Origin of the sequence: Luteimonas sp. 8-5 (assembly GCF_029763755.1) — a bacterium.
Taxonomy (GTDB): domain Bacteria; phylum Pseudomonadota; class Gammaproteobacteria; order Xanthomonadales; family Xanthomonadaceae; genus Cognatiluteimonas.
Window position 1 is genome coordinate 1 of sequence record NZ_JARUVM010000022.1, and the last position, 56,404, is coordinate 56,404.

The window sequence follows — 56,404 nt, forward strand, 5'->3', positions numbered from 1 at the left end:
GCGACCACCAGCTCGACTTCGTGGTGCAGCTCGCGCGTGGCCGGCGGGTAGGGCACCACGCCGTCGCGGACGATGGCGTCGGCGGGCTTGAGGAAGAATACGGGGCGGCCGCGGTCGGCGGCGGGTGCCGGGGTGGCGCCCATTTCGCGGGCGTGGTCGGCGAAGTTGCGGCCGACGCAGTAGATCCGGTGGACGGGCAGCATCGGCGCCGGGCTGCGGTGGCCGCTCAGGCCTTGCCGACGACCCGGAACTCGCCCTCGACCACCTGCGCGTCCCGCGCGGGCGCGGCGGGGCGCTTGCGCAGCAGCCGCGCCGCCAGGCCGATGGCCAGCATCGCCGCACCCACGAACACGCTGAAGAACACCAGCACCGCCAGCACCACCAGGCCGAGCAGGCCCATCAGGATCCGCAGCAGCGGATTGCGCCGCAGGCGCGGCTGGGCGTTGCGGAAGAAGGCGTGGCGATCGAAACGGAAATGCAGGGCGGACATTCGGTGGACGGTCTCGTGACACAATTCGGCAACGGCCGGGGACCGGCAGTATCGGACGAGGCGCAGTCGGGTTTGTGAGAAGTTCGTTAAATCCTGTGGAGCCGGTCACGCTTGCGAGCCTCCAGGCCATCGAGGACGGCGGTTTCGCCGAGGCCGAGGCCGAAATCGACGGCTCGGCCGAGTCGCTGATCCTCTACCGCGACGGCGACTCGGTGCGGGCCTGGCTCAATGTCTGCCCGCACGCGGGCCGCCGCCTGGACTGGGCGCCGGGCCAGTTCCTCAAGTCGAAGGACGGCCTGCTGGTGTGCGCCGTGCACGGCGCCAGCTTCGAACTGCAGCGCGGCGAATGCGTGGCCGGGCCCTGCCGCGGCGATTGCCTCAAGCCGGTGGCGGTCGAAGTCGCCGGCGACGCCGTGTTGCTCAGAACATGAGGTTGACCGCGACCACCACGATCGCGGTGTAGACCAGGGTCAGCGGCCCGCCGACGCGCCACATGTCGCGCGGCGTGTATCCCGCCGGGCCGGTGATCATCGAGATCGACGGGTTCGAGGCGGTGATGAAGTTGTTGGAGGCCGACAGCGCCACGATCAGGGCGAAACCGGTGGGATCGCCGCCGACCGCAAGCGCCAGGTTGATCGCCAGCGGCACCATCACGATGGTCGCGCCCACGTGGCTGATCACCATCGAGAACGCGGTGGTCAGCAGCGCCAGCACCAGTTCGATCACCCAGATCGGCAGGCCCTCGGGCAGGCGCTCGATGCTGTGGCCGGCGATCCATGCCGCCGCGCCGCTGCTGTCCATCGCCCAGCCCAGCGGAATCAGGCAGGCCATCAGGAACACCGTCTTCCAGCTGATCGCCGAGTAGGCCTCGTCCATCTTCAGCACGCCGGCGACCAGCATGCCCGCCACGCCGGTCATTAGCGCGATGGTGGTCGGGATCCGCGACGACAGCGCCAGCAGCATGCACACCGCGAAGATGCCCATCGCGATCTTGAACTTGTGCGGGCGCTGCTCGCCCTTCGGGTAGTCGGTGACGACCACGAAGTCGCGGCCCTTGGCCGCCTCGGCCAGGTCGGTCCAGATGCTGTGCAGCACCAGCATGTCGCCGGCGCGCAGCTTCATCGAGCGCACGTCCTCGTTGTGCACTTCCTTGTCGCGGTTGATCGCCAGCAGGCTGATGCCCTGCTGCTTGCGCAGGCGCAGGTCGGCGGCGCTCTTGCCGATGAACTTCGAGGTCGGCGGCACCACCGCCTCGGAAATGCCGGCGCGGCTGGGATTGAACAGGTCGCCGAACTCGCGCAGCCGCGTGGACAGGCGCAGGAAGTGGTTCTGGGCGAAGTCGGCGACCTGCTGGCGCACGCCCATCACCCCGAGCACGCTGCCGACCCAGATGCGGGTGTCGCCCGGAGGCGCCAGGCGCGACTCGTTGCCGGTCTTGAGGGCGAGCACCAGCGGCGCGCCGTGCAGGCGCTCGGCCTCGCCCAGGGCCATGCCGACCAGCGGGCTGTCGGCACCGACGGTGAGTTCGAACACCTCGCCCTCGATGCCGTAGGTGTTGGCGAAATAGCTCTGCGTGCGCGCGGGCGTCACGCCCTTGTCGCTGTCGCCGCGCAACAGCTTGCCGCCGAAGAAGTGGAAGTAGAGCAGGCACGCCGCGAGCAGCGCCAGGCCGATCGGCAGCGGCGCGAACATCTTCAGCGGCTCCAGCGTGGCCACGCCCGACGGCAGGTTGGCGTTGGCCGACACCAGCAGGTCGTTGAGCAGGATCAGCGGCGAGTTGCCGACCATGGTCAGGCCGCCGCCCATGATGATCGCGGCCGACATCGGCATCAGCAGCCGCGACAGGCTCAGGCCGGTGCGCGCGGTCAGGCGCGAGGCGATCGGCAGGTACAGCGCGGTCACCGAGGTGTTCTGCATGATCGCCGAGTTCATGCCGGCGACCGCCGAGGTGAGGACCAGCAGCCGTTTCTCGACGCCGTGCGCGCGCCGCAGCAGCCAGCCGGCGAGGCGGTTGAGCGCGCCGGTGCGGTCCAGGCCGGCGCCCAGGATCATCGTCGCCATGACGTTGATCACCGCGTCGGAGGAGAAGCCGCTGAAGATGTCCTCGGCCGCGACCAGCCCGGTGAGGCCGAGCAGCACCAGGACCACCAGCGCGACCACGTCGGCGCGGATGCGCTCGAACATGAACATGACCATCGTGAAGCCCACCAGCCCGAGCACGAGCTTCATGTCGGTGGTGAGCGTCAGCGCGGTATCCATCGGGCGGCGTTCGGTCCTGGCGCTTCAGCAGCGGTCGTAGAGCAGGTCCCAGACTCCGTGGCCGAGCTTCAGGCCGCGGGCTTCGAAGTGGGTCTGCGGGCGCCAGTCCGGCCGCGGCACATGGCCGCGCGGTCCGGCGCGGTTGCGCAGGCCCGGAGTGGCGTCGAGCACGTCCCACATCTGTTCGGCATAGTCGTGCCAATCGGTGGCAAGGTGCAAGCGCCCGCCGGGCGCCAGCTTGCGCACCAGCAGCGCCGCGAACGCGGGCGACACCAGCCGGCGCTTGTGATGGCGCTTCTTGTGCCAGGGGTCGGGGAAATAGATCCGGACCTCGTCGAGGCTGGCGTCGGCGACTTCGTTCTGCAGCACTTCCACCGCGTCGTGGTGGTACAGGCGGACATTGCGGGCATCGTCCTGCGCCAGCGCATTGAGCAGGCGACCGACACCGGGCGCATGCACCTCGATGCCGATGTGGTCGCGCTCCGGGTCGCGGGCCGCCGAATGGCGCAGGGCCTCTCCGTTGCCGAAGCCGACTTCCAGGATGCGCGGCGCCTGGCGGCCGAAGACGGAATCGAAGTCGCGCGGGCTGCCCTGGTAATCCAGCCCGAAGCGCGGCCACAGCGCATCGAAAGCACGCTGCTGGGCCGGGGTGAAGCGGCCCTGGCGCAGCACGAAGCTGCGCACGGCGCGATGCCCCGGCTCGACGGTGAAAGGCTTGCGATCCGGCGCCCGCGCGGTACCCGTCATCCGCCGACCAGACCGTCGACGGGCGAGGAAGCGCTCGCGTAGCGCTTGCGCGGAATGCGGCCGGCGAGGAAGGCGTCGCGGCCCGCCTGGATCCCGAGTTGCATGGCGCGGGCCATGCGCACCGGATCCTTCGCCCCGGCGATCGCGGTATTCATCAGAACGCCGTCGCAACCCAGTTCCATCGCGATCGCCGCGTCGGATGCGGTGCCGACGCCCGCGTCGACGATGATCGGCACCTGCGCGTTCTCGACGATCTCGAGCAGGTTGTAGCGGTTCTGGATGCCCAGGCCGGAACCGATCGGCGCGGCCAGCGGCATCACCGCCACGCAGCCGATCTGCTCCAGGCGCTTGCACAGGATGGGATCGTCCGAGGTGTAGACCATCACGTCGAAGCCTTCGGCCACCAGCGTCTCGGCCGCGGCCAGGGTCTGCACCACGTCCGGGAACAGGGTGCGTTGGTCGCCCAGCACCTCGAGCTTCACCAGCTTGTGCCCGTCCAGCAGTTCGCGCGCCAGGCGGCAGGTGCGCACGGCTTCCTCGGCGGAATAGCAGCCGGCGGTGTTGGGCAGCAGGGTGTAACGGTCGGGTGGCAGGACGTCGAGCAGGTTGGGCTCGTCCGGGTTCTGCCCGATATTCGTGCGGCGGATCGCCACGGTGACGATTTCGGAGCCGGCGGCCTCGGTGGCGCGGCGGGTTTCGTCCAGGTCGCGGAACTTGCCCGTGCCGGTGAGCAGGCGCGAACGGTAACGCTTGCCGGCGATGACCAGTGCGTCGTCGCCAGCGGGGGAGTTTGCTTTCATGCCGCGATTTTAGCGGGTTTCCAGTGCCGGACCCTAACCGCCGCCAAGTGCGTGCACGATCTCGACGCTGTCGCCTTCGGCCAGCTCGTGGGTGGCATGCATGCTGCGCGGGACGATCTGTCCGTTGACCTCGACCGCCACCCGGCGCTGGCCGTATCCGGCCTCGGCAAGCAGGGCGGCGATGGTGCACGGAACGGGGAGGTCGTGGCTGGCGCCGTTCAACTGGATTTTCATGCCGCCATTGTCGCAGGATAGGCCCCATGCGGCGGCGTATGCCCCGCTGCCGCCCGACCTCAAGGAGATCACTGTGTCGAAAACCAGCCCGTCGTCGAACCGCAAGCCGCTCCGCACCCTCCTGGCCGCCGCCCTGGCGCTCGCCGCCATGCCGGCCATGGCCCAGGATTCGCCCTTCTCGCAGACGGTTTTCTTCGGCGACAGCCTGACCGACAGCGGTCACTTCCGCCCGGTACTGATCCAGATGCTGGGCCCGAACGGCGCCCTCATCGGCAAGTTCACCACCAATCCCGGCCTGGTCTGGTCCGAATACCTGGCCGACCGCTACGGCACCAGCGCCGCCACCGATGGCGAAGGCGGCACCAACTACGCCGTGGGCGGCGCGCGGGTCGGCGTCGACACCGTCGGCGGCCTGGGCGCGACGCCGTCGCTGGCCACCCAGGTCGGTGCCTACCTCGGCAGCAACGGCGGCCAGGCCGATCCCAATGCGCTGTACACGGTCTGGGGCGGCGCCAATGACGTGTTCAGCATCACCGATCCGGCGCAGGCCCCGGCCGTCATCGGCGGCGCGGTCACCGCCGAAGTGGGCATCGTCGGCGCGCTCAAGGCCGCCGGCGCGCAGTACGTGATGGTCGCGAACCTGCCCGACCTCGGCCTGACCCCGTCGTTCCGCGCCGGCGGCGCGCCGATGATGGCGCAGGGCACCGCCCTGGCCTCGGCCTACAACGATGCCTTGTTCTCCGGACTCGCCAGCCAGGGGCTGTCGGTGATCCCGGTCGACACCTTCAACTTCCTGCGCGAGGTGGTCGCCGATCCGGGCGCCTACGGCTTCACCAATGTCGTCGGCCAGGGCTGCTCGACTGCCGTCCAGGGCGGCAGCGCGCTGTTCTGCAGCCCGGCGTCCTACGTCGCGCCGGGCGTGCCCGACACCTACATGTTCGCCGACGGCGTGCATCCGACCACCCGCACCCACGCGATGATGGCCGACCTGGCCGCCTCGATGATCGACGGCCCGCGCCAGGTCGCGATGCTGCCGCACGTAGAGTCCTCGGTCGGCCGTGCCCGCGCCGAGCGCGTGGCGGCACGTACCAGCCGCGCGCGCGAGGCCGGCGAGGGCATGCAGTGGTGGTTCGACGTGCGCGCCGATTCGCAGCGCTACGGCGGCGGCGAGGATTACGACGGCATCGGCCCGGCGCTGACCATCGGCGTCGAGAAGGCCAGCGGCAACTTCATCTACGGTGCCTTCGCCGGCTACAGCCAGCAGGCCATGGACTGGGGCCTGCGCCGCGGCAGCTTCGACCAGAGCGACGCCACCGTGGGCGGCTATGCCGGCTGGAGCTCGGGCGCCCTGTGGATCAACGGCCAGGTGAGCTACTCGCAGGTCGGCTACGACATCGACCGCGAGGTGCAGCTCGGCCCGGTGACCCGCGTCCACAGCGGCTCGCCCGACGGCAGCAACCTGAGCGTCGGCGCCGGCATCGGCTGGGACTTCGGCCAGGGCAGCGCGCTGCGCCACGGCCCGGTCCTGACCGTGCTCTCGCAGCAGATCGACGTCGACGGCTACGCCGAATCCGATGCGTCGCTGTCCAGCTCGCTGGCCTATTCCGACCAGTCCGTGGATTCGCTGATCGGCAGCATCGGCTGGCAGCTGGAGTGGTCGCCGACCGATCGCATCCACCCCTATGCCCGCATCACCTGGGACCGCGAGTTCGAGGACGCCCCGGAGCAGGCCTTCGCCACGGCGCAGACGATCCCGGGTTCGCTGGAGTACGCGGTGCCAGGGCTGGCCTTCGACGACATGTACGGCACGGTGCTGTTCGGCGCCCGGACCGAGATCCTCGGCATGGAAGCCAACGTCGGCGCCACCGCGACCATCAACCAGGGCGGCGGCAACGACGCCACGGTGTTCGCGACCTTCGGCAACCGCTTCTGAGTCGCGCTAGAATCCGGTTCCCGCGCGGGTGTAGCTCAATGGTAGAGCTGTAGCTTCCCAAGCTACTGACGAGGGTTCGATTCCCTTCACCCGCTCCAGCACTTGCCAGGCTTCAGCCCCGCATGAAGCTCGCCATCCTGTCGCGCAACGCAAAGCTGTACTCGACCAGGCGACTGGTCGAGGCGGCGCGCGAGCGCCACCACACCGTGCGGGTGCTCGACCCGCTGCGCTGCTACCTGCGGATCAGCGCCGGCGGCTTCGCCATGCACTACAAGGGCAAGTCGATCGCCGGCTACGACGCGGTGATCCCGCGCATCGGCGCTTCCATCACCCGTTACGGCACGGCGGTGCTGCGCCAGTTCGAGCTGATGGGCACGCACACCCCCAACTGTTCCGACGCGATCGCGCGTTCGCGCGACAAGCTGCGCAGCCACCAGTTGCTGGCGGCGCAGGGCATCGGCCTGCCGGTCACGGTGTTCGGCGACAACCCGGACGACACCGACGACCTGCTGTCGATGCTGGGGCCGCCGCCGCACGTGGTGAAGCTCAACGAAGGCACCCAGGGCGCCGGCGTCATCCTCACCGAGAAGCCGTCCGCTTCGCGCAGCGTGGTCGAGACCCTGCGCGGCCTGTACGCGAACTTCCTGGTGCAGGAGTTCATCGCCGAGGCGCGCGGGGCCGACATCCGCTGTTTCGTGGTCGGAGACCGGGTGGTGGCCGCCATGCGCCGGCAGGCGCCCAGGGGCGAGTTCCGCTCCAACCTGCATCGTGGCGGCACCGCGTCCCCGGTGCGGGCTTCCGCGGCGGAGCAGGCGACCGCGGTGCGGGCCGCCGCCGCCCTCGGCCTGGGGGTCGCCGGCGTGGACCTGATCCGCTCGAAGCGTGGTCCGCTGGTGCTGGAGGTCAACTCCTCGCCCGGGCTGGAAGGGATCGAAGCGGCCACCGGCGTGGACATCGCCCGCCGGGTCATCGACTACGTGGTGGCGGGGTGCCCGGCCCCGGCCAAGGGTCGCAGGGCTGCGTGAGACTGGTGTCCGGAGGGGTCGCTTTCACGCATTCTTAACGGCCCTTTTAACGGCTGTTTAATCGCCCCCTGCGTAGCCTAGTCCGGACCGCGAACCTGCTCTCTCCAGCTCGTCACACTCGTCAGGTGCCGCTGTCCGGCGTCGCAGTTTTCGGTAATCGGGGCAATGCTTTGGCCCAGGCGCGGGTTTCCGCGCCTGGGTTTTTGTTTGCCTGCGCCGGCGGTGCCTGCATGCGGGCATTCACCAGGCCGTATGCCAGAATCAGGGCAGCTTCCGTCGCCCCCGCACAGGAATCCGAATGCGCATCCTCGTCATCGAAGACAACACCGATATCGCCGCCAACCTCGGCGACTACCTGGAGGATCGCGGGCACACCGTCGACTTCGCCGCCGACGGCGTCACCGGCCTGCACCTGGCGGTGGTGCACGACTTCGATGCCGTGGTCCTGGACCTGAGCCTGCCGGGCATGGACGGGCTGGAGGTCTGCCGCAAGCTGCGCAACGAGGCGCGCAAGCAGACGCCGGTGCTGATGCTGACCGCCCGCGATTCCCTGGACAACAAACTGGCCGGCTTCGACTCGGGTGCCGACGACTACCTGATCAAGCCGTTCGCGCTGCAGGAGGTCGAGGTCCGCCTCAATGCCCTGGCGCGGCGCGGCAAGGGCATGCAGACCCGGGTGCTGGACGTCGCCGACCTGGAATACAACCTGGACACGCTGGAAGTGCGCCGCGGCGGCAAGCTGCTGCAGCTCAATCCGACCGCGCTGAAGATCCTGCAGGCGCTGATGGAGGCTTCCCCGGCGGTGGTGACGCGGCAGGAACTCGAGACCCGGGTCTGGGGCGAGGAGCTGCCCGACTCGGACTCGCTGCGCGTGCACATCCACGGCCTGCGCGCGGTCGTCGACAAGCCGTTCGACACCGCGCTGATCCAGACCCGCCACGGCATCGGCTACCGGATCGCTGCTCCAGATGGCGGCAACTGAAGAAGAGACCTCGCGGCGCAAGCCCGCGGCCCGGTATCGGCGCCGGCTGCGCACCCGCATCATCCTCTCGTTCCTGCTGCTCGGCTTCGGCCTGACGCTGCTGCTCGCCTTCGCCACCAACTGGGCGCGCAATCGCGTCGAGAACCAGCTGGTCGAAGATGTGATGAACAAGAACATCGACGAGTACGCCCGCCGGTTCTATTCCGATCCTGCGAAGAATCCCGACCTGCCGGTGCAGCAGATGCTGGCGCGCGTGGTCCGGCAACCGAACTTCGAGGCGCTGCGCCGCGAGCAGCCGGACTGGTACGAGTTCAAGGACGGCATCCACACCGTCACCGGCACCAACCCGGACGGCACGCCGTTCTCGTACAAGCTGGCGGTCCGCAAGACGCCCGAGGTCTGGTTCTTCCTCGCCTACGACATGAGCCAGTCGGCCCGCGGCGAACGCCAGTTCAACAACGCGCTGATCGCGGTGGTCCTGGTGTTCACCGCCTTGTCGCTGCTGGTCGGCTGGTGGGCGGCCTCGAGGGTGATGAGCCCGGTGTCGGAACTGGCGCAACGTCTGCGCGAGTCGGGCGCCAGCTCGCAACCCGAGGCCCTGGCCGCGCACTTCCCGGACGACGAGGTCGGCGAACTGGCCAAGGCGCTGGACGACTACGCCGCGCGCCTGACCGAGGTGGTGCAGCGCGACCGCGAGTTCAATGCCGACGTCAGCCACGAACTGCGCACGCCCCTGGCGGTGGTGAAGGGCGCGGTGGAGCTGTTGCTGTCGAAACCGGACCTGGACGAGAAGAGCCAGGCGCGGCTGTTGCGCATCCAGCGCGCCGAGCAGCAGTGCACCGACCTGATCAGCGCGCTGCTGCTGCTGTCCCGCAACGAGCGCGGGCGCGGCAGCGCCGACGTGGCGCGCATCGCCGAGCAGCTGCTGGACACGCACCGTGCGCAGCTGCGCGGCAAGTCGCTGGAGCTGCGCCTGGAAGGCGAACGCGGGCTGGTCGTGGATGCGCCGGACGCCGCGGTCGCGGTGGCGCTGGGCAACCTGATCGGCAACGCCGTGAAGTACACCGCGCATGGCGAAGTCGTGGTCCGGCTCCGGCCCAATGCGGTCGACGTGGTCGATTCCGGTCCGGGCCTGAGCCCCGAGGATGCGGCGCGCCTGTTCGAGCGCGGTTATCGCGGCACCCACGCCGAACATTCGATCGGCGGCGGCATCGGCCTGTCGATCGTGCGCCGCCTCTGCGACCTCTACGGCTGGGACGTGCGGGTCCTTCCGGGGCCGCACGGCGGCGTGCTCGCCACCCTGACATTCGGCACGTAGGAGCGCGCCCTGCGCGTGATCAGACGGGCTCGAGCCAGCCGTACTTGTCGGGCGTCCTGCCCTCGAACAGGCCGAAGAACAGTTCCTGGATCCTGCGCGTGACCGGACCGGCCTTGCCCGCGCCGACCTGGCGGCCGTCGACCGAGCGGATCGGGGTGATCTCGGCGGCGGTGCCGCACATGAACAGCTCGTCGCACAGGTACAGGTATTCGCGCGGCAGGTCGCGTTCGACCACGGCGATGCCGGCGTCGCGGGCGAGGGTGATCAGCGAGTTGCGGGTGATGCCGTTGAGCAGCGCGGCGCTGACCGGCGTGGTGTGCAGGGCGCCGTCGAACACCAGGAACAGGTTCTCGCCCGCGCCTTCGCTGAGCAGGCCGGTGGATGCCAGCGCGATGCCTTCGCCGAAGCCCAGGCGCCGCGCGTCGCGCGCGATCAGCTGGCCGGAAAGATAGTTGCCGCCGGCCGTGGCGCCGGCCGGAATGGTGTTGGGCGCGAACCGCTGCCAGCTCGACACGCAGGCATCGATGCCCTGTTCGAGCACGCCTTCGCCCAGGTACGGCCCCATCGCCCAGGCGGCGACGACCACTTCGATCGGCGTTTCGGCCGAGAGCCCGAACCCGCCGAGGCCGCGATAGGCCAGCGGGCGCAGGTAACCCTTGGTGAGTTCGTTGCGGCGCAGGACCTCGCGGCAGGCAGCGTTGATCTCGTCCAGGGTGTACGGGATCTGCATGTCGTAGATCCGCGCCGACGCGTACAGGCGGCGGTTGTGGTCGCTGAGGCGGAAGATCGCCGGACCGGACGGGGTCTGGTAGCTGCGGATGCCTTCGAACACCGAAGAGCCGTAGTGCAGCGCATGCGACATCACGTGGGCGGTGGCCTCGGCCCACGGCTTGATCGCGCCGTTCTGCCAGATCCAGGCCGGATACTGCGTCTTCGGATTCGACATGCTGGGACTCCCGGCGGGAACGCCCCGCGCTGAAGCCCACCATTCTAACGGCGCCGTGACCCGCCAGTCAGAACGAGACGAAGTAGCAACCGGCGTATCGATGCACCTGGAAGTCGATGGCCGAGGCGCCACCGCTGGCGTCGGCCAGCAGCAGCTGCAGGCTGCCGGGGTCGAAGGAGCGGCTGTCGATCACCTCATGGCCCAGCAGGCCCTCCAGGCGGTTCATCGTCGCCCGCCCGGCGGAAGTGGACATGCCTGCGAAGTGGTAGCTCTCGGCGACCCGGTTGACGTCGCCCAGGGCGAGCGCGCCGTACAGGTCCATGGCCAGTTGCGAACGCGAGCGCGCGCAGCCGCCGGCGGGCGAGCGGCGCCCGATGCCGCCGCGCGACCACGTCGCCAGCGCGCCGGCGTCCTCCATGCTGGTGCCCCAGTCGATGTCCGCGATCGGCTCGCTGGCTTCCAGCGTCGATCCGCTGCCGAAGATCGCGCAGCCGCGGTCGGTGTAGCCGACGCTGCCGTCCGGTGCGCGGCACTTCTGCAACGTGGTCGTGCCGGCGGTCGCCGGCATCGTGGCGGGGATCACGCTGGCCATGGCGGCGACCAGGGCGGCGGCGAGCAGTGGGGTATTCATGTGCGGACGCGCTGCGGGGTGAGCCGCATCGTCCGCCTGCACGCGTCAAATCCGCGTGCGATCCGCGGCTATTCAGCGCAAACGCTGCAACACGTTCAGTGTCGGTTTCGAAAGGTTGAGCGTATAGAAATGCAGCGCAGGCGCGCCACCATCCACCAGGCGCCTGCACATCGACGCCACCAGGTCGGCCGCGAACGCGCGGATCGCGTCGGCGTCGTCGCCGTAGGCATGCATGCGCTTGGCGATCCACCGCGGGATCTCGGCGCCGCAGGCCTCGGAGAAGCGCCGCAGCTGCGAGACGTTGGAGATCGGCATGATGCCGGGCACGACCGGCACGTCCACGCCAAGCGCGCGCACGTCCTCCACGAAACGGAAATAGGCGTCCGCGTTGTAGAAGTACTGCGTGATCGCACCATCCGCGCCCGCATCGACCTTGGCCTTGAAGTGGCGCAGGTCGGCCAGCGCGTCGTCGGCCTGCGGGTGGCATTCCGGATAGCAGCCCACCTCGATGTGGAACCAGTCGCCGTGCTCGGCGCGGATGAACGCCACCAGGTCGGTGGCGTAGCGCAGGTCGCCCATCCGGGCCATGCCCGAAGGCAGGTCGCCGCGCAGCGCCACCAGCCGGCGGCAACCCATCGCCTTGTACAGCTTGAGCAGCTGGCGGATCTCCTCGCGGCTGCCGCCCATGCAGCTCAGGTGCGGCGCCGCATCCAGCGCATGCTTCTCGCGCAGGCGCTGGATGGTCTCCGGCGTGTACGACAGCGTCGACCCGCCGGCACCGAAGGTGCACGACACGTACTCCGGATCCTCGCGCCGCAGCCGGGCCGCGGTGCGGTCCAGCTGCGCGCGCTGCTCGTCGGTCTTCGGCGGGTAGAACTCGAAGGAGACGGGAACGCCGGGAGAGGGGAGACGGGAAACGGGAGACGGCATCAGTCGATCCTTGCGGCAGGTTCGGCGAGGCGTTTGATCAGAGCGTTGAGCCGTGCAAAGACGCGCTCGACATGGTCGTCGAGTTCTGAAGACGTTTCCGCCAAGCCGAGGCGGCTTGCGATGAGAAGTTGTGTTTCGAGCTCCGACAGCGAGCCCCTGGCGATACTCAGATGGTGCACGTACTCCTTCCTCGAGCGGCGGGCCGCGCCTTCGGAAATATTGGAAGGAACGCTGACGGCCGCACGCCGCAATTGCGACGTGAGGCCATACCGCTCTTCAGCAGGAAACCCGGCGGTGTGCCGGTAAATGCTTTCCACCAACCCACTCGCGTCTTGCCAGACATCCAGTTGGTGATGAGGTCGGCTTCCCACGTCTCCCATCTCCCTCTTCCCGTCTCCCCGCTCAGTACCTGTAGTGTTCGGGCTTGAACGGCCCATCCACCGGCACGCCCAGGTAGTCGGCCTGTTCCTGCGTCAGCTTCGTCAGCTTCACGCCGATCTTCTCCAGGTGCAGGCGCGCGACTTCCTCGTCGAGCTTCTTCGGCAACAGGTAGACCTGCTTGCCGTAGGTTTCCTTGTTGGCCCATAGGTCGATCTGCGCCAGGGTCTGGTTGGCGAAGGAGTTGGACATCACGAAGCTGGGGTGGCCGGTGGCGCAGCCCAGGTTCACCAGCCGGCCCTCGGCGAGCAGGAAGATGCTGTTGCCGGACGGGAAGGTGAACTTGTCGACCTGCGGCTTGATGTTGGTCTTCTGCACGCCGGGCAGGGCGTACAGCGCGTCGACCTGGATCTCGTTGTCGAAGTGGCCGATGTTGCAGACGATCGCCTGGTCCTTCATCGCCTGCATGTGGGCGACGGTGACGATGTCCTTGTTGCCGGTGGTGGTGACGTAGATGTCGCCGCGGCCCAGCGTGCTCTCGATGGTGTTGACCTCGAAGCCTTCCATCGCCGCCTGCAGGGCGCAGATCGGGTCGATCTCGGTGACCACGACGCGTGCGCCGTAGGCGCGCATGGAGTGGGCGCAGCCCTTGCCGACGTCGCCGTAGCCGCAGACCACGACCACCTTGCCGGCGAGCATCACGTCCATCGCGCGCTTGAGGCCGTCGGCCAGCGATTCGCGGCAGCCGTAGAGGTTGTCGAACTTGCTCTTGGTGACCGAGTCGTTGACGTTGATCGCCGGGACCAGCAGCTTGCCCTGTTCGGCGAGCTGGTACAGGCGGTGCACGCCGGTGGTGGTCTCCTCGGAGACGCCCTTCCAGCCTTCGACGACGGTGTGCCAGTAGCCCGGGCGCTCCTTGGCGACGCGCTTGAGCAGGTTCTTGATCACCTGTTCCTCGTGCGAGGAGGCCTTCTCGTCGACCCACTTGCTGCCGTTCTCGAGCTCGTAGCCCTTGTGGATCAGCAGGGTGACGTCGCCGCCGTCGTCCACCACCAGCTGCGGACCGCGGAAGCCGCCCTTGCCGTCGGGGAAGCTCAGCGCGTCGAGGGTGCAGTCCCAGTATTCCTCGAGGGTCTCGCCCTTCCATGCGAACACCGGGGTGCCGCTGGCGGCGATCGCCGCGGCAGCGTGGTCCTGGGTGCTGAAGATGTTGCACGACGCCCAGCGCACGTCGGCGCCGATGTCCTTGAGCGTCTCGATCAGCACCGCGGTCTGGATGGTCATGTGCAGCGAGCCGGTGACGCGCACGCCCTTGAGCGGCGCCTGCGCGGCATGCTTGCGGCGGATCGACATCAGGCCCGGCATCTCGTGCTCGGCGATGTCGATTTCCTTGCGGCCGAAGTCGGCCAGCGAGATGTCGGCGATCTTGTAGTCGCCTTCCTGGGAAAAGGTGCGGGGTTGTGCGTTCATGGTGGTGCTCCGTCGGATGGATTCAACGGGCGCCGTTGTCGCTTCGTCCCGCCGAGCCTGGCCGTCGTTGCGACGGTCGCAGCGCCCCTCGGCGGGACGGGGTCATGTCACTTCAGTTTGGCAGCCTTGCGCAGCTCGTCGGCCTTGTCGGTCTGCTCCCACGAGAACGCGGTCGCCTTCTGCTTCTTGCCGGCGCCGTCGACGTACTCGACCGCCTGCGGCTTGCGGCCGAAGTGGCCGTAGGCCGCGGTGGCCTGGTACATCGGGTGGATCAGGTCGAGCATCTGGATGATGCCGTACGGACGCAGGTCGAAGTGCTTGCGGATCAGCTTCTCGATGACGTCGTCGCCGACCTTGCCGGTGCCGAAGGTGGTGACCGAAATGCTGGTCGGCTCGGCCACGCCGATGGCGTAGCTCACCTGCACTTCGCAGCGGTCGGCCAGCCCGGCGGCGACCACGTTCTTGGCGACGTAGCGCGCGGCGTACGCGGCGGAACGGTCGACCTTGGACGGATCCTTGCCGGAGAACGCACCGCCGCCGTGGCGGGCCCAGCCGCCGTAGGTGTCGACGATGATCTTGCGGCCGGTCAGGCCGCAGTCGCCCACCGGGCCGCCGATCACGAACTTGCCGGTCGGGTTGATGTGGAACTTGGTGCCCTTGTGCAGCCACTTGGCCGGCAGCACGGGCTTGAGGATGTGCTCGCGCACGGCCTCGACCAGATCCTTCTGCTTCACGCCCGGGTCGTGCTGGGTGGACAGCACCACCGCGTCGATGGCGACGGCCTTGCCGTTGTCGTAGCGCAGGGTGACCTGGCTCTTGGCGTCCGGGCGCAGCCACGGCAGCGGCGAGTTCTTCTTCTTGCGCACCTTGGCCTGCTGCTCGACCAGGCGGTGGGAAAGGTGGATCGCCGCCGGCATGTAGCTGTCGGTCTCGTTGGTGGCGTAGCCGAACATCAGGCCCTGGTCGCCGGCGCCCTGCTCCTCGGGCTTCCTGCGGTCCACGCCCTGGTTGATGTCGGGCGACTGCTTGCCGATGAGGTTGAGCACGCCGCAGGTGGCGCCGTCGAAGCCGACTTCGCTGGAGTCGTAGCCGATGTCGAGGATGACCTTGCGGGTCAGCGCCTCGAGGTCGATCCACGCGCTGGTGGTGATCTCGCCGGCGACGATCGCCACGCCCGTCTTGACCATGGTTTCGCAGGCCACGCGTGCGCGCTTGTCCTGGGCCAGGATGGCGTCCAGCACGGCGTCCGAAATCTGGTCGGCGACCTTGTCCGGATGGCCCTCGGAGACCGACTCGGAGGTGAAGAGGTAGGCGGAACGGCTCATGCGGGACTCCAGGAGAGGGATATATCCCTTGATACGGATGAAAGGATGGGCGCGGATGATACACGGAGAACCCGGGTGGGACCACATTTCCCGCCCAGGGCGTTCATGCTGCCTCGCGGGCCGTTGCCGCCCCGTCGGCCACCAGGCCCTCGAAATATTCGCCTGTCAGGCGCAACTGCTCGGCGGCCGTCGCGGCGCGGTTGACCACGGCGCGGAAGGCATGGTTTTCCGGGCGGTCCTTCGCATACCAGCCCAGGTGCTTGCGCGCGATGCGAACCCCGGCCTCCTCGCCGTGGAAGGCATGCAGGTCGCGCAGGTGGCCCAGGAGGATGTCGCGCACCTCGTCCAGCGAGGGCTCGGGCAGCAGTTCGCCGCGCGACAGGTAGTGCCAGATCTCGCGGAAGATCCAGGGACGACCCTGCGCCGCGCGGCCGACCATCACCGCATCGGCGCCGGTGAGGCGCAGGACTTCGGCGGCCTTGTGTGGCGAATCGATGTCGCCGTTGGCGATCACCGGGATGGAGATCGCGGCCTTGATCGCGGCGATGGTCCCGTATTCGGCCACGCCGGTGTAATGCTGCTCGCGGCTACGCCCGTGCACTGCCAGCGCGGCGATTCCCGATTCGCGCGCAATGTGGGCGATGGCGGGGGCATTGCGGTGCGTGGCGTCCCAGCCGGTGCGGATCTTCAGCGTCACCGGCACGTCGACAGCGGCCACGACCGCTTCGAGGATCCGCGCCACCAGGGCTTCGTCGCGCATCAGCGCGGAGCCGGCCCAGGCGTTGCAGACCTTCTTGGCCGGGCAGCCCATGTTGATGTCGATGAGCTGCGCGCCGTGGTCGACGTTGTGGCGTGCGGCCGCCGCCATGGTCGCGGGATCGGTGCCGGCGATCTGCACGCTCACCGGGTCGGGCTCGCCGGCGTGGTCCATGCGCCGCAGCGATTTGGTCGTGCCCCAGAAACGGGGATCCGAGGTGGTCATCTCCGACACCGCCAGACCGGCGCCCAGCCGCTTGCACAGTACGCGGAACGGCTTGTCGGTGACGCCCGCCATCGGGGCTAGGATCACCGGCCTGTCGATCCGGTAGGGGCCGATCTGGAGCGGGGCGGGGGCTGCGGGCATCGCCCCATTATCGCCTGCCTCAGGGCCGCGTGTTGTCCACCACCGTGGCCAGCGGCGCGCTCGTCATCACGGCCCGGATGCCGTTGTCGCGCGCGGTCGTGGTGCCGTACATCTGGCTCTGGCCGATGACCTGGCCGTTGCGCGCCATCATGGTGAAGTACGGGCTGCCGTTCTTCGCCGCCAGGCTGGAGAAACTGGAAGCGACCGAGGCATGCGCGCGCACGGACTGGATCCCCGCCTGGCATGCCGCCTTGGTCGTATAGCCCTGGCTGACGAGGATCACCTGGCCGTTGGCCGACTTGAGCACGAAACCGAACTTGTCGTCGTTGCGGGCATTGATCTCGAAACGAGCTGTCATGACTGCCTCCCCGATCGAACGTATTCATGTTCGTCCCCGGCAGGTTATGCGCGCGTTAATCCGGGGTAAAGCGCGCTTCCACCTGCTCCCGCGACGGCATCGAGGCGGCGGCACCGTGCCGCTCGGTGGACAATGCGGCGTACCGGCCTGCGAACCGGGCCATGTCTGCAAAAGCGGCACCGGATCCGGCAATCGCGGCAGCCAACGCGCCATTGAAGGCGTCGCCGGCGCCGGTCGTGTCGATGGCGGCGACCCGCTCGGCGGGCAGCCGGTAGCAGTTGCGCGTGTCGCCATGACGGTCCTCGTCGCGATGCGAGACGAAGGCGCCAGCGGCGCCCAGGGTCACCACCACGGTACCGCCGGGCAGCAGCCCGCGGCATAGCGCGTGCAGGGCTGCGTCGTCCATGCCGGCGACGGCCTCCGCGCCGATGGCCGCCCCGGAAGCATTGGCAAGGCCGGCGAACTCGGTTTCGTTGGGCGTCAACACGTCGGCCAGGCCCAGCAACGCATCGCGCGCGGCGGCGTCGAGCGCGGGCGCGGGTGCCGGATTGAGCAGGGTGGTCGCGCCGCAGGCACGACCCGCGCGCAGCGCGGCGACGACGGTGTCGTACGGCGTTTCCAGTTGCGCCAGCACAACGGCCGCGTCGCGGAACAGGGGAGCGCGGGACTCGACACTGGCCGGGTCGAGCCGGGCATTGGCGCCGGCGCCGATCACTATGCTGTTGCGGCCGGCGGCGTCTACGAAGATCCCCGCGGTGCCGGTCGGCGCATCGCTGGGCATCGCATGCAGGTCGATCGCGTCCCCGGCGGCCAGCGAGCGCGCGAGTGCGCCACCGGCGTCGTCGCCAAGCGCGCACACGAAGCTGGTCGCGGCACCGGCACGCGCGGCGGCGACGGCCTGGTTGAATCCCTTGCCGCCGGGCCCGCTCAGGTAGTCGCCGGCCAAGGTCGCGCCCGGTGCCGGCAGTTCCGCGCAGCGCCACACGTGGTCGACATTGAACGACCCCACGACGACCACCTTGCCGGCCACGACGGCGATGCCCGCGTCAGGGATTGGCGACGTCGGCGCTGCCGTGCGCGGCGACCTGGTCGCCTTCGCCGCGCCGGTGCCGGTGCTTGAACAGCAGCACGAACGCGATCGCCATCGCCAGCGCGTACAGCGCGAACGTCACCCAGATGCCATGCCAGTCCTTGACGCCGGCAACGTCGGTGAACCAGCGATCGATGACGAAGCCCGCAACCAGGCTGCCCAGCACCGCGCCGATGCCGTTGGTCATCAGCATGAACAGGCCCTGCGCGCTGGCGCGGATGCGCGGATCGCTCTGCTGCTCGACGAACAGCGAGCCGGAGATGTTGAAGAAGTCGAAGGCCATGCCGTAGACGATGCACGACAGCACGATCATCCACAGGCCGGGACCCGGGTCGCCGTAGGCGAACAGGCCGAAGCGCAGGAACCAGGCCAGCATGCTCATCGTCATCACGGCCTTGATCCCGAAACGCTTCAGGAAGAAGGGAATGGTCAGGATGAACAGCGTTTCCGACACCTGCGAGATCGACATGATGATCGCGGGGTAGCGGACCGCGAGATTGTCGGCGTATTGCGGATCGCTGCTGAACTCGCCCAGGAACGTGCCGCCGTAGGCGTTGGTCAGCTGCAGCGCCGCGCCCAGCAGCATGGCGAAGACGAAGAACACCGCCATGTTGCGGTCGCGGAACAGGCGGAACGACGACAGGCCGAGCACGTCGACCAGCGCACGGCTCTCGCCATGCCCCAGGCGCGGCGGCGCCGGCGGCAGGGTGAACGCGTAAAGGCCCAGCGCGACCGCGGCGGCGGCGGCGATGTAGAACTGGCCGGGCGAGGTCTCGAGCTGCAGCAGGCTCGTCGTCCACAGCGCCGCGATGAATCCGATCGTGCCCCAGACCCGGATCGGCGGATAGTCGCGGACCACGTCCAGGCCTTCCTGCTTGAGCGCGTTGTACGACACCGCGATGCCCAGCGACAGCGTGGGCATGTAGCAGATCATCGTCGCCAGCATTACCCAGAACATCGCTTCGGGGCTGTCGACCATCGGCACCATCGCCAGGAACAGCGCGCCGCCCAGGTGCAGGATGCCGTAGAGCTTGTGCGCGCTGATCCACTTGTCCGCGACCACGCCCATCAGTGCGGGCATGAACAGCGCCGAGATGCCCATGGTGGAGAAGATCGCGCCGAAGCTCGTTCCCGACCAGCCGCGGTTCTCGAACCAGTAGCGTCCGATGGTGATCAGCCACGCGCCCCAGATGTAGAACTGGAGGAAGTTGGCTACGGTCAGGCGCAGTGCCAGCTGTCGTTTCGGAGTCACGCACTTCCCCCAGGTCGATTGCTCCGCCGCATTCTACGGGTCGCGGGCCATGACACGGTTGCCGCCGTGGCGCTTGCCCGCCCGCTGGCGACGGTCGGCGCTGGCCAGCAGCGACGACAGGTCATCGCCGTCCTGCGGCCATGCCGCCAGCCCGGCGCTGAAACTCAGCCGCTGCGGGTCCACGCCGCGCCCCGGCTGGAACGGGTCTTCCCACAGCAGCCGCCGCATCTGCTCGATCCGCTCCCACGCGGTGCCCATCGGGCAATGCAGCAGCGCGACGAACTCGTCGCCACCCATGCGCACCAGGCGCTCCCCGTCATGCAGGCCCTGGCCGACGGTGGCCACGACGTGGCGCAGGGCGCGATCGCCGTCGATCCGCCCCAATTCATCATTGACCCGGCGGAACCTGTCCAGGTCGAACAGGGCCAGGGTCATCGACCCGCCACCGCGCAGGCGTTCGAGCAGGCGTGGCATCTGCTGCAGCAGCCACATCCGGTTCGGCAGCCCGGTGAGGCCGTCGCGCCCCGACATCTCCACCAGGCGCTGCATGCGGTGCACGATGGCCGCCGTGAGCAGGGTCATGATCAGCAGCAGCAGCAGCCGCTCGAGCTGGTTGGCGGGGATCGCGGTGCCGTAGTCGGGCGACACCAGTTCGGCGGGGCCGCCGGCGGTTGCGAACAGCACCCAGGCCAGGACGCCGTACTGCACGATCGACAGTGCGCCCGCGTACAAGGTGAGCCGGCCGTCGTTGCGCAGCGCCGTCATCGCGATGGCGATCAGGTAGAAGGCCCACACCACCATGCTGTTCATGCCGGCGACGCGATCGCCCAGGGCCAGCAGGACCAGCACGCCGGTGGTGGTGGAAACATCGTAGGTACAGGTGGCGTAGGGCAGCCATGCGTGCTGGCGACGGTGGCGCGCCAGCACCAGCCACACCTGCGCCATGATGTTGACGAAGACAGCGGCGGCAAGGCCGATCACGGTTTCGCCGACCTCGGCGCCGGACACGGCGCCCACCAGCGGCAGCAGCAGGATCAGCGCCGACAGCGCGGCGCGCAGGCGCGCGACCAGCAATTCGCCGCCCGCGCCCAGTTCCAGCATGACTTCGTCGGGCCGCGCCAGCAGGGAGCGCAGCAAAGTCGCCAGGCGGTTCGTGCCCATGTCCCGCGCGCCTTCAAGCACCGGCCGTCCTCCTCCCCGAGAGGGCCAGCATACTCAAGCCGCGCAAGTTCAGGCGACGCCGGCGACGGCAGCCCACAGGCCCAGCGCCAGGAACACCACCGCCGCCACGATCCGCGCCGCGCGCAGCGGCAGGCGGTCGGCGAAGCGGCTGCCGAGCGCGACTACCGGCACGTTGGCCAGCATCATCCCCACGGTGGTGCCGGCCACGACCTGCCATAGCGGGGGATAGTTGGCAGCCAGCAGCACGGTCGCCACCTGGGTCTTGTCGCCCATCTCGGCCAGGAAGAAGGCAATGGTCGTGGCCACGAATGCGCCGCGCGGCGGCAGGCTGGCGCCGTCCTCCAGCTTGTCCGGCTTGAGCGTCCACAACGCGATGGCGATGAAGCTCGCGGCGACGGTCCAGCGCAGGACCTGCGGCGTCAGCCAGGACGCGGCCGTGGCGCCGAGCCAGCCGGCCATCGCATGGTTGAGCAGGGTGGCGACGAGGATGCCGGCGACGATGGGCCACGGCTTGCGGAAGCGCGCCGCCAGCAGCAGGGCCAGCAGCTGGGTCTTGTCTCCTATTTCGGCCAGGGCGACGGTGACGGTGGAGACAAGCAATGGTTCCATCGGTCCTATTCTACGAGGGGGTCTCCTCGAGAACCGCGAGCAACGCATTCCCGTAGCGATCCAGCTTGGCCGCGCCGACACCGGGGATGCCGGCCAGGCCTTCGACGTCGGCCGGCGGCGTCAGCGCGATTTCGCGCAGCGTGCGGTCGTGGAAAATCACGTAGGCAGGCACGTTCTGCGCGCGAGCGGTCTCGGCGCGCCAGGCGCGCAGGGATTCGAAGCGCGCCGCGGCAGCCGCGGGCAAGTCCACCGGCGCGGCTGCCGTGCCTGCGGCCGCGGAATCACGCTTGCGCTTGCGCGCCTGGGCCGGGGGTTCGGAACGCAGGGACACGCTGCGTTCGCCCTTCAGCACGGCTGCACTGGCGGCGGACAGTCGCAGCGCTCCGTGGCCTTCGAGATCTACCTCGAGCAGCCCGGCTGCGACCAGCTGGCGGAACACGCTGCGCCACTGCCGCGCGTCCAGCTCCGTGCCGATGCCGTAGGTGCTGAGCGTTTCGTGGCCGAACTGGCGGATCTTCGCGGTGTCGGCGCCGCGCAGGATGTCGACCAGGTGCGCGGCGCCGAAGCGCTGGCCGGTGCGGTACACGCACGACAATGCCTTCTGCGCCGCCACCGTGCCGTCCCAGGATTGCGCCGGCGCCAGGCAGTTGTCGCAGTTGCCGCAGTCGCCCGGATGTTCCTCGCCGAACCAGCCCAGCAACTGCCTGCGGCGGCATTGCGTGGACTCGCAGTAGCCGATCAGCGCGTCGAGCTTGCGCCGTTCCAGGCGCTTGCGCTCCTCGCCCGCGTCGGAGTCCTCGATCATCCGCCCGAGCAGGACCGCGTCGCCCAGGCCGTATGCCAGCCAGGCTTCGGCCGGCTCGCCGTCGCGCCCGGCGCGGCCGGTTTCCTGGTAGTAGCCCTCCAGCGACTTGGGCAGGTCCAGGTGCGCGACGAAGCGCACGTCCGGCTTGTCGATGCCCATGCCGAACGCGATCGTGGCGACCATGACCACGCCGTCCTCGCGCAGGAAGCGGCGCTGGTTGCCGGCGCGGACCGCCGCGTCGAGACCGGCGTGGTAGGGCAGGGCCTGGATGCCGTGGGCGGCCAGGCATTCGGCGGTCGCCTCGACCTTGCGCCGCGACAGGCAGTAGACGATGCCGGCCTCGCCGCGATGGCCGTCCAGGAAATCCAGCAGCTGCCGGCGGCCGTCGTGTTTGCCCTCGACCCGGTAGCGGATGTTGGGTCGATCGAAGGAGCTGACGAACTGGCGGGCGTCCTCCAGCGCAAGGCGCTCGGCGATCTCGCGGCGGGTCGGCGCGTCGGCGGTCGCGGTCAGGGCCACCCGCGGCACGCCGGGCCAGCGTTCGTGGAGGATGGTGAGTTCGCGGTACTCCGGGCGGAAGTCGTGCCCCCACTGCGACACGCAGTGCGCCTCGTCGATGGCGAACAGGGCGACCCGCGCCTGGTCGAGCAGGCCCAGGAAACGGGGCGTCAGCAGTCGCTCCGGGGCCACGTAGAGCAGGTCCAGCTCCCCGGCCAGCAGCGATCGTTCCACCGTTGCGGCCTCGCCGGCCTCCAGGCTGGAGTTGAGGAAGGCAGCCCGGACACCCAGCTGGCACAAGGCCTCCACCTGGTCCTGCATCAGTGCGATCAGCGGGGAAACGACGATCCCGGTGCCGTCCCGGAGCAGCGCGGGGAGCTGGTAGCACAGGGATTTGCCGCCGCCGGGTGGGCATCAGCACCAGCGCGTCGCCGCCATCGACAAGATGGCCGACGATGGCTGACTGTTCACCGCGAAAGGCGTCGAATCCGAAGATTTTCCGCAATGTGGACAGTGCTGTTCCTGGCATGGGACGGGCAGATCGCGTGGGGTGGGCCAGCATGCCACGGCGGCCGGGTGGGCGCCGGAGGTGAACGCAAGCGCCGACTTTTGCGCTGATCTGGGATGCCAGTCACGGCATTCGAGCGCAATTTTGAGACGATGGTCACGCAAATTCGCCGCCAATGCGTTCACAATGTTCAGCAAGTCGTGATTGCAGTTCACATTTTGGCCGTGGTACCGTTCCCATAACGGAAATATCACGCCACGCTCACATCTCCTTTCGGGTGCCCAAATCACCGGATCGGGGGAGCAGGACCGCAAGGCCGGCCTTTACAGGGGACATCGCTATGAAGATTTCAGGCATCCGGTTGCTGGGCGCAATGCTCTGCATTGCCGTTTCCGGCGTCGCCGCCGCCCAGGACGCAAGTCCCATCCAGATCTCGAACGCCGTCTTCCAGGAAGTGGAAGTCAAGGCCGACGACGGCTCGGTCAGCACCAAGCTGGTCCCCGCCGCCAAGGTCGTGCCGGGCGGCGAAGTCGTCTACCACATCGACATCGTCAACAACGGCGCCGCAGCGGCGACCGATGTCGCGATCGACAACCCCGTTCCGTCCGGCCTCGTGCTCAGCAGCGATCCCAAGCCTGCCCCGAGCGCGGTTTCGGTCGACGGCGGCGAGACCTTCGGTGACCTCGCCGGACTCACCGTCACCGGGGCCGATGGCGAGGAGCGCGCCGCGCAGCTCACGGACGTGACCCACCTGCGCTGGGTCATCGCCACGCTCGATCCGGGCGCCACTACCCAAGTCGTTTTCCGCGCCCGGGTGAAGTAAGCCGGGGTTTTCGTCGTATCCACGGGTCGGCGAGGAGCCGGCCTCCATAAGACCAACGCGTTACAGCAAGCTACAGGGGACCCAAAGCATGAAGTTCGCGACTACCAAGATCCTGGCGGCGGCGTTGCTGCTGGCCGCAGGAACCCAGACGGCGTTCGCCTCCAGCGACAACAAGGCCGGCGACACCATCCACAACGAAGCCGAAGTGACGTTCACCGTCAACGGTGTCGTCCAGACCACCCAGCCCGTCGGCACGGCGGACTTCACCGTCGACCGCCTGGTCAATGTGGTCGTGGCCGCCACCTCCGCCGGCGAGACCAGCCCGGGCGCGACCCAGGGCGCCGTGCTCTTCACCGTGACCAACGACACCAACAGCGCGATGGACTTCGCCCTGACGGCTGCCAACGGAGCCGGAACCGACGAGTTCGACGTTGGTCCGTTCACCTACTACATCGACGACGGCGACGGCGTGTTCGAGCCGGGCGCGGGCGACGGCGCTGCCGTGACCTTCCTCGATGAAGTGGATTCCGACGATGTCGTGTCGGTCTGGGTCGTGTCCGCGATCCCGAACGGCCTGGCCAACGGCGACACCGCCCTGGTCACCCTGCTGGCCACGGCGCACGACGCCGGCGGCGCCGGCCTGGGTGCCCTGACTACGGAGACGGCAGGCGCCAACACCGCGGGCATCGACAACGTGTTCGGCGACGCAGCCGGCGAAGTCGACGACGCCAACGAAGGCGACCACAGCGCGGAAAGCAATTACGTGATCACCACGGCGTCGATCTCCGTCACCAAGAGCTCGGCGGTGGTCTCGGATCCGTTCAACCTCACCACCGACCCGAAGGCGATCCCGGGCGCGACCATGGTCTACTGCATCGCGGTGACCAACGGCAGCGCGACGGTTCCGGCCACGGCCGTGACGATCTCGGACGACATCCCGACCGGTACCAGCTACAAGGCGGGCACGATCCGCGTCGTCCCCAACGCGATCACCTGCAACGCAGCCGCGATTTCGGCCGGCGCTGCGATGTCCGACGCGGTCGACGTGGAAGCCGACGTGGGTACCAACCCTGCCGGCACCACCGGCGACGCCGGCGGCGGCGCGGGCCCGATCACCACGGTGACCGACCTGCCCGTGAGCGCGACCACCACCACCGTCTTCCAGGTCACCATCGACTGACGACGGGTCTGCCTCCCGGCGATCGCTGCCCTGCGCAGCGCTCGCCGCGGATGGCATTCGGCTAACCCTTGAACCCCGTGCGGCCCCAGGCCGCGCGCCAGGACAGGTCACGCCTCGTGAACGCATCCGGCACCCGGAAATTTGGGAAGCTGGGGCGCACCGCATCAACGCTGATGGGGTGGGCGCTCGGCGCTGCCGTGTGCCTGTCCCCCGCGATCCCGGCGCAAGCCGCGCAGATTGAGAACACCGCCAGGGTCAGCTACCGCCAGGGTAGCGTCGTTTCCGCCCTGAACAGCAATACGGTGATCACCGAAGTGGTCCCGTTCCTGCATCCGGCCAGCGTGCAGTTCCTGGGCATGCAGTCCGACGACGGCAAGACCACGCCCACGCCCATCGACGGCGGCCAGTGCCGCGTTGCCGGCGGCAGTTTCGCTGCCCTGCCGGCCATTTCCCTGCCTGCGCGCGCCACGCCGGTCATCGAATCCCTCCCGGTCGGTCCGGCTTCGAATTTCGAAGTCGGCGACGCGATCGTGGTTTCGGTCACCGACCCGAATCGAAACCACGATCCCGCCGTCCGCGAGTACGTCGACGTCGACGTGAGCACCTCGGTCGGCGATACCGAAACCCTGCGCCTGCAGGAAACCGCTCCCGACAGCGGCATGTTCGCGGCCGCGATCCAGGGCGTGGGCGCGCCGCCCGCGGCGACCGTCTTCGACTGCGTCCTGTCCGTGTCCGACGGCGCCCAGCTGACCGCCCGCTACATCGACACCGGCGTGCCGCCGAACACCCTGGTCGCCAACGCGATCGCGCACGGCGGCTACGTGACCGACATCCGCCTGGAGCAGATCGCCTCGAAGGACATCGTCGAGATCGGCGACTTCATCCAGTACACCCTGATCGTCTACAACGTCGGCCTCGGCCCGGCGACCGGCGTGGAAATCCGCGACCTGTTGCCGCCGGGCCTGTATTACCGCGCCGGTACCCTGCGCGTGGGCGATCCCTATTCGGCCACGCCCTCGCAGGCCGTGATCGACAACCCGGTGTCGGGCGGCGCGGGCATCACCACCCAGGCGGCCAGCGTCCGTCGTGCCTCGACCCCGCAGGCGGGCCCGGTGGAGCCGCTGCTCGAGGACGGTGGCCGCACCATGCTCTTCAACGTCGGCGACCTCGGCGTGGGCGAAGCGGTCAAGGCGACCTTCGTCGCCGAGGTCGGTGCCGGCGTGAGCAGCGAGCGCCTGGTGAACTACGCGATCGCCACCGCCAACGGCGCGCTCTCCTCGAACGAGACCGACACCGTGGTGCGGATGGTCGAGTCGCTGAACATCCTGCGCTTCACCCTGGCGGGCCGGGTCGTGTCGGTCGACGACTGCGCCACGCCGGTGGAAGAGCGCAACGGCGTGCGGGACGTGCGCCTGCTGCTGCAGGACGGCACCTTCGTGGCCACCGACGCCGACGGCCTGTACCACATCGAGGGCCTGCTGCCCGGTACGCACGTGGTGCAGCTGGATCCGGCCACCATCCCGGACGGCATGGAGGCGGTCGCCTGCAGGCAGCACACCCGGCTCGCCGGTCGCGCGGATTCCCAGTTCGTCGAAGCCCAGGGCGGCACGCTGTGGCGCGCCGACTTCTACCTGCGCAGGAAGGGCGACAGCGTCGGCGCCCGGATGCAGGTTGCCGATGCCGACGGGAAGCTCGGCTACACGGTGGACCTGGACGGTGGCCGCATTCCCGTCTCGAAATTGCGCGCGATGGTGAAGCTGCCGGACGGCGCGGACCTGGTGCCGGGTTCGGCCACGGTGGATGGCGCGGCCATCGGCGATCCGGAAATCAATGGCGGCATCGCGATCTTCGATCTCGGGGATCCGGGAACCAACTGGCGACGGCGTCTCGCCTTCAGGGTGGATGCGGGAGGTGCCGGCTGTCCGCCGGAAGGACACGCGAGCAAGCTCGTGGGCATGTTCGAGGCCGACGGCGCGTCGGCGCGAACGCCGCCCATCGATCTGGCGATCCGCTGCGCAGGTGCAGACGGGCCCGCGGACAGTGGACGCGTCGAAACCAGGGTCACGGCCGCCGCCGCCGAGTCGGCGGCTTCGCCGTATGCGGCGCTCGGGAAAATCCGCGCCTCGATCGCCGAGGATTCCGTGGCCGCCGGCGCGCGCGAACCGGGCACCTGGTTCGCCGGGCAGTCCGCCGGCCGCGACTGGCTGTTCCCGGCCGCCGATTACAACCCGCGTTCGCCCACGACCCGCGCCGTGGTCAAGCACCTGCCCGGGGAAAAGGTCCGCCTGACGATCAATGGCGAGGAAGTCGGCCCGCTGCGCTACGAAGGCGGCCTGAGCAGCGCCGACAAGACCATGGCGATCAGCCGCTGGCGCGGTATCGGCCTGGTCGAAGGCCGGAACGTGCTTCGCGCCGAAGTCGTCGACGCCAACGGCACGGTCGTGGCCAGCCTGGAACGCGTGGTGGCCTACTCGAACATCGCCGCACGGGTGGAGCTGGTTCCCGAGCGCTCGATCCTCGCCGCCGACGGCCATCACCGCCCCGTCGTCGCGATCCGGGTGCTGGACCGCCTCGGCAATCCGGTGCGCAAGGGCACCGCCGGCAGCTTCGAGCTCGAAGCGCCCTACCAGCCGGCGATGTCGGAGGAAACGCGCCAGGAACGGCAGATGATCGGCAACGGCGGCGGCCGCCCATCCTGGGTGGTCGAAGGCGATGACGGCGTTGCGTACATCGAATTGCAGCCCACGAGCACCGCGGGCAGCGCGACGTTCGCGTTCCAGTTCGAGAACGGCCGCCAGGCGCCATTGCGCCAGGAGCTCCAGGTCTGGTTGAAGTCCGCGCCGCGCGACTGGGTGGTGGTCGGCTTCGCCAAGGGCAGCGTCGGCTACGAGACGCTCGAGGACAACATGCAGGCCCTGCCTCCGGGCGAGGACGGCAAGGGCCTGCGCGGCGAAGGCCAGGTGGCGCTGTACGCCAAGGGTCGCGTGATGGGCAAGTGGCTGCTCACGCTGGCCTACGACACCGACAAGGACAACGAGCGCCTGCGCAACCCGAGCCTGCTGTCGACCATCGACCCGGGCCAGTACTACACGCTGTACGGCGACGGTGCGCAGCAGGGTTACGACGCCGCGAGCGCGCGCAAGCTCTACCTCAAGCTCGAGCGCGACCAGTTCTACGTGCTGTTCGGCGACTACCAGAGCGGCATGGACCGCAACGAGCTGTCGCGCTACCAGCGCACGCTCAACGGCATGAAGGTCGAATACCGCGGCCCGCTGCTGGACGTGAACGCCTTCGCAGCGCGTACCTCGCAGAGCCACGCCCGCGACGAGATCCAGGGCGACGGCACCTCGGGCCTGTACCGCCTGAAGCAGCGCGGCATCGTGATGAACAGCGAGCGGATCCGCATCGAGACGCGCGACCGCTACCACAGCGAGCAGATCCTCGACACGCGCGAGATGGTCCGCCACATCGACTACGACATCGACTACGAGAACGGCACGTTGCTGTTCCGCCAGCCGATCGCCAGCCGGGACTTCGACTTCAATCCGGTTTGGATCGTGGCCGAGTACGAAACCCAGGGCACCGGCGAGGAGTTCCTCAACGGTGGCGCCCGCGTCGGCGTGCGCGCCATGGACGGTCGCCTGGAAGCCGGCGCGAGCTACATCCGCGACGAGGATTCCGATGCGCGCGGGCAACTCGCCGGTATCGATGCGAAGTTCCGCCTGACGGTGAACGACGAACTCCGTGCCGAAGCCGCCACCAGCCGCGTCGATGGCCGCCAGGGCGATGCCGAAGGCAATGCATGGCTGGTGGAGTGGGAACACCGCGGCGAGACGCTGAACTTCCTCGTATACGCGCGCCGGCAGGGGCCGGGCTTCGGCCTGGGCCAGCAGAACCGTTTCGAATCGGGGATGTTCAAGACCGGCGTGCAGGGGCAGTACCGCCTGGGCAACGATTTCAGCCTGCAGGGCGAGGTCTATCGCCAGGAAGACCTGTCGCGTGGCCTCGAGCGGGAGGTGGCGACCCTGGAAGCCAGCTATCGCGCCGATCGCTGGAGCGCCAACGCCGGGCTGAAGATGGCCCGCGACGAGTCGGCGCAGGGCGAGGTCGCCGAATCGCGGCAGGTCACGCTGGGCGCGAGCAGGCTCTTCATGGACGGCCGGCTGGAGCTGGGTGCGCAGGCCGAAGTGAGCCTCGGCGGCAAGAACGACAGCGTCGACTTCCCGACCCGGGTGCAGGTCAATTCCGCGTTCAAGGTCAACGACAAGCTGCGGCTCCTTGCCGCCCAGGAGTTCACCGACGGCAAGGATCGCGACACCTCCACCACGCGCGTGGGTTTCGAGGCCAGCCCGTGGAAGGATGCGACCCTGACCAGCACGCTCAACCAGAGCAGGATCAGCGAGTACGGCCCGCGCACCTTCGCGCTGTTCGGCCTGAACCAGCGGTTCGTGGTGAGCGAGCGCTGGAGCTTCGACGTCGGCGTGGACTCGAGCCGCTCCTTCGACGAATCCGGCGACACGCCGCTCGTGGTCGATCCGTCGCAGCCGATCCAGGCCGGCGGCATGCGCGACGGCGGAGCGTTGACCGAGGACTACGTGGCGCTCACCGGCGGCATGACCTTCCGCACCGATCTGTGGATGTGGAACGCGCGCCTGGAAGGCCGCAACAGCGAGCAGAACGACCGCTACGGATTCACCACCGCCTTCCTGCGCCAGATCCGCGACGGCGTGGCGATGTCCGCCAGCGCCCAGGCGTTCTCGCAGCACAACGAGGACGGCAGCACCGGGATCCTGGCCAATGCCCAACTGTCGTGGGCCTGGCGTCCGCTCGGCGGCAACTGGTCGATGCTGGACAAGCTCGAGTATCGCCTCGACCAGCTCAAGGGCGGCACCGGCGAGGCCATCCTCGGCAACGCCACCATCGCCGCCACCGGCAACGCCCGTTCCGCCCGCCTGATCAACAACTTTGTCCTGAACTACGCCTCGGCCGCGTGGGCCGGCGACGACGGCGCCGGCAGCGTCCTCGACCTCTACCAGCGCAGCCAGCTCTCGATCTACTACGGCTCGAAGTACGTCATCGACAGCTACGGCCCGGACGACTACGCCGGCTACAGCGACCTGCTCGGCGCCGAATACCGTTTCGACCTGACCCCGCGCATCGACGTGGGCATCCGCGCCAGCCTGATGCATTCCTGGAGCCAGGACACCTATGCCTGGGCGTTCGGCCCGAGCCTGGGTTTCACCCCTTTCACCAATGCCTGGGTCAGCGTCGGCTACAACGTCCGCGGCTTCAACGACCGCGACTTCGAGTCCTCGCACTACACTGCCCAGGGCGCGTACCTGGTGTTCCGGATGAAGTTCGACCAGGGGACCTTCGGTCTGGATCGCGCCAGGGGCGCAGCGCACTGACGCGCAGGGGGTGACGGCATGAAGCAGTCGATCCGCACAATCGCAACCATCGTCGTGGCCCTGCTGGCCATTGCCCTGGCATTGCCGGCGAACGCCGCGTTCAACAACGCGACTCCGCGCGGCAGCTTCGCGGGCAACATCGACTACGTCGCCACCGGCGGCACCCTGCGCACCTCGGACACCAACACCTGCGCGGTCACCACCAGCAGCAACGGCACGCTGTCGGGCATTCCGGTCGGGGCGACCATCGTCAAGGCCTACCTCTACTGGGGCGGCTCGGGCCCCAACAACGACCCGACCGTCACCTTCGAAGGCGGGACCGTCAACGCGCTGGCCAACTTCAGCGACGTCGACGTCGACGGTTACGAGTTCTTCGGCCACGTCGCCGACGTCACCGCTGCGGCCACCGCCCAGCGCAACGGCATCTACACCATCTCCGGCCTGACCGTGGAGACGGGTACCGCCAACGGCATCGACTATTGCGGCATCTCGCTCGTGCAGGCGGGCTGGGCGCTGATCGTGATCTACGAGGAGGCTACCGAGCCCAACCGGGTGATCAACGTCTACGACGGCCTGCAGAGCTTCTGGGGCCAGCAGATCGTCACCACGCCCGGCAACTTCCTCATCCCGGCCTCGCCGGTCAACGGCAAGACTACGATCGTCACCTGGGAAGGCGACACGGCGAACTCGGGCACGCGCAACGGCCTCAGCGAACGGGTGACCTTCAACGGTTCGAACCTGATCGACAGTCCCTGCAACCCGAACGCCGGCATCTACAACTCGACCATCAACTGCGGCGGCATCGGTGCCGGGTTCGGCGTCGACGTGGACACCTACAGCATCGGTTCCTACCTGAGCCCGGGGCAGACCAGCGGCACGCTGGTGTACAGCTCCGGTGCCGACCAGGTCTACCTGGCGGCGCAGGTCGTGAGCACCACCAATGCTCCGGTCGCCGACCTGTCCATCACCAAGTTGCACAGCGGCGACTTCACCGCCGGCATCGACGGTACCTACACCTTGCTGGTGCACAACAACGGGCCGGAAACGACCTCGGGCACGACCACGGTCACCGACGCGCTGCCGACAGGGCTCGACTTCGTCTCGGCCGCTGGCACGGGCTGGATCTGCAATGAAGCTTCCGGCGTGTTGACCTGCACCACGAGTGCCGCTGTCGCCGACGGCGCGAACTTCAACCCGATCACGTTGACCGTCAGTCCGACCGCGGCCGGCGGGGCCTCGGTCGCCAACACCGCCACGGTGTCCGGTGCGCTGTTCGACAACGTGCCGTCCAACGACAGCGACAGCGACACGACCACGATCCTGTTCTCGGACCTGTCCACGTCGACCAAGACGGTGTCAGACCTCAATGGACCGGATGCCGAGGCCGGCGACGTGCTGCGGTACACGATCACGCTCACCGAAACCGCCGGGGTGGCGGCCACTGGAGTCAGCGTGATCGACAACCTGGAGGCCGACCTCGGCAACCTGTCCGTCGTCGGCATTCCTCCGGGAAGCAGCAACGCTTCCTCTTCGAGCCAGCTCAACATCACCGGGATCACGGTGCCGGCCAACGGCAGCGTCCAGATCGTCTTCGACGCCACCATCTCCGGTTCGGTCGGGCAAGGCGACGAGATCGACAACAGCGCGACGATCACCAATCCGAACGGAACCGGTGCAATCGCCGTTGCCGAAACAGTGACCGTGCTGGAATCCGACATCCCGCAGTCGGGGGCCAAATACCTGTATTTGCGCAACGATGGCAGCTTCACCAGCCGGCTGAGCCGGCAGCGGCCGACCGCGAACGGCAACTACGTCCAGATCGAAGGCCAGAACGGCTACGACTCCGACGACTGGGAGCTGTTGCCCGCCATCCCCGACGGCGAAACCCTGGTGCTGCCCGCCGGCATCATCAGCGGCAGCATCCTGATGCAGGCGGCAGGATCCAGCACCGGTTCGAACCGGACGGTGCGCATGGCCCTGCGCACCAGCAGTGGCGTGGCCTTGGGCGGCAGCGTGGACCACAACGTCTCCGGCACCGGGATCGTCCAGTACGACTACAACTTCGACCTGTCGGGCGAATCCCTGGCGGACCGGACCCTCGATCCTGGCGAATCCCTGATCCTGATGATCGAGAACAGGACCTATTCCTTCTTCGCCACCAATCGCGACATCCGCGTCCACCAGCGCAGCGGCACCACCTGGCCCGACGACTACAGTTTCCTGACCTTCGACACCTCGACGGTCATTAACGTCGACGCCATCTCGGTCCATTCCGAGCCGGCATCCTCGGGCAACGGCACCAAGGCCGCCTACGTGCAGGGCGACCATGCCTACATCCGCGCCACGGTGAGCGACCCCTTCGGCACCGCCGACATCAACGACGTGTCCGTCGAGATCAAGGACTCCACCGGCGCGACCATCGCCAGCGGCGCGATGACGCCGCTGGCGGACACCAATACCAGCGACGGCAGCCTGTCCTACGAGTACGACTTCACCGTGCCGGCCAATCCGAACCTGGGCGCATGGACTGCGACCGTGACGGCGAAGGAGGGCGTTGAGGACCTCGTCGAGGACACGGCCAACGTCGGCTTCACCGTGCATGGCCGCGTCGTGCTGGGCAAGACCTGGGGCGCGGGCGCCATCGGCGGCAATGCGGTGACACTGTCCATCTCCGGCGGCGCCACCGCGACGGTGGGCACGTCGACCGCCGGTGGAAGCACCGCCCAGGCCATCGCCACCGCAGCCGAAGGCGCCACGCTGACGCTCACCGAAGCCTTCACCTCGGGCGTGGCCGGCCGGTACAACATTTCCCTCGCCTGCACCAGGGACAAGGACGGCGTTGCCGTGGCGGTGAGCGGCAATGCGCTTGCACGCACCATCACCATGCCCGGCGACAGCGCGGTCACCTGCACCTGGACCAACACCCTGACCGTCCCGCTGACCGTGGTGAAGCTGTCCACGCCATATTCGGACCCGGTGAACGGAACGACCAATCCGAAGGCGATCCCGGGCGCCCTGGTCACCTACCTCATCATCGTCACGGCACCGGCCGAAACGCAGGTCGACGAAGACGCGATCGTCCTGTCGGATGCGATTCCGGACGAGACGGTGCTGTTCGTCGACGACCTTCCCGACGTGGCGGGGACCAGTCCGATCGGCTGGTTGCCCAATGGCAGCAACCTGACGCTGACCTTCAACGGCCTGGCAGCGGACGACGACGATGTCGAGTTCTCCGACGACGACGGCGCGAACTGGGACTACGACCCGGTTCCGGACGCCGACGGCGTGGACGATGCAGTGACCGACGTCAGGATCCGTCCCAGGGGCGCGTTCGCGCCGGGGCAGAACTTCTGGGTCGGCTTCCGGGTCAAGATCAGGTAATTCCTTTGCGCATGGATCGCGTCACAACGTTCTAGAGGGCGTGGCAGTGATCCACAAGTTGAAGCAATGGCTGGCTTTGACCGGCCTGGTGGCGCTCGGCTGGCTGGCGCCCGGATTGCACCAGGTGGCGTCGGCGCAGACGGTCACCACCTGCCATCCGGCGGAGGAAAAGGGCGTGGACGGCCCGGTCGACTACGGCGCGTACTGCTGGATCGACTTCACGCCGTTGAACCTGGCCCAGGCCAAGATCGGGGCGGGCCAGGCCTTCCGCGTCAACCTGCGCGGCGGCGCCTATCTCACCTTCAGCCTCAGGATCACGCCGGGCAACGCGGCAGGCGACAACATGTTCTCGGTCGCCGTGCCTTCGTGGAGCGGCGCGGCGTTCGGCAACAGCGCCTTCAACGAAATCCCGGGCAGGCCGATCCTGTACCAGGACACGAACAACCAGAATGCCCCGCAGGACACGGTGACCCTGTCGGGGCTCACCCTACACGACAACGGTTCCACCGAGTTGCCCTTCGTGTTCGTGGCTGCCGACGGCGAGTCCAGCAACGCCGGCGAGACCCTGTCATTCACCACCAGCGGCGCGGCGTGGAGCCTGGTCAGCGCGCCCGGCGAGTCCAATCCCGCGCGCAACATGCCGATCCTGTCGCCGGCGACGCTGGTCGGCAACAGCACCGGTGTCCAGACGGTCAACATTGCGGGCACCGATGCCGGCCCGGACGGCGAGGGCAGCTACGTCTTCACCACCGACAACAGCCCCGGCACGGTCACCGCGACGATGCTGGGCAACGGCCTCCAGGGCGTGCTGTTCGGCGTCAAGTACCACACCATCGGCCTGTCGCTGACCAAGACCCATGTAGGCGAATTCAAGGCCGGCGGTACCGGCACCTACATCATCAACACGGCCAACACCGTCACCTATCCGGAGATCAATCCCCCGACGACGCCGCAACCGATCCGTGTCGTCGACACGCTGCCAGCGGGGCTGACGTACGTGTCGGCCAGCGGCACGGGCTGGAGCTGCTCGGCCGTGGGCCAGGTGGTCACCTGCAACACCACTTCGTTGCAGGACCTCACCACCTCGCGCACATTCCCGCCCATCACCCTCGTCGTCGACATCGCCAGCGATGCACCGGCCACCCTGATCAACCTGGCCGAGGTCAGCGATCCCACGACCTCGACCCTGGTCTTCAACGTCTGCGAAGTGGCCGACAACGGCGTGTGCCCGAACAGCGCCACCAGCTCCACCGGCCACGAGACCGACGTCCTCCATTCCAATCTGTCGACCTCGACCAAGTCGGTGCTGGACAAGAACGGCGGCGAGGCCCGGCCGGGCGACGTCCTCCGCTACACCATCACCCTGGTGGAAAGCGACGGTGTCGACGCCACCGGCATCTCCGTGGACGACCACATGCCCGCAAACGTGGGCAACCTGACCATCATCGGTACCCCGGCCGGCAGCACCGACAACTCGACCACCAATGGCGGCAACAACGGGACGGGCCGGGTCCGGATCAATGGCATCACCGTCCCGGCCAACGGCAGCGTGACCATCGTCTACGAGGTGACGATCGCGGGCGGGACGCCCGACGGCACGACCATCGACAACACCGCCGTCGTCACCAACCCGGATACGGCCGGCGCCGGCGCCAGTGCCGTGGCGCCGACGGTCACCGTGACGCCGCCGCAGGTGCCGGGCGCGCCCGGCAACAAGATCCTGTATCTCTACAACACCGGCAATGCGGCGGGAAATCGCTACATGAACCGCACGCCGCAAACCAATGCGGGTACCGCGCGGGCCATGAACGAAGGCGCGACGTACGAATACCTGTTGAATCCGGTCCTGGCCGGCACTCTGCAGCTCACCCCCGGGTCCACCGTCAGGGTCGAGTTGACCGTCCAGCGTACGGGATCCGGGGGCGGCAACACCGCACGATCGATGTCTGCGCAGCTCTACAAGAAGAACGGCGCAACCTACACCTCGATAGGTTCCGACACCGTCAACTTCACATCAACGACATACCATACGGAAACCTTCACTTTCACGGTGCCGAACACCAGCGCCGCCAATCTCGCCGCCGGCAACCAGCTCGCGTTGCGCGTCACGAACACATCCAGCGGTGGCGGGACCAGAAGCGTGAATCTCAACCAGTTCACGGGCGGCCTGCGCAGCACCGTCAGCTTCGACACCACGACCGTCATCAACGTCGACAGCGTGCAGCCGTATGCCAACGCGAACTGCACGGGTTCCCCGGTGACAACGCCTTACGTCGCCGGCGGCACGGTCTACCTGTGCGCGGTGGTGAGCGACCCCTTCGGCAGCGACGACATCGCGCCCTCGCCGAACGGCACCATTCCATCGATCCTCGTCTCGGACGCGGACGGCGTGGCCATCGGTTCCGGTACCATGACGCAAGTCGCCTCGTCGACCGCCACCAAGACCTTCCGCTACACCTACACGGTGCCGCCGACGACCTCGCTGGGCGCCTGGACGGCGAAGGTCACTGCCTGGGAAGGCACCGAAGGTACGGTTATCCGCACCGGATCCGGCACGTTCGACGTCGCTGGACCCTCGCCCGACCTGTCGACCTCCAGCAAGACGGTGGAAGACAGGAACGGCGGCGACGCCATGAACGGCGACGTGCTGCGCTACACCATCACTCTTGCCGAGAGCGCCGGAGCCGCTGCCGGCAACGTCTCGGTGATCGACGACATGCCCGCCCACGTAGGAAGCCTGACCGTGATCTCCAGGCCTGCCGGCAGTACCGACAGTTCGACCACCGGCGGCGGCGCGAACGGCACCGGCAGGCTCAACATCACCGGCATCACCGTGCCGGCCGGAAGCAGCGTGGCCATCGTCTACGAGGTGACCATCACCGGCAATCCTGCCGCCGGCACCACCATCGACAACAGCGCCGACATCGACAACCCCGACGGTGCGGACGAGACGGTGTCCGCGCCCACGGTCACGGTGAACGCCTCGTCGGGGACGCAAACGGGCAACAAATACCTCTACCTGCGCAACGAAGCCACGATCACGCGGAAGCTGAGCCGCTCCAGGCCGACCGCCAACGGCACGACCGTGGCGATCAACGCCGGCAACAACCAGAACGAATGGGAGCTTTCGCCGGCCATACCCAACGGCGAAACGCTGGCGCTACCGACGACGATCGGCGGCAACGTCGTCATTGCGGCAACCGGGACCACGGGCAGCAACACCAACAGGACGGTCCGGCTGTCGCTCTGGAGGGGCGCACAGCAGCTCGGAAACAACACGGACATCACCGTCAGCGGCACGGCGACCGGGCCGACCGCATATTCCTTCAACATTACCGGAATCGCGCCGGGAACCACGCTGAGCCCCGCCCAGACACTGACGTTGAGGATCCAGAACCGCGGATCCGGCAGCCGCAACATCGACGTTTATCAGCGTAATGGGGCGACCTGGACCAGCAGCTACAGCCATCTCGTGTTCAATACGTCGACGGTCATCAACATCGACGCCGCCGCCGCCTATTCGCAGCCGCTGTCCGCGGGCAACGGCACCAAGGCCGCCTACATCGAGGACGAGCACGTCTACCTGCGCGCGACGGTGAGCGATCCGTTCGGCACCGACGACATCGGCGCCGTCTCGGTGTCGATCAAGAACCCGACCGGTGTCGAGGTCGCCTCGGGCGCGATGACGCCCCAGCCGGACACGGATGCGACCGATGGCAGCCTGACCTACGAGTTCGTCTTCACGGTACCGACCAACGCGCCCCTGGGCGGCTGGACCGCAACGGTGACCGCCAAGGAAGGCGTGGAGAACATGGTGGACGACGTCGCCAACATCGGTTTCATCGTCCAGGGCCAGGTCTCGCTCGGCAAGACGTGGGGCCTCGACGCAACGCCTGGCGACACGGTCATGCTGACGATCGCCGGGGCCACCGCGAGCACCGCGGGCACGTCCACCGCCGGCGGCAGCACCACCGCGGCGACGGGCGCCGCGGCCGGTGGCGCGACGCTGACCCTGGGCGAGACGTTCACCACCGGCAGCGCGGGCAACTACACCGTCACCCTGGCATGCGTCCGCACCAAGGACGGCGTCGCGGTGGCGACCAGCGGCATCGGTCTGTCGCGGACCATCGTGATGCCCGCCGACAGCGGTGTGGCCTGCACGTGGACGAACGCGAAGACCGTGTCGCTGACGGTGGTCAAGCTGAGCATGGTGCATTCCGACCCGGTGAACGGCACCAGCAACCCGAAGGCGATCCCCGGCGCCTTCGTCGACTACCTCATCACCATCATGAATCCGTCCACGGTGCCGGTGGACCCCGACAGCGTATGGCTGACGGACATGATCCCGGACGAGCTGATGATGGTCGTCGCAGATCTCGTCGCGCCCGGTTCCGGGCCGGTGGAATTCACGGATGGCTCACCGGCAAGCGGTTTGCACCTCGGCATCTCCGACGTCGAGTTCTCCAGCGACGGCGGTGCGACCTGGGCGTATGTGCCGACCGCGGGCAGCGATGGGACCGATGCGCTCGTGAAGGCGCTGAGGATCAATCCGAAGGGCACGTTCAATCCGAACAACGCCGCATTCCAGGTGAGGTTCAGGACGCGGGTGCGTTGACTGCAGCAAGTCAACGGAAAATGACGCATTCATCTGCCGGGAACCTCAATCATCGCTGAATCCGTGACCGCGTTCGCGGCGCGGCAGCGCTGCATGTCACTACAATCAGGTGATTGAGGGCTCCGACAGACACGTGCGGAGGCCGCGCAACAGGGGGCGCGGATTTTGGTAGATGCAATTCGCCGGGTTTTCCGGCAGGGTTTTCTTGCGCTCGGGTTGGTGCTTGCCGCTTGGCTGCTCCCCGGGCTGGTGCAGGTGGCATCGGCGCAGACGGCGACGGTGTGCCACCCGGCCGACGTCAAGGGCACGGACGGACCGATCGATTTCGGCGCGTATTGCTGGATCGACTTCTCGCCGCTCAACCTGACCCAGGCCAAGAGCACTTCCGGCCAGAATTTCCGGGTCAACCTGCGTGGCGGCGCCTATCTGACCTTCACGCTGAGGATCATCCCGGGCAATACGGCCGGCGCCAACATGTATGCGCGCCCCGTTCCCTCGTGGACGGGCGCCGCCTTCGGCAACAGCGCGTTCAACGACATTCCGGGCAATCCCATCCTGTACCAGGATGCGAACAACCAGAACAATCCGCGGGACACGGTGCGGCTGACGAGCATCACGCTGCACGCCAACGGCTCCACGGAGTTGCCGTTCGTGTTCGTGGCCGCCGACGGCGAGTCCAGCAACAACGGCGAATCCATCACCTTCACCACCACGGGCACGGCATGGGACCTGGTCAGTGCACCGGGCATCTCCAACCCGACCCGCAACATGCCCGTGCTGACACCCGCGACTGCCGTGGGGAACAGCACCGGAAGCAAGACCGTCGATATCGATGGCGTGGCGGCGGGTTCCGGCGGTGGCGTGGGCAGCTACGTCTTCACCACGGACAACAGCCCCGGCACGGTGACGGCGGAACTGGAGGGCAGTGGCCTGCAGGGCGTTCTGTTCGGTCTCAAGTACCACACCATCGGCCTGTCGCTGACCAAGACCCACGTCGGTGACTTCACGGTCGGGGGCACCGGCACCTACACGATCAACGTCGCCAACACCGTCGTCCAGCCACAGGTCAACCCGCCAAGCACGCCGCAACCGGTGCGTGTCGTCGATACGTTGCCGGCCGGCCTCACCTACGCCTCGGCCGGCGGGACCGGCTGGACCTGCAGCAACGTCGGCCAGGTCGTGACCTGCGACACCGTGTCGCTACAGGACCTGACCTATACGAGGGCGTTTCCTCCGCTCTCGATCAACGTCACCGTCGACAGCGACGCCACGTCGCCGCTGGTCAACAGTGCCGTGGTCAGCAATCCGACGACCACGACCCTGGTCTACAACGTTTGCGAGACCGAGGACAACGGCGTCTGCCCGAACAGCGCAACCAATACGACGGGCGACGAGACCGTCGTCCTCCGCTCGGACCTGTCGACGTCCACCAAGACGGTCGTGAATCTCGGTGGTGGCGACCCCGAGCCCGGCGATACCCTGCGCTACACCATCACCGTCCGCGAGTCGGCTGGCGTTGCCGCAACCGGAGTGACCGTTACCGACGATATGCCTGCAGGCATTTCGGGCTTCACCGTGGTGGGGACGCCCGCCGGGAGCACCCATTCCTCGTCCCCCACGGGCGGCGCCAATGGCGCGGGTGTGCTCAACGTCACCGGAATCGACGTGCCGGCCAACGGCAGCGTGTCGATCATTTTCGATGCCACGATTTCGGCTGGGGCGGCCCCGGGGCTTGCCATCACCAACGTGGCCAACGTCGCCAACCCGCGCGGCACCGGTGCGGCCCCGGGCGCGATGACCACCGTGGCGGCCCCGCAGCTCCCGGCCGAGGGCAACAAGCTCCTCTACATCTACAACGGCACGGGCCCGTCGACGCGTGTCATGACCAGGACGCCGCAACCCGCGGCTGGAACTGCCATCACCATCAACCGCAACGATTTCGCGGAGTGGAGGCTGCAGCCCGCCCTGCAGAAGGATCTGACGATCAAGGCAGGGTCCGTGGTCAGCGTCAGCCTGAACGTGGAGTGCGTCGATACGACATGGCTGATCTTCTGGACCGTTTGCGCCAGTGGCAGCGACCTGAGGTGGCGGGCGGACCTTTACACCTCCGGAGGGTCCCATCTGGGCACCTCCGGGGACGGCACGTTCAACGATCTCTCCTATGCATTGCGGGGAGTCAACATTCCATTTGCTTCCGCCACGACGATTCCCGCCGGCCAGGAGTTGATCCTGCGAATCACCAACACTTCCGGCGCCAACCGCCCGATGCGCATGGTGCAACGCAACGGGGCGATCATGAGCACGGTGTCGATGGACGTATCCACCGTCATCAATGTCGACAGTGTCCTGCCGTATTCCGCGGCCTACGGTTCCACGGCGACGGCAACCGGCTATGCGCCGGGCCAGACGGTGCACCTGCGCGCGGTCGTGAGCGATCCGTTCGGTTATGCCGACATCAGCGGAGCCAACATCGTCATCGAGGACGCCACGGGGACAACCCGGGTGGGCAGCACGCCCATGACGCCGAAGGCTGGCAGCGGCGCGCAACGCATCTACGAGTACGCCTATACGATCCCCGCGGCTTCCCCTCCCGGGCCCTGGACAGCGAAGGTGACGGCCAGGGAAGGCACCGAAGGAACGGTTTCGCACATGCGTAGCGGGAGCTTCATGATCGCCGGCAAGGTGACCCTCGGCAATGCCTGGGGTGCCGGTGCCACGGCCGGAGATGCCGTGAGCCTTTCGATCTCCGGGGGCGTGGCCGCCACGCCAGGCAGTTCCACCGCCCCCGCCACGACCTCGCCGGCGACCGCCTACGCCGGTGGCGGGACGCCGGTGACGCTCGCGGAAGCGTTCACGGTCGGTGTGCCAGGCATCTACACGGTACAACTGTCCTGCGTCATCGAGGGAACGACCACGCCGGTCGCGATTGCGGGTACGGGACTGACACGCGTCATCACCATGCCGGCCGCCGCTTCGGTCATCTGCACCTGGGACAACAGCAAGACCGTACCCCTCACGGTGGTCAAGCTGAGCACCGTTGTCTCCGACCCGGTCAATGGCACAACCAACCCGAAGGCGATCCCGGGCGCGATCGTCGAGTACCAGATCATCGTGACCAATCCGGCCGCGAACGCGACCGACGCGGACTCTGTGTTCGTGACCGACGCCATCCCGCAGCAACTCGAGCTGTGGGTAGGCGATATCGGCTGGCCAGGACCGGTCAGGTTCGACGACGGCACGCCGGCCAGCGGCCTGAGCTTCGGTGCCGGCGACGTGGCGTTCTCGAACGACGGCGGCAGTACCTGGACCTACTCGCCCTCGGGCAGCACCACCGATCCGGCGGTCGATGCGATCCGGATCAACCCGAAGGGCGCGTTCGATGCGAACAACGCCCAGTTCACCGTCAGGTTCCGCGCGCGGATCAAGTGACCGCACGCATGGCGCGCTCCTACTCCAGCAGGGAGCGCAGCATCCACGCGTACTTCTCGTGGGTCTGCAGGCGCTGGGTCATCAGGTCGACGGTCGGGTCGTCGCCCGCGTCCTCGGCGGTCTTGAGCGTCTTGCGCGCGGTGCGGCACACGGCTTCGTTGCCGACGGTGAGCTGTCGGACCATCTCGCGCCATTCGGGCGCCTCGGTCAGGCCCGGTTCCTCGCGGATCGAGGACAGCCGGGTGAACTCGGCGTACGAACCCGGCGCGTTGTAGCCCAGCGCGCGGATGCGTTCGGCCACTTCGTCCAGCGCGGTCCACTGCTCGGAGTACTGGGTCTCGAACATCAGGTGCAGGCTGTTGAACATAGGCCCGGTGACGTTCCAGTGGAAGCTGTGGGTCTTGAGGTAAAGGGTGTAGGCGTCGGCGAGGAAGTGCGACAGGCCGTCGGCGATCTTGCGGCGCTCGGCGGTCGAAAGGCCGATGTCGATCGCGGGCGCCGTACCGGCCGGGGCGGCAGTCTTCGCGCGCCTGGCGGCCGCGGGGCTGGTCTTGCTCTTGGTCTTGGCCATGCTCGTGACTCCCTAGGGTGGGGAAGGCTTCACAATAGCGCTGCCACGTGAAGGTTGGAAATACACGGCATCGACCGCATCCATAGACACCATCCATGAATCCCGTCATCGACCCGCGCCTGCCGATCGACCCGCAACTGCCGATCGCGGCGGCGGCCGGGGACATCGTCGAACTGATCCGCCGCCACCAGGTCGTCGTGGTGGCGGGCGAGACCGGCTCGGGCAAGACCACCCAGTTGCCGCGCCTGTGCCTGGCCGCGGGGCGCGGAGCCAAGGGCATGATCGGCTGCACCCAGCCGCGGCGCATCGCGGCGCGCGCGGTGGCCGGCCGGGTGGCCGAGGAACTGCAGGTGCCGCTCGGGGGGGCGGTAGGCTTCCAGGTACGCTTCAACGACAAGGCCAGCGCCCAGACCGTGGTCAAGTTCATGACCGACGGCATCCTGCTGGCCGAGATCCAGTCCGATCGCAAGCTGTCGCGCTACGACACCCTGATCATCGACGAAGCGCACGAGCGCAGCCTCAACATCGACTTCCTGCTCGGTTACCTGAAGCAACTGTTGCCGCGCCGTCCCGAGCTGAAGGTGATCGTCACTTCCGCGACCATCGACACCGCGCGGTTCGCCGCCCATTTCGGCGGCGCACCCGTGGTCGAAGTCGAAGGCCGCGGCTATCCCGTCGAAACCCGCTACCTCGACGACCCGGCGGAAGAACAGGGGTCGGACCCCCTGTCCGGCATCCTGCGTGCCTGCGACGAGATCGCGAAGGGACGTCCCACCGGCGACACCCTGGTGTTCCTGCCGGGCGAGCGCGAGATCCGCGACGCGCACCGCGCGCTGGAGGAGCGCAAGTACCGCCATACCGAAGTGCTGCCTCTGTATGCGCGCCTGTCGGCGCGCGACCAGGACCGCGTATTCCACCCGGGCAGCCAGCGCAGGATCGTGCTCGCGACCAACGTTGCCGAGACATCGCTGACGGTGCCGCGCATCCACTACGTCGTCGACCCCGGGCTGGCCCGGGTCAAGCGCTACAGTCCGCGGCAAAAGCTCGACCGGCTGCACATCGAACCGATCAGCCAGGCCAGCGCGAACCAGCGCAAGGGTCGCTGCGGGCGCGTGGCGCCGGGCATCTGCTATCGCCTCTACAGCGAAGCCGACTTCCAGTCGCGTCCGGAGTTCACCGACCCGGAGATCCGGCGCGCGGCGCTGGCCGGCGTGATCCTGCGCATGCTGTCGCTGCGGCTGGGCGCGATCGAGGATTTCCCGTTCCTCGAGCCGCCCGATCCGCGCGCGATCGCCGACGGCTGGCAGGCACTGGCCGAACTGGGCGCGATCGACGCGCAGCGCAAGCTCACGGCCACCGGTCGCCTGATGGCGCGCATGCCCATCGACGTCAAGCTGGCACGCATGCTCGTGGCGGCGAAGGCGCATGGCTGCCTGCGCGACATGCTCGCGATCGCCAGCTTCCTGGGCGTGCAGGAGCCGCGCGAGCGCCCGGCCGACCAGCGCGCCGCGGCCGACCAGGCGCATGCGCAGTTCGCCGATCCGCGTTCGGAATTCGCCGGAATCGTGAAGCTCTGGCGCGCCTACGACCAGGCCCATGAGGAGCTGACCCAGTCGCAGCTGCGCAAGTGGGCGGCGAAGCACTTCCTCGGGTTCCTGCGCTTGCGCGAGTGGCGCGAGTTGCATCGGCAGTTGCGGCTGGTGGTGCGGGAGCTGGGGTGGGAGAGCGGGGACCGGGGGCCGGGGACCGGAGACCGGGATGGCGGCGAGGCGGCGGCGAGCGAGAAGGCGCTGCGCAGGGAATACGTTGCACTGCATCGGGCGCTGATCGCCGGGTTGCCGACGCAGGTGGGCAACCGGCAGCCGGGCGACAAGACGAAGAAGGCGCCCGCGGTCTACGACGGGCCGCGCGGTCGCAAGTTCCAGCTGTTCCCCGGCTCCACCCTGGCCAGGAAGCCGCCTCCGTGGGTGTTGTCGGCGCTGTTGCTCGACACGGAGAAGGTGTGGGCGCTGACCAACGCCGCGATCGAACCCGACTGGGCGATGGCCGAACTTCCGCATTTGCTGGCGCGCCGCCGCTTCGATCCGCGCTGGTCGCGCGCGCAGGGCAGGGTGATCGGCAGCGAGCAGGTCAGCCTGTTCGGTCTGGTGCTGGCACCCAAAAAGCCCATCCACTACGGCGCCATGTTCCCCGAAGAGTCGCGCCAGATCTTCGTGCGCGATGCCCTGCTGACCGGCGAGATCGACACCCGCAGCGCCTTCCTCAAGCGCAACCTGGAGACCCTGGCCAGGGCGCACGAGGAAGAAGCCAAGCAGCGCCGCGCCGGCCTGGTCGTCGACGAGGACTGGCAGGCGCGCTGGTACCTGGACCGGCTGCCGGCCGACGTGCACAACGTGCAGGCGCTGGACGCCTGGTACGGACGTTTGCCGCCGGAAAAAAAGCAGGCCCTGGAGTGGTCGCGCGACGACCTGATGGTCGGCGACGAAAGCGATGCCGCATTGTTCCCGCGCTACCTGGCGCTCGGCGACGCGCGCCTGGAGCTGCGCTATCGCTTCGAACCGGGCGCCGTCGACGACGGCATGAGCGTGGTCGTGCCGCTGCACCTGCTCAATGCGCTGGACCCGGCGCGCCTGTCCTGGCTGGCCCCGGGCTTCGTCGCCGACAAGGCAGCCGCGCTGATCCGCTCGCTGCCCAAGGCGCTGCGCCGCAACTTCGTACCGGCGCCGGATTTCGCCCGCGCCTTCGCCGAAGCCTGGCCGCAACCGTCGGCCGACAGCATCGAGGGCGAGCTGGCCCGCTTCCTGCAGCGCACGACGGGCGTGGCCCTGTCGGCGGCCGAGTTCGACGCCACCGCCATCGAGCCTCACCTGCGCGCCAACCTGCGCCTGCTCGATGCCGGTGGCCAGCGCAATGTCCTGGCCGAGTCGCGCGACCTCGACGACCTGCGCAAGCGCTTCGGCGCGCGCGCGGCATCGGCGTTCGCGCGCCACGCGGCGCAGGGCATGGCGCGCAAGGGACTGCTCGCGTTTCCCGACGAGCCGATTCCGGAGCAGGTTCCCGGCGCCGGCGGCGTGCCCGCGTACCCGGCGCTGCACGACGACGGCGACAGCGCCTCGCTGGCCGTGCACGCCGAGCGAGGCGTGGCCGCGCGCGCACATCCGCGCGGCGTGCGCCGGCTGCTGCAGCTGACCCTGGCCGACCGGATCAAGCAGGCACGCAAGCAACTGCCGGTGCAGGCGAAGACCGCCCTGCTGTATGCGGCGATCGAATCGGCGGCGCCCCGCGGCAATCACGGCGACAGCCTGCGTGCCGACCTGGTCGACGGTGCCTTCGATGCGCTGGTGGTCGATGGCCTGGGCGACATCCGCGATCGCGCGGCCTTCGACGCCCGCCGCGAACAGGTGGCAAAGGGCCTCTTTCCCGAAGCCATGCAACGGCTGCAGCAGGCCGAGGCCATCCTCGCGCTGGTGGCCGAGGTGCGCGCCGCGCTGGACTCGAAGCTGGTGGGATGGGCCAGCGGCAACCTCGCCGACATGCAGGCGCAGCTCGCCGCACTCGTTCCACCGGGCTTCCTGCGCGACGTGCCGGCGACCGCGCTGGCCGAATATCCACGCTACCTGCGCGCCCTGGCCCTGCGCGCCGAGCGCGCCCTGCGCGACCCCGGCCGCGACCAGGCGCGGATGCTGGAACTCAAGCCCTTCGCCGACGCCCTGCAGGCGGCAGAGGTCGCCGGCCGCGCCGAAGAGCCGGAGTGGCAGGCATTGCGCTGGGACCTGGAGGAACTGCGGGTGTCGCAGTTCGCGCAGGAGTTGGGCAAGCGCGGCGGGGTGTCGCCCAAGAAGCTGGCGGCCAGGCTCGCGCGCATCGGCTGAGGCGCGCGCGCAAACGCTCCACCTGGGATATGGTGGAAGCCCGAAGACCACGCGATGACCCGACGTGCCTCCCCCCGAGCACGACAACCTGCACAAGCTGTCGCCGGAATTGCTGGACGCCGGCACGTGCGCGGCGATCGCGCCGCCCCTGCGCAAGCTGCTGCGCGACGCCATCGCCACCGGCCTGCACGGCGCGCGGGATCCGGCCCCGGTGGTGGCCGACACCCTGGCTTCGCTGGCCCTGCTCGAATCCGGCGGCGAGGTGCTGGCCGCGGCCATCCTCCATGTCGCCCCGACGCTGGCCGAGGCGCTCGCGCCGGAGCTGTCGCGCAAGCATCCCAACGTGCAGGTGCTGCTGGAGGGCCAGCGCGCCGCCAACCAGGTCTGGGCCCTGCACGCCGAACGCAGCGCGCAGGGGACAGGTAGCGAAGGCCTGCGCCGGCTGCTGCTGGCGATCGTGCGCGACCTGCGCGTGGTGCCGATCCTGCTGGCGCGGCAACTGGCGCGGCTGCGCCACGTCGGCGCGCGCCCCGAAGCCGAGCGCCGCGCGCTGGCCCAGCTCACCCGCGACATCCACGCTCCGCTGGCCAACCGCCTCGGCATCTGGCAGCTGAAATGGGAACTGGAAGACCTCGCGTTCCGCCACCTCGAGCCCGATACCTACCGCAGCATCGCCCGCCTGCTCGACGGCAAGCGCGGCGACCGCGAGCGCTACATCGAACAGGTCAAGCGCGAACTCGACAAGGCCCTGCTCGCGCACGGCCTGCACGCCGAGGTGTCCGGCAGACCCAAGCACATCTACAGCATCTGGAAGAAGATGCAGAAGAAGGGCGTGCCGATCGGCGAGCTCTACGACCTGCGCGCGGTGCGGGTGATGGTCGACGACGTCGCCGCCTGCTATGCCGCGCTCGGTGTCGTCCACGCGCTGTGGGCGCCGTTGCCCAGCGAGTTCGACGACTACATCGCCCGGCCCAAGCACAACGACTACCGCTCGTTGCATACGGCTGTGGTCGGCCCCGAGGGCAAGACGCTCGAAGTGCAGATCCGGACCTTCGACATGCATGCCCAGGCCGAACTCGGCGTGGCCGCGCACTGGCGGTACAAGGAGGCCGGCAGCGTGTCGGGCGGCGCCGGCCGCTCGGCCGCCGGCAATGCCGCGCTCGACCGCAAGATCGAATGGATGCGGCGCCTGCTAGACGCCAGGGCCGAAGGCGATGCGGGCCTGCTCGAGGAGCTCGACAGCGAGCTGGTCGAGGACCGCATCTACGCGCTCACGCCCAAGGGCGAGGTGGTCGACCTGCCGCGCGGCGCGACACCGCTGGACTTCGCCTACTACGTGCACACCGAGGTCGGGCACCGCTGCCGCGGCGCCAAGGTCGACGGCCGCATCGTGCCCCTGGACTACAGGCTGGAGAGCGGCGACCGCGTCGAGATCATGACCGCCAAGACCGGCGAGCCGCGGCGCGACTGGCTGGTGGCCGCCAACGGTTTCCTCGCCAGTCCGCGCTCGCGGGAAAAGGTCCGCAGCTGGTTCCACAAGCTCGACCGTGCGCGCAACGTGCAGGACGGCCGCGAGCTGCTGGACCGCGAACTCAAGCGCATGGGCCTGCAGCACGCGGACCTCGCGGCGATCACGCGCCGCTTCAACGCCGATACGGTCGAGGACCTGCAGGTGCTGGTCGCGCTCGGCGACGTGGGCCCGCACCAGGTGGCGCGCGCGCTGGCCGAGCACGAGCGCGCCCGCACCGAACGCGCGCCTGAAGCGCCGCTGGTGCCTCGCGTCCCGCAGCCACGACGCCCGCACCGCGGCAAGGCGTCGCCGGTGACCGTGGTCGGTGTCGGCAACCTGCTGGTGCAGATGTCGAAATGCTGCCAGCCGCTTCCGGGCGAGCCGATCCGCGGCTACCTCACGCGCGGCCGCGGCGTCAGCGTGCACCGCGCCGACTGCGCCACGTTCCTGCGCCTGGAGGCGGCCGAGCCCGGGCGCGTACTGCCGGTGGAATGGAGCGGCGGGCGCAATGGCAGCCACGAGGTCGACCTGTTGCTGGACGCGATCGACCGCAAGTGGCTGCTCAAGGACCTGACCAACCTGATCGCGCAGGAAGACGCGCACGTGCTGGACATCCATAGCGATAACGTCGGTGGCGACAGCGTCCGCGGCGGCAATGCCCGCGGCGGCCGCATGCGCTTGCGGATGCGCGTGCGCGTCGCCGATTTCGGCCAGCTGTCGCGGCTGCTCGGCAAGATCGAGGCGATCGCCGGCATCGAGCGCGCGCGGCGCGCCTAGGCGCGGGGCTTGGTCGCGACCTCGCGGAGCAGTGCGTCCAGCCGCCGTGCCAGGTGGCTCCAGCCGAACTCGGCGACGCCTTCCCGGTCCAGGCGCAGGCCCGCAAGCAGGCGTCCCTCGACGTGCAGTTGCCGCAAGCGCCGCAGTTCCGCCGCGATGGCCGACTCCGAAGGAGCGCATGCCCAGCCGCGTTGCCGCGACACGACCTCAGCCGCGACCGCGTCGCCCGGAGCGTCGCCGACATGCAGGATCGGGCGCCCGGCGCCCATGTATTCGTAGCATTTGCCCGGTACCTGGCTGGGATCCTGGTTGGCCAGGTTCACCAGCACGTCCGCCCGGCGTTGCCAGTCCAGCGCGGCCAGGTGCGGCAGGAAGCCGAGCAGGCGGACGCGGTCGGGATGCTTACGCGCGGCTTCCAGCACCTCGTCGGGGGCATGGATTGTGGCGATGTTGAGGCGCACGCCGGGCGTCGCGATGACGGCCCGCAGCAGCGCACCGGCGCTGCGGAAACTGTAGAAGCTGCCGGTGTAGAGCAGTTCGAGCGTGGCCGCTTCGCTCGCCGGGGCGTCCTGCGCTTCCGCCGGCGCGCGCGCGTCGTCGAAGCCCTGGGTGAGCACGACGATCGGGGCATGGTCGGCGCAACGGCTGGCCAGCAGTTCCTGCGCAGACGGCGTCGTGACCAGGATCGCGGAGGCGCGGCGGCAGGTGTCGGCTTCGAGCCGTTGCGCACGCCGTCGCCAGTGCGGTGGCGTGTATGGCGCCAGCACCGGATCGGCGAGGTCGGCGACCCAGCGGAAGCCGGCCTCGTGCGCGCGCAGGCCCAGCTCCAGGCTCGTGGCCGGCTCGTGCGAACTCACCACCACATCGGGCGATCGCGATGCCAGCAGCTCGTCCAGTCTCGCGCACGCATGCCGGTGCCATTCGCCGCGCAGGTCCGGAAACCAGACACGCTCGCCCAGTCGCTGCAACCAGGCCGAGACGCGGTGTTTCCAGCCGCTGCGGGACTGCATGGTACTGGTGGTGATCCCGGGCTCTCCGCCGCCTGCGGCATGCGCCCGAGTGCGACGTCGCCGCCGCCATGCCACCAGGCCGCGGACATGACCGGGATACGTGCGGTGCACGCGAACGCCGGCCGGCAGCTCCGGGAGGCCGGGCGACTGACCGCCGAGATCGATCGTCAATACGTCGATGTCGTGGCCGAGCCGGTGCAGTTCGCGGCACAGGTACGCCCAGCGCAGCGACTGCGGCGATGGGCTCGGCGGAAACTCGTAGGCGAGCAGGAGGATGCGCATCAGCGCACGCCTCCCGTCGAGCCCAGCGAGGCCCGCACTGCGTCGAGCGCGGCCGCGGGTGAAAAATGGCGCCGCACGTTGGCGCGGCCGTTGTCCGACAGCCTCCGCCAGAGATCCGGATCGCGATACAGCGCCACGACCCGGGCCGAGAATCCTGCGGCATCATCGGCAACCAGCACGTCACCGCCGTCTACCAGGTGCATGCCCTCGACCGCGCACGCGGTCGCCACCACGGGCTGGCCGTGCGCCAGGCTCAGGTTGATCTTGCCCTTGACCCCGGCACCGAAGCGCAGCGGCGCCACCGCGATCCGGCAACCATCGAGCAGCGGCGCCAGGTCCGGTACGTGGCCGTGGGCGATGACACCCGCGGAGGCGGGGACCGCCGCGGCGCCGTGGCCGGGGTCGCCGACCAGATGCAGTTCGACCTCTGGCAACTCGGCGCGGACGCGCGGGAAAATGTCGGACACCAGCCATTCCACTGCGTCGCGGTTGGGCGGATGCCTGAGGCCGCCGACGAACAGCAGGCCATGGCGCTGCTCGAACGACGCGCCTGCGGTGTCGTCCTCGATGATGTTCGACACCACGCGCACGTCCGCGCCGGGCAGGGCGGGAAGCAGGAGACCGCGCTCCACCGGGCTGACCACCCAGGTCGTGTCGGCCAGCTCGGCAAGCGCCAGTTCCCGCTTGCGCGTCGCCGCAGCGCGTCGGGCCAGGCCGCGATCGCCGCGCAGCTCCGCTTCGCGCGCTTCGCGCAGGTGATGCAGGTCCACGGTGTCGAAAACCAGGCGCGCCTGCGGCGCGATCCGGCGCAGCAGCGGCAACCAGTGCCCCGCTGCGTGATGGCGGCAGACGATGGCGGCCGCCAGCGTGCCGCGGTGGCCGCCGATCCATGCGATTGCCGCGCCGGCGTTGCCATCGACGGGAACGTGGATGCCTTCGGCGGCCAGGCGCGCGATGGCGGCAGCGTCGCTTCCGCCTTCGTCGGCGATGAACGCGACGCGGTAGCCCGCCGACACCATGGCCCGCATCAGGTTCAGCAGGCGCAGGGACCCGGAATCGCGATCGGGCCGTGGCGCCCTGCCATCGACCACGAGCACCCAGGGGCCCACTTCCCACGGCCGGGCTTCGGCCGCAGGCAAGGCACCCGTGCCGCCGGACGCGTCGCCGTCCTGGGGGCGTGCCCGGTGCCACGTGGCCTTCCAGCCCTGTTCGCGGATGCTGGCCCGGGCGCGGCGCAGCAACTGCAACTGCCGCCGGAGCCGGAACTGCAACCCAGCGAGCAGCATGGCGCTGGATTCGGTGATCGACAAACCACGTAACTCCGGCTGACTGGAAGGGAACATGCGCACGGGGCCATGCGGCCGGCTGCGCTAGACTCGGTGCATTCCCGGCATGCCGGGCCATTGTCGCATCCCCACATGCCGCGCATCGATCCCGACGACGACTACGAGAATGAGGACGAGGACACCGGCACAGGCCAGGACTGGCGTCGGCGCCTGTTGACCTGGGCCCTGGCCGCGGTCGGACTCGGCCTGGGCTTCCTCATTCCTTATGTTTTGTACCTCAACCAGCAGGTCGGCGAGCGTTTCGACCAGCTCCGCTGGCAGTTGCCCACCCGGGTCTACGCGCAGCCGCTGCGCCTGGCGCCCGGCCTGGCGATGGATGCCGCGACACTGAAGACGGAACTGGCCGCCGCGTCCTACCAGGATGACGGCGCCGGGGTACGTCCGGGTTCCTACAGCCACGAAGGCAGTCGCTGGCGCATCGCCAGCCGCGGTTTCCGGGACGTCACCGGCCAGATCGGGCCGAGCAGGATCGAGGTCGTGCTCTCCGGCGGCCGCGTGGCCGCGCTGCGCGACCTGGCGCGCGACCAGGCGATCCGCGGCGCCGTGCTCGACCCGGCGCGCATCGCCACGCTATACGGGCAGAAGCAGGAAGAGCGGCGCCTGGTCGAGCTCAAGGACGTACCGGAGCTGCTGGTCACCGGCCTGCAGGCGGTCGAGGACCGCGATTTCGACCGCCACCACGGCATCGATCTCAGCGGCATGCTCCGCGCGCTGTTCGTCACCGTCAGCTCCGGCGGCGAGACCCTGCAGGGCGGCAGCACGCTCACCCAGCAGCTGGCGCGCAGCGGCCTGCTCGGCATCGGCCAGGAACAGACGCCGGTGCGCAAGTTCAACGAGATCCTGTACGCACTGCTGCTCGAGGCCCGTTACGACAAGGGCCTGATCCTCGAGACGTATTTCAACCAGGTCTACCTCGGCCAACGCGGCAACCAGGAGATCCGCGGCATCGCCGCCGGTTCCGAATACTGGTTCGGCCGCGACCTGCGCGACCTCAACACCGCGCAGGTCGCGCTGCTGGTCGGCATCATCAAGGGGCCGTCGTGGTACGACCCGCGCCGGCACCCGGAACGCGCGCGCGAACGCCGCGATTTCGTGTTGTCCAAGTTCCACGAGACCCAGCTGATCACCGACGAGGAATTCGCCCGCGCCAAGGCCTCGCCGCTGGGCATCACCAATGCGCCCGGCAGCACCTCGGCCAACCGCTTCCCTGCCTACGTCGACCTCGTGCGCCGGCAACTGGCGCGCGATTATCCCGAGGATGCGCTGCAGGGCGCCGGCCTGGCGGTGATGACCGGCATGTCGCCGTCGGCGCAGGCGTACGCGGAAGGCGCGGTCGCGGCCACGCTGAAGTCGCTGGACGCGAAGGGCCGTCCGCCGCTGCAGGCGGGCCTTGTGATCACCGACGTGCACGAGGGCGAGGTGCGCGCGGTCGTCGGCAGCCGCGATTTCACCCGCCACGGCTTCAACCGCGCGGTCGAGGCGCAGCGCCCGGTCGGTTCGATCATCAAGCCGTTCGTGTACCTGCTCGCGCTGGCCCAGCCCGGCCGCTGGTCGCTGGCCAGCTACGTCGAGGACACGCCGGTGACGGTCACCCTGGACACCGGCAAGCGCTGGAGCCCGGGCAATTCCGACAGCCGCAGCCTGGGCACCATCCGCCTGATCGATGCGCTGGCGCGTTCGCGCAACCAGGCGACCGTGCGCGTGGGCATGCAGGTCGGGCCCGAGCGCATCGCCGACCTGGTGGGCACGCTGTCGGGCATCCGCGCGACGCCCAATCCCTCGCTGATCCTGGGTGCGCTGGACCAGAGTCCTTACGCGATGGCACAGCTGTACCAGTTCCTCGCCTCGCAGGGAGAGATCCAGCCGCTGCATGCGGTACGCGGCGTCATCGACCGCGACGGCAAGGTGGTCAACCGCTACGACAAGGATCCGGCGCCGGCGCAGGAAGGCGACGCGATCGCCGCGCGGCTGGTGACCATCGCGCTGCAGCGGGCGGTGTCGTCCGGCACCGGCAGGCAACTCGTGGCCGATGGCCTGGGACACCTGCACGCCGCCGGCAAGACCGGAACCAGCAACGACAGCCGCGACAGCTGGTTCGCCGGCTGGACCGGCGACCACCTCGCCGTCGTCTGGGTCGGCAACGACCAGAACAAGCCCACCGGCCTGTACGGCGCGACCGGCGCCATGAAGGTGTGGTCGTCGATCTTCAAGCGCTTGCCGAGCGCACCGCTGGACGTGTCCGACAAGGGCCTGGACTGGCAGTGGGTGGTGGGATCCAACACCACCGACGCCGATTGCCCGGAAGCGCAGCGCTACGCCTTCGTTGCCGGTTTCGCACCCGCCTACCAGACCTGCCACTACAGCGAGCCCGAGGAAGGCGGCGGTTGGCGCAGCTGGTTCGGCTGGGGCGATCGCGACGAGGAGCCCGAACAGGCCGAGCAGGCGCAGGAGCAGCAGCCGTGATGTCGCGCTTCCGCCTCGTGGCGATCGCTGTCGGCCTGGCATTGCTCGTCGCCGGTTGCGCAAGCGGCGGCGGCACGTTCGCCACGCCATCGGGCGTGTCGCCCGAGGCGATGGTCGCGCAGATCCGCGCCGCCGCGGGCCAGGACGACACGGAGCTCGCGGTGCAGCCGTTGCGCGATCCGATGGTCGAGGACCTGCGCGGACAGGCGTTGTCCCTGGAGCAGCAGCGGCGCTACGCGGATGCGGTGGCGGCGCTGGAACAGGCGCTGGAACTCGTGCCCGACGATCCGGCATTGCTGCAGGAACGTGCCGAGGCGGCGGTGCTGGTGGGCGACTTCGCCACCGCCACGCGACTGGCCAAGCGCGCGTGGGATTTGGGCGCGAAGGTCGGGCCGTTGTGCCGCCGGCACTGGGAGACGCTGCGCCAGTTGCGCCTGGTCGCCGGCGATGCACCGGGCGTGGTCTCGGCCCAGGTGCAGCGCGAATCCTGCACGGTCGCCGGACCCGCGCGCTACTGATGTCCCCGCACTGATGTCCGCCCTGTCCGAACGCAGCCGCGACGCGCTGGCCGAAGGCGGAGCGCTCGCCGAAGCCATCCCCGCGTTCGCGCCGCGGCCCGGGCAGCAGCGCCTGGCCGAGGCTGTCGCGGAGGCGTTCGAAGCGCGCGCCAACCTGCTGGCCGAAGCCGGCACCGGCACCGGCAAGACCTACGCCTACCTGGTGCCCGCGCTGCTGTCCGGCCTGAAGACGATCGTCTCAACCGGTACCCGCGCCTTGCAGGACCAGCTCTACCACCGCGACCTGCCGCGCGTGCGCGACGCGCTCGGCGTCGGGCTCAAGACCGCGCTGCTGAAAGGGCGGGCGAACTACCTGTGCCTGTACCGCGTCGAGCAGGCCAAGGGCGAGGCCAGGTTCGGCGACCGCGAACAGGTCTCGCATTTCCAGCGCATCGTTGCCTGGGCCGGCCGCACCCGCATGGGCGACATGGCCGAACTCGAGGGACTGCCCGAGGATTCCCCGCTGCTGCCGATGGTGACCAGCACCACCGACAACTGCCTGGGCAGCGAATGCCCGTTCTGGAACGAATGCTTCGTGGTCCAGGCGCGCCAGCGCGCCCAGGGCGCCGACCTGGTCGTGGTCAACCATCACCTGCTGCTGGCCGACCTGGCCCTCAAGCAGGAAGGTTTCGGCGAGATCCTGCCCGGTGCGCAGGCGTTCGTCGTCGACGAGGCGCACCAGCTTCCCGAGCTGGCCGCGCAGTTCTTCGGCGAAGGCCTGGGCTCGCGGCCGCTGGTGGAACTGGCGCGCGACACCATGCGCGAGTGCAAGGACGTCGCCGGTGCGCTGGCCACGGTGCAGCCGCACGCGCAGCGCCTGGAACACGCGACGCGTGCACTGCGCGTGGCCATGGACGTGCTGCCGGTGCGCGCGACTCGGGAACGCGCACGGCACCATCGAGACGTCGCCGACGCCTTCGAGGCCCTGGGCCTGGCGCTGGCGCAGCTCGCCGATGCGCTTTCGCCGCTGCGCGAAACGTCGCCCGGCTTCGACGCCTGCCACGCCCGCGCGATCGACATGGCCGCCCGCCTCGCACGCTGGACGGAGGAAGAGGAGGCGGATGCCTGTTCACCGGACGTGCTGTGGTACGAGCTGACGGCGCGGGGGTTCCGGTTGCAGCGAACGCCGCTGGACGTGTCCGGTCCGCTGCGCGAGCACCGCGAGAAGTCGCGTGCGGCGTGGGTGTTCACGTCGGCCACGCTGGCGGTAGCCGGCGGTTTCGACCACATCGCCAGGCGGCTGGGCCTGGATGCGCCGATGACGGTGCTCGAACCCAGCCCGTTCGACTGGAACCAGCAGGCGCTGTGCTACATGCCGCCGCGATTGCCGGAGCCGATGTCGCGCGGTTATACCGCCGCACTCGTCGACGCGGTGATGCCGGTGCTGGAAGCGTCGGGCGGGCGTGCCTTCCTGCTGTTCGCCTCGCACCGCGCGCTGCGCGAAGCCGCCGCGGCGTTGCGCGGCGCGCCGTGGCCGCTGTTCGTGCAGGGCGAGATGCCGCGCGCGCAACTGCTGCAGCGGTTCCGCGAATCGGGCAACGGCATCCTGCTCGGCGCCGCAAGCTTCCGCGAAGGCGTGGACGTGGCGGGCGACACCCTGAGCGTGGTCGTGATCGACAAGCTGCCGTTCGCCGCCCCGGACGATCCGGTGTTCGAGGCGCGCCTGCAGGCGGTTCGTCGTGCCGGCGGCAATCCGTTCCGCGACGAGCAGTTGCCTCAGGCGGTGATCGCGCTCAAGCAGGGCGCCGGCCGCCTGATCCGTACCGAGACCGACCGCGGCGTGCTGGTGCTGTGCGACCCGCGCCTGGTGGGCAAGAGTTACGGGCGCGTGTTCCTCGAATCGCTGCCGCCGTTGCCGTCGACGCGCGACGTTGCCGACGTCGAGGATTTCTTCGCCGAAGCCTGTTCGGCCAGCGTCAGCGCCACGTTGTTGCGCAGGTAGGCCGGTTCCACCAGTTCCGGCGCGACCGCCTCGCCGCGCGCGAACATCGGTGCCGCAAGCTTCGCCACGTCGGCCGCACGCGGCAAGGTCGTGTCGTCCACCGATGACAGCCGCCCACCCAGGCGGGTGCGCAGGACGCCGTCGGCGGCCGCGTATCCGGTGCCGACGCCCACCCAGCCGCTCCCCTCCGGGAGCGCGATCGCGCCGGGCGCGCCGACGGCTTCGGCCTGGACCAGGCGCAGGCCGTCGCCTTCGCGCGCGAATGTACCGAGGTAAACCTCGCCCATGCGCGCATCGATCGCAGCCAGGATGCGGTCGCCGGCGGCCGGCCAGGCCAGCGCCGCC

The 56,404-nt window shown here is 68.8% G+C and carries 34 protein-coding genes, 1 tRNA gene, 4 pseudogenes and 1 riboswitch; of the genes and pseudogenes, 17 read left to right on the forward strand and 22 right to left on the reverse strand.

All coding sequences use genetic code 11. The annotated features are described in order from the left end of the window. A pseudogene (locus tag QAA18_RS03870) lies at positions 1–197 on the reverse strand (fumarylacetoacetate hydrolase family protein); the annotation flags it as partial. 29 nt (positions 198–226) lie between these two features. Further along, positions 227–490: a hypothetical protein gene (locus QAA18_RS03875; RefSeq protein ID WP_279411137.1), complete on the reverse strand. Its 264-nt coding sequence runs from the start codon at positions 488–490 to the stop codon at positions 227–229. Between the two features lie 95 nt (positions 491–585). Here QAA18_RS03875 and QAA18_RS03880 point away from each other — a divergent pair, with 95 nt between their 5' ends. Continuing rightward, complete coding sequence (locus QAA18_RS03880; protein WP_279411139.1) at positions 586–921, forward strand: Rieske (2Fe-2S) protein; 336 nt, start codon at positions 586–588, stop codon at positions 919–921. Here QAA18_RS03880 and QAA18_RS03885 read toward each other — a convergent pair. The 4 genes from QAA18_RS03885 to thiS are packed head-to-tail and all read right to left on the reverse strand — an operon-like array spanning position 911 to position 4,530. Beyond that, entirely contained in the window at positions 911–2,749 is a 1,839-nt protein-coding gene (locus tag QAA18_RS03885) for an SLC13 family permease (RefSeq protein WP_279411141.1), read from the reverse strand. The genes QAA18_RS03880 and QAA18_RS03885 overlap by 11 nt on opposite strands. A 24-nt stretch (positions 2,750–2,773) precedes the next feature. Further along, a complete protein-coding gene (trmB, locus tag QAA18_RS03890) occupies positions 2,774–3,496 on the reverse strand; it encodes a tRNA (guanosine(46)-N7)-methyltransferase TrmB (protein ID WP_279411143.1) in 723 nt (240 codons plus the stop codon). Beyond that, positions 3,493–4,296 carry a thiazole synthase gene (locus tag QAA18_RS03895; protein WP_279411144.1) on the reverse strand — a complete coding sequence of 268 codons (804 nt, stop codon included), beginning with the start codon at positions 4,294–4,296 and terminating at the stop codon, positions 3,493–3,495. The genes trmB and QAA18_RS03895 overlap by 4 nt, the downstream gene beginning before the upstream one ends. A gap of 33 nt (positions 4,297–4,329) precedes the next feature. Further along, positions 4,330–4,530, reverse strand: coding sequence for a sulfur carrier protein ThiS (thiS, locus tag QAA18_RS03900; protein WP_279411146.1), 201 nt, complete (start codon positions 4,528–4,530; stop codon positions 4,330–4,332). 148 nt (positions 4,531–4,678) lie between these two features. On the opposite strand from thiS, the gene QAA18_RS03905 reads away from it, so the two are divergent. The 5 genes from QAA18_RS03905 to QAA18_RS03925 all read left to right on the forward strand — a co-directional run bounded on the left by QAA18_RS03905 (position 4,679) and on the right by QAA18_RS03925 (position 9,788). Further along, positions 4,679–6,463, forward strand: coding sequence for an autotransporter domain-containing protein (locus tag QAA18_RS03905; RefSeq protein WP_279411193.1), 1,785 nt, complete (start codon positions 4,679–4,681; stop codon positions 6,461–6,463). A gap of 24 nt (positions 6,464–6,487) precedes the next feature. Next, a tRNA-Gly gene (locus tag QAA18_RS03910) sits at positions 6,488–6,561 on the forward strand. A 24-nt stretch (positions 6,562–6,585) separates the two neighbouring features. Then, on the forward strand, positions 6,586–7,488 hold the full coding sequence (rimK, locus tag QAA18_RS03915) for a 30S ribosomal protein S6--L-glutamate ligase (RefSeq protein WP_279411148.1): 903 nt from the start codon (positions 6,586–6,588) through the stop codon (positions 7,486–7,488). Positions 7,489–7,786: 298 nt separating this feature from the next. Beyond that, a complete protein-coding gene (locus QAA18_RS03920) occupies positions 7,787–8,470 on the forward strand; it encodes a response regulator transcription factor (RefSeq protein ID WP_279411150.1) in 684 nt (227 codons plus the stop codon). Further along, positions 8,457–9,788, forward strand: coding sequence for a HAMP domain-containing sensor histidine kinase (locus QAA18_RS03925; protein WP_279411151.1), 1,332 nt, complete (start codon positions 8,457–8,459; stop codon positions 9,786–9,788). Before QAA18_RS03920 ends, QAA18_RS03925 begins: the two co-directional genes overlap by 14 nt. 19 nt (positions 9,789–9,807) lie before the next feature. On the opposite strand, the gene QAA18_RS03930 is transcribed toward QAA18_RS03925, so the two are convergent. From QAA18_RS03930 to recQ, 13 genes and pseudogenes are all read right to left on the reverse strand, one after another. Further along, positions 9,808–10,734, reverse strand: coding sequence for a branched-chain amino acid transaminase (locus tag QAA18_RS03930; protein ID WP_279411152.1), 927 nt, complete (start codon positions 10,732–10,734; stop codon positions 9,808–9,810). Between the two features lie 67 nt (positions 10,735–10,801). Continuing rightward, positions 10,802–11,365, reverse strand: a complete 564-nt coding sequence (locus QAA18_RS03935; protein ID WP_279411160.1) for a hypothetical protein — start codon at positions 11,363–11,365, stop codon at positions 10,802–10,804. 72 nt (positions 11,366–11,437) lie between these two features. Continuing rightward, positions 11,438–12,295 (reverse strand): methylenetetrahydrofolate reductase [NAD(P)H], encoded by an 858-nt coding sequence (gene metF / locus QAA18_RS03940; protein ID WP_279411161.1) that lies wholly within the window; start codon positions 12,293–12,295, stop codon positions 11,438–11,440. Continuing rightward, positions 12,295–12,675 carry a four helix bundle protein gene (locus QAA18_RS03945; protein ID WP_279411163.1) on the reverse strand — a complete coding sequence of 127 codons (381 nt, stop codon included), beginning with the start codon at positions 12,673–12,675 and terminating at the stop codon, positions 12,295–12,297. Before QAA18_RS03945 ends, metF begins: the two co-directional genes overlap by 1 nt. A gap of 22 nt (positions 12,676–12,697) precedes the next feature. Then, on the reverse strand, positions 12,698–14,143 hold the full coding sequence (ahcY, locus tag QAA18_RS03950; protein WP_279411164.1) for an adenosylhomocysteinase: 1,446 nt from the start codon (positions 14,141–14,143) through the stop codon (positions 12,698–12,700). 20 nt (positions 14,144–14,163) lie between these two features. Further along, positions 14,164–14,239: riboswitch (S-adenosyl-L-homocysteine riboswitch) on the reverse strand. An 11-nt stretch (positions 14,240–14,250) separates the two neighbouring features. Then, entirely contained in the window at positions 14,251–15,468 is a 1,218-nt protein-coding gene (gene metK, locus QAA18_RS03955) for a methionine adenosyltransferase (protein WP_279411165.1), read from the reverse strand. Positions 15,469–15,571: 103 nt separating this feature from the next. Next, positions 15,572–16,591 (reverse strand): tRNA dihydrouridine synthase DusB, encoded by a 1,020-nt coding sequence (gene dusB / locus QAA18_RS03960; RefSeq protein WP_279411166.1) that lies wholly within the window; start codon positions 16,589–16,591, stop codon positions 15,572–15,574. A 19-nt stretch (positions 16,592–16,610) separates the two neighbouring features. Beyond that, a complete protein-coding gene (locus QAA18_RS03965; protein WP_279411167.1) occupies positions 16,611–16,949 on the reverse strand; it encodes a YegP family protein in 339 nt (112 codons plus the stop codon). Positions 16,950–17,004: 55 nt separating this feature from the next. Beyond that, positions 17,005–17,979, reverse strand: a complete 975-nt coding sequence (locus tag QAA18_RS03970) for a ribokinase (RefSeq protein WP_279411169.1) — start codon at positions 17,977–17,979, stop codon at positions 17,005–17,007. 16 nt (positions 17,980–17,995) lie between these two features. Then, positions 17,996–19,291 (reverse strand): nucleoside permease, encoded by a 1,296-nt coding sequence (locus QAA18_RS03975; RefSeq protein ID WP_279411170.1) that lies wholly within the window; start codon positions 19,289–19,291, stop codon positions 17,996–17,998. Between the two features lie 33 nt (positions 19,292–19,324). After that, positions 19,325–20,452: a GGDEF domain-containing protein gene (locus QAA18_RS03980; RefSeq protein ID WP_279411171.1), complete on the reverse strand. Its 1,128-nt coding sequence runs from the start codon at positions 20,450–20,452 to the stop codon at positions 19,325–19,327. Between the two features lie 69 nt (positions 20,453–20,521). Continuing rightward, positions 20,522–21,082 carry a TMEM165/GDT1 family protein gene (locus QAA18_RS03985; protein WP_279411172.1) on the reverse strand — a complete coding sequence of 187 codons (561 nt, stop codon included), beginning with the start codon at positions 21,080–21,082 and terminating at the stop codon, positions 20,522–20,524. A 10-nt stretch (positions 21,083–21,092) separates the two neighbouring features. Further along, positions 21,093–22,914: pseudogene (gene recQ, locus QAA18_RS03990) on the reverse strand (DNA helicase RecQ). 319 nt (positions 22,915–23,233) lie between these two features. On the opposite strand from recQ, the gene QAA18_RS03995 reads away from it, so the two are divergent. The 6 genes from QAA18_RS03995 (at position 23,234) to QAA18_RS04020 (ending at position 41,729) form a co-directional block, all read left to right on the forward strand. Beyond that, positions 23,234–23,716, forward strand: a complete 483-nt coding sequence (locus tag QAA18_RS03995) for a hypothetical protein (protein WP_279411174.1) — start codon at positions 23,234–23,236, stop codon at positions 23,714–23,716. A gap of 88 nt (positions 23,717–23,804) precedes the next feature. Then, the gene (locus QAA18_RS04000) at positions 23,805–24,896 is read left to right on the forward strand and encodes a hypothetical protein (protein ID WP_279411176.1); all 1,092 of its coding nucleotides are present in this window, start codon (positions 23,805–23,807) and stop codon (positions 24,894–24,896) included. 173 nt (positions 24,897–25,069) lie between these two features. Further along, on the forward strand, positions 25,070–30,304 hold the full coding sequence (locus QAA18_RS04005; protein WP_279411178.1) for a hypothetical protein: 5,235 nt from the start codon (positions 25,070–25,072) through the stop codon (positions 30,302–30,304). 18 nt (positions 30,305–30,322) lie between these two features. Continuing rightward, positions 30,323–33,685: a DUF11 domain-containing protein gene (locus tag QAA18_RS04010; protein WP_279411180.1), complete on the forward strand. Its 3,363-nt coding sequence runs from the start codon at positions 30,323–30,325 to the stop codon at positions 33,683–33,685. A 40-nt stretch (positions 33,686–33,725) separates the two neighbouring features. Then, positions 33,726–38,300: a hypothetical protein gene (locus tag QAA18_RS04015; RefSeq protein ID WP_279411181.1), complete on the forward strand. Its 4,575-nt coding sequence runs from the start codon at positions 33,726–33,728 to the stop codon at positions 38,298–38,300. Positions 38,301–38,465: 165 nt separating this feature from the next. Beyond that, positions 38,466–41,729, forward strand: coding sequence for a CshA/CshB family fibrillar adhesin-related protein (locus tag QAA18_RS04020; protein WP_279411182.1), 3,264 nt, complete (start codon positions 38,466–38,468; stop codon positions 41,727–41,729). A gap of 19 nt (positions 41,730–41,748) precedes the next feature. On the opposite strand, the pseudogene QAA18_RS04025 reads toward QAA18_RS04020, so the two are convergent. Next, positions 41,749–42,231, reverse strand: a pseudogene (locus QAA18_RS04025) (Dps family protein); the annotation flags it as partial. 182 nt (positions 42,232–42,413) lie between these two features. Here QAA18_RS04025 and hrpA point away from each other — a divergent pair. Both hrpA and QAA18_RS04035 read left to right on the forward strand, forming a co-directional pair. Further along, positions 42,414–46,172, forward strand: a pseudogene (gene hrpA / locus QAA18_RS04030) (ATP-dependent RNA helicase HrpA); the annotation flags it as partial. Positions 46,173–46,329: 157 nt separating this feature from the next. Next, positions 46,330–48,459, forward strand: a complete 2,130-nt coding sequence (locus tag QAA18_RS04035; RefSeq protein WP_279411194.1) for a bifunctional (p)ppGpp synthetase/guanosine-3',5'-bis(diphosphate) 3'-pyrophosphohydrolase — start codon at positions 46,330–46,332, stop codon at positions 48,457–48,459. Here the strand turns inward: QAA18_RS04035 and QAA18_RS04040 are convergent. After that, the gene (locus tag QAA18_RS04040; protein WP_279411185.1) at positions 48,456–49,751 is read right to left on the reverse strand and encodes a glycosyltransferase; all 1,296 of its coding nucleotides are present in this window, start codon (positions 49,749–49,751) and stop codon (positions 48,456–48,458) included. The two genes, QAA18_RS04035 and QAA18_RS04040, sit on opposite strands and share 4 nt — an antisense overlap. Next, positions 49,751–51,094, reverse strand: a complete 1,344-nt coding sequence (locus QAA18_RS04045) for a glycosyltransferase family 4 protein (protein WP_279411187.1) — start codon at positions 51,092–51,094, stop codon at positions 49,751–49,753. The genes QAA18_RS04040 and QAA18_RS04045 overlap by 1 nt, the downstream gene beginning before the upstream one ends. A 75-nt stretch (positions 51,095–51,169) precedes the next feature. Here QAA18_RS04045 and mrcB point away from each other — a divergent pair, with 75 nt between their 5' ends. The 3 genes from mrcB to QAA18_RS04060 are packed head-to-tail and all read left to right on the forward strand — an operon-like array spanning position 51,170 to position 56,059. After that, positions 51,170–53,560, forward strand: a complete 2,391-nt coding sequence (gene mrcB / locus QAA18_RS04050) for a penicillin-binding protein 1B (protein ID WP_279411189.1) — start codon at positions 51,170–51,172, stop codon at positions 53,558–53,560. Then, positions 53,560–54,078, forward strand: a complete 519-nt coding sequence (locus QAA18_RS04055; protein ID WP_279411190.1) for a tetratricopeptide repeat protein — start codon at positions 53,560–53,562, stop codon at positions 54,076–54,078. The genes mrcB and QAA18_RS04055 overlap by 1 nt, the downstream gene beginning before the upstream one ends. A gap of 13 nt (positions 54,079–54,091) precedes the next feature. Continuing rightward, positions 54,092–56,059, forward strand: a complete 1,968-nt coding sequence (locus QAA18_RS04060) for an ATP-dependent DNA helicase (RefSeq protein ID WP_279411191.1) — start codon at positions 54,092–54,094, stop codon at positions 56,057–56,059. Positions 56,060–56,404: the final 345 nt, after the last annotated feature.

Coding starts and splice junctions, on each gene's coding strand:
- QAA18_RS04040 (WP_279411185.1), bottom strand. CDS start 49,751: ATGCGCATCCTCCTGCTCGCCTACGAGTTTCCGCCGAGCCCATCGCCG.
- QAA18_RS04060 (WP_279411191.1), top strand. CDS start 54,092: ATGTCCGCCCTGTCCGAACGCAGCCGCGACGCGCTGGCCGAAGGCGGA.
- QAA18_RS03905 (WP_279411193.1), top strand. CDS start 4,679: ATGCCGGCCATGGCCCAGGATTCGCCCTTCTCGCAGACGGTTTTCTTC.
- QAA18_RS03930 (WP_279411152.1), bottom strand. CDS start 10,734: ATGTCGAATCCGAAGACGCAGTATCCGGCCTGGATCTGGCAGAACGGC.
- metF (WP_279411161.1), bottom strand. CDS start 12,295: ATGCCGTCTCCCGTTTCCCGTCTCCCCTCTCCCGGCGTTCCCGTCTCC.
- QAA18_RS04045 (WP_279411187.1), bottom strand. CDS start 51,094: ATGTTCCCTTCCAGTCAGCCGGAGTTACGTGGTTTGTCGATCACCGAA.
- QAA18_RS03925 (WP_279411151.1), top strand. CDS start 8,457: ATGGCGGCAACTGAAGAAGAGACCTCGCGGCGCAAGCCCGCGGCCCGG.
- QAA18_RS03985 (WP_279411172.1), bottom strand. CDS start 21,082: ATGGAACCATTGCTTGTCTCCACCGTCACCGTCGCCCTGGCCGAAATA.
- QAA18_RS03875 (WP_279411137.1), bottom strand. CDS start 490: ATGTCCGCCCTGCATTTCCGTTTCGATCGCCACGCCTTCTTCCGCAAC.
- rimK (WP_279411148.1), top strand. CDS start 6,586: ATGAAGCTCGCCATCCTGTCGCGCAACGCAAAGCTGTACTCGACCAGG.
- QAA18_RS03920 (WP_279411150.1), top strand. CDS start 7,787: ATGCGCATCCTCGTCATCGAAGACAACACCGATATCGCCGCCAACCTC.
- QAA18_RS03995 (WP_279411174.1), top strand. CDS start 23,234: ATGAAGATTTCAGGCATCCGGTTGCTGGGCGCAATGCTCTGCATTGCC.
- QAA18_RS04010 (WP_279411180.1), top strand. CDS start 30,323: ATGAAGCAGTCGATCCGCACAATCGCAACCATCGTCGTGGCCCTGCTG.
- QAA18_RS03895 (WP_279411144.1), bottom strand. CDS start 4,296: ATGAAAGCAAACTCCCCCGCTGGCGACGACGCACTGGTCATCGCCGGC.
- QAA18_RS03980 (WP_279411171.1), bottom strand. CDS start 20,452: ATGGGCACGAACCGCCTGGCGACTTTGCTGCGCTCCCTGCTGGCGCGG.
- thiS (WP_279411146.1), bottom strand. CDS start 4,530: ATGAAAATCCAGTTGAACGGCGCCAGCCACGACCTCCCCGTTCCGTGC.
- QAA18_RS03965 (WP_279411167.1), bottom strand. CDS start 16,949: ATGACAGCTCGTTTCGAGATCAATGCCCGCAACGACGACAAGTTCGGT.
- QAA18_RS04000 (WP_279411176.1), top strand. CDS start 23,805: ATGAAGTTCGCGACTACCAAGATCCTGGCGGCGGCGTTGCTGCTGGCC.
- mrcB (WP_279411189.1), top strand. CDS start 51,170: ATGCCGCGCATCGATCCCGACGACGACTACGAGAATGAGGACGAGGAC.
- trmB (WP_279411143.1), bottom strand. CDS start 3,496: ATGACGGGTACCGCGCGGGCGCCGGATCGCAAGCCTTTCACCGTCGAG.
- QAA18_RS04005 (WP_279411178.1), top strand. CDS start 25,070: ATGGGGTGGGCGCTCGGCGCTGCCGTGTGCCTGTCCCCCGCGATCCCG.
- metK (WP_279411165.1), bottom strand. CDS start 15,468: ATGAGCCGTTCCGCCTACCTCTTCACCTCCGAGTCGGTCTCCGAGGGC.
- QAA18_RS03945 (WP_279411163.1), bottom strand. CDS start 12,675: ATGGGAGACGTGGGAAGCCGACCTCATCACCAACTGGATGTCTGGCAA.
- dusB (WP_279411166.1), bottom strand. CDS start 16,591: ATGCCCGCAGCCCCCGCCCCGCTCCAGATCGGCCCCTACCGGATCGAC.
- ahcY (WP_279411164.1), bottom strand. CDS start 14,143: ATGAACGCACAACCCCGCACCTTTTCCCAGGAAGGCGACTACAAGATC.
- QAA18_RS04055 (WP_279411190.1), top strand. CDS start 53,560: ATGTCGCGCTTCCGCCTCGTGGCGATCGCTGTCGGCCTGGCATTGCTC.
- QAA18_RS03885 (WP_279411141.1), bottom strand. CDS start 2,749: ATGGATACCGCGCTGACGCTCACCACCGACATGAAGCTCGTGCTCGGG.
- QAA18_RS03935 (WP_279411160.1), bottom strand. CDS start 11,365: ATGAATACCCCACTGCTCGCCGCCGCCCTGGTCGCCGCCATGGCCAGC.